General features: G+C 35.2%; 56 protein-coding genes (1 of these 56 only partly in view). 54 read left to right on the forward strand and 2 right to left on the reverse strand.

The window, feature by feature from the left end; translation table 11 throughout:
• The first annotated feature begins 111 nt into the window (after positions 1–111).
• The 13 genes from O3617_RS02080 to O3617_RS02140 all read left to right on the forward strand — a co-directional run bounded on the left by O3617_RS02080 (position 112) and on the right by O3617_RS02140 (position 10,795).
• Positions 112–1,146: a hypothetical protein gene (locus tag O3617_RS02080; RefSeq protein ID WP_371448420.1), complete on the forward strand. Its 1,035-nt coding sequence runs from the start codon at positions 112–114 to the stop codon at positions 1,144–1,146.
• Positions 1,130–1,318, forward strand: a complete 189-nt coding sequence (locus O3617_RS02085) for a hypothetical protein (protein ID WP_371448421.1) — start codon at positions 1,130–1,132, stop codon at positions 1,316–1,318. The genes O3617_RS02080 and O3617_RS02085 overlap by 17 nt, the downstream gene beginning before the upstream one ends.
• 285 nt (positions 1,319–1,603) lie before the next feature.
• Positions 1,604–2,398, forward strand: coding sequence for an ADP-ribosylglycohydrolase family protein (locus O3617_RS02090; RefSeq protein ID WP_371448422.1), 795 nt, complete (start codon positions 1,604–1,606; stop codon positions 2,396–2,398).
• Between the two features lie 39 nt (positions 2,399–2,437).
• The gene (locus tag O3617_RS02095; RefSeq protein ID WP_371448424.1) at positions 2,438–3,499 is read left to right on the forward strand and encodes an ankyrin repeat domain-containing protein; all 1,062 of its coding nucleotides are present in this window, start codon (positions 2,438–2,440) and stop codon (positions 3,497–3,499) included.
• A 28-nt stretch (positions 3,500–3,527) separates the two neighbouring features.
• Positions 3,528–3,947, forward strand: coding sequence for a bacteriocin (locus O3617_RS02100; RefSeq protein ID WP_371448425.1), 420 nt, complete (start codon positions 3,528–3,530; stop codon positions 3,945–3,947).
• Positions 3,940–4,299, forward strand: a complete 360-nt coding sequence (locus O3617_RS02105; protein WP_371448427.1) for a hypothetical protein — start codon at positions 3,940–3,942, stop codon at positions 4,297–4,299. Before O3617_RS02100 ends, O3617_RS02105 begins: the two co-directional genes overlap by 8 nt.
• Positions 4,300–4,349: 50 nt before the next feature.
• Positions 4,350–4,820 (forward strand): glycosyl transferase family 4, encoded by a 471-nt coding sequence (locus O3617_RS02110; protein ID WP_371448428.1) that lies wholly within the window; start codon positions 4,350–4,352, stop codon positions 4,818–4,820.
• Positions 4,821–4,850: 30 nt separating this feature from the next.
• Complete coding sequence (locus O3617_RS02115; RefSeq protein WP_371448429.1) at positions 4,851–6,365, forward strand: SMI1/KNR4 family protein; 1,515 nt, start codon at positions 4,851–4,853, stop codon at positions 6,363–6,365.
• A gap of 56 nt (positions 6,366–6,421) precedes the next feature.
• The gene (locus tag O3617_RS02120; protein ID WP_371448430.1) at positions 6,422–7,444 is read left to right on the forward strand and encodes a DMP19 family protein; all 1,023 of its coding nucleotides are present in this window, start codon (positions 6,422–6,424) and stop codon (positions 7,442–7,444) included.
• Between the two features lie 59 nt (positions 7,445–7,503).
• On the forward strand, positions 7,504–7,989 hold the full coding sequence (locus tag O3617_RS02125) for a prolyl-tRNA synthetase associated domain-containing protein (protein WP_371448432.1): 486 nt from the start codon (positions 7,504–7,506) through the stop codon (positions 7,987–7,989).
• Positions 7,990–8,010: 21 nt separating this feature from the next.
• Positions 8,011–9,351 carry a radical SAM protein gene (locus O3617_RS02130; protein WP_371448434.1) on the forward strand — a complete coding sequence of 447 codons (1,341 nt, stop codon included), beginning with the start codon at positions 8,011–8,013 and terminating at the stop codon, positions 9,349–9,351.
• A gap of 11 nt (positions 9,352–9,362) precedes the next feature.
• Positions 9,363–10,130, forward strand: a complete 768-nt coding sequence (locus O3617_RS02135) for an antibiotic biosynthesis monooxygenase (protein ID WP_371448435.1) — start codon at positions 9,363–9,365, stop codon at positions 10,128–10,130.
• Positions 10,131–10,297: 167 nt separating this feature from the next.
• Positions 10,298–10,795: a methylated-DNA--[protein]-cysteine S-methyltransferase gene (locus tag O3617_RS02140; protein ID WP_371448436.1), complete on the forward strand. Its 498-nt coding sequence runs from the start codon at positions 10,298–10,300 to the stop codon at positions 10,793–10,795.
• A gap of 129 nt (positions 10,796–10,924) precedes the next feature.
• On the opposite strand, the gene O3617_RS02145 is transcribed toward O3617_RS02140, so the two are convergent.
• On the reverse strand, positions 10,925–11,590 hold the full coding sequence (locus O3617_RS02145) for a fumarylacetoacetate hydrolase family protein (RefSeq protein WP_371448437.1): 666 nt from the start codon (positions 11,588–11,590) through the stop codon (positions 10,925–10,927).
• 159 nt (positions 11,591–11,749) lie between these two features.
• On the opposite strand from O3617_RS02145, the gene O3617_RS02150 reads away from it, so the two are divergent.
• Both O3617_RS02150 and O3617_RS02155 read left to right on the forward strand, forming a co-directional pair.
• On the forward strand, positions 11,750–12,955 hold the full coding sequence (locus O3617_RS02150) for a hypothetical protein (RefSeq protein WP_371448438.1): 1,206 nt from the start codon (positions 11,750–11,752) through the stop codon (positions 12,953–12,955).
• Positions 12,956–12,998: 43 nt separating this feature from the next.
• On the forward strand, positions 12,999–14,021 hold the full coding sequence (locus O3617_RS02155) for a branched-chain amino acid aminotransferase (RefSeq protein ID WP_371448439.1): 1,023 nt from the start codon (positions 12,999–13,001) through the stop codon (positions 14,019–14,021).
• A gap of 103 nt (positions 14,022–14,124) precedes the next feature.
• On the opposite strand, the gene O3617_RS02160 is transcribed toward O3617_RS02155, so the two are convergent.
• Positions 14,125–14,517, reverse strand: a complete 393-nt coding sequence (locus O3617_RS02160) for a thioesterase family protein (protein ID WP_371448440.1) — start codon at positions 14,515–14,517, stop codon at positions 14,125–14,127.
• A 171-nt stretch (positions 14,518–14,688) separates the two neighbouring features.
• Between O3617_RS02160 and O3617_RS02165 the strand changes: the two genes are divergently transcribed.
• The 39 genes from O3617_RS02165 to O3617_RS02355 form a co-directional block, all read left to right on the forward strand.
• Positions 14,689–15,426 (forward strand): TVP38/TMEM64 family protein, encoded by a 738-nt coding sequence (locus tag O3617_RS02165; protein ID WP_005380858.1) that lies wholly within the window; start codon positions 14,689–14,691, stop codon positions 15,424–15,426.
• A gap of 43 nt (positions 15,427–15,469) precedes the next feature.
• Entirely contained in the window at positions 15,470–16,663 is a 1,194-nt protein-coding gene (locus O3617_RS02170; protein WP_371448441.1) for a PLP-dependent aminotransferase family protein, read from the forward strand.
• Between the two features lie 190 nt (positions 16,664–16,853).
• Positions 16,854–17,687 (forward strand): Mrp/NBP35 family ATP-binding protein, encoded by an 834-nt coding sequence (locus tag O3617_RS02175; protein ID WP_009660951.1) that lies wholly within the window; start codon positions 16,854–16,856, stop codon positions 17,685–17,687.
• Between the two features lie 91 nt (positions 17,688–17,778).
• Positions 17,779–19,179: an anion permease gene (locus O3617_RS02180; protein ID WP_371448442.1), complete on the forward strand. Its 1,401-nt coding sequence runs from the start codon at positions 17,779–17,781 to the stop codon at positions 19,177–19,179.
• Positions 19,180–19,314: 135 nt separating this feature from the next.
• Positions 19,315–20,613: a M18 family aminopeptidase gene (locus O3617_RS02185; protein ID WP_371448443.1), complete on the forward strand. Its 1,299-nt coding sequence runs from the start codon at positions 19,315–19,317 to the stop codon at positions 20,611–20,613.
• 293 nt (positions 20,614–20,906) lie between these two features.
• A complete protein-coding gene (locus O3617_RS02190; protein WP_371448444.1) occupies positions 20,907–24,353 on the forward strand; it encodes a pyruvate carboxylase in 3,447 nt (1,148 codons plus the stop codon).
• Positions 24,354–24,693: 340 nt separating this feature from the next.
• Entirely contained in the window at positions 24,694–25,167 is a 474-nt protein-coding gene (nrdR, locus tag O3617_RS02195) for a transcriptional regulator NrdR (RefSeq protein ID WP_005379058.1), read from the forward strand.
• A gap of 9 nt (positions 25,168–25,176) precedes the next feature.
• On the forward strand, positions 25,177–26,103 hold the full coding sequence (locus tag O3617_RS02200) for a dipeptidase (RefSeq protein ID WP_371448445.1): 927 nt from the start codon (positions 25,177–25,179) through the stop codon (positions 26,101–26,103).
• The gene (gene gmhA / locus O3617_RS02205; protein ID WP_038123224.1) at positions 26,103–26,672 is read left to right on the forward strand and encodes a D-sedoheptulose 7-phosphate isomerase; all 570 of its coding nucleotides are present in this window, start codon (positions 26,103–26,105) and stop codon (positions 26,670–26,672) included. The genes O3617_RS02200 and gmhA overlap by 1 nt, the downstream gene beginning before the upstream one ends.
• A gap of 42 nt (positions 26,673–26,714) precedes the next feature.
• On the forward strand, positions 26,715–28,193 hold the full coding sequence (gene rfaE2, locus O3617_RS02210) for a D-glycero-beta-D-manno-heptose 1-phosphate adenylyltransferase (RefSeq protein WP_371448446.1): 1,479 nt from the start codon (positions 26,715–26,717) through the stop codon (positions 28,191–28,193).
• Positions 28,190–29,155, forward strand: coding sequence for an ADP-glyceromanno-heptose 6-epimerase (gene rfaD, locus O3617_RS02215; protein WP_371448447.1), 966 nt, complete (start codon positions 28,190–28,192; stop codon positions 29,153–29,155). Before rfaE2 ends, rfaD begins: the two co-directional genes overlap by 4 nt.
• Positions 29,156–29,206: 51 nt before the next feature.
• Positions 29,207–29,707 carry a D-glycero-alpha-D-manno-heptose-1,7-bisphosphate 7-phosphatase gene (locus tag O3617_RS02220; protein ID WP_371448449.1) on the forward strand — a complete coding sequence of 167 codons (501 nt, stop codon included), beginning with the start codon at positions 29,207–29,209 and terminating at the stop codon, positions 29,705–29,707.
• 51 nt (positions 29,708–29,758) lie between these two features.
• Positions 29,759–30,778, forward strand: a complete 1,020-nt coding sequence (locus O3617_RS02225; protein WP_371448450.1) for a glycosyltransferase family 9 protein — start codon at positions 29,759–29,761, stop codon at positions 30,776–30,778.
• Complete coding sequence (locus O3617_RS02230) at positions 30,778–31,815, forward strand: glycosyltransferase family 9 protein (RefSeq protein WP_371448522.1); 1,038 nt, start codon at positions 30,778–30,780, stop codon at positions 31,813–31,815. The genes O3617_RS02225 and O3617_RS02230 overlap by 1 nt, the downstream gene beginning before the upstream one ends.
• A gap of 3 nt (positions 31,816–31,818) precedes the next feature.
• Entirely contained in the window at positions 31,819–32,802 is a 984-nt protein-coding gene (locus tag O3617_RS02235; RefSeq protein ID WP_371448452.1) for an exonuclease domain-containing protein, read from the forward strand.
• A gap of 46 nt (positions 32,803–32,848) precedes the next feature.
• Positions 32,849–34,240, forward strand: coding sequence for an aminopeptidase (locus O3617_RS02240; protein WP_371448453.1), 1,392 nt, complete (start codon positions 32,849–32,851; stop codon positions 34,238–34,240).
• A gap of 51 nt (positions 34,241–34,291) precedes the next feature.
• Positions 34,292–34,669, forward strand: a complete 378-nt coding sequence (locus O3617_RS02245; RefSeq protein WP_371448454.1) for a hypothetical protein — start codon at positions 34,292–34,294, stop codon at positions 34,667–34,669.
• 133 nt (positions 34,670–34,802) lie between these two features.
• The gene (locus O3617_RS02250) at positions 34,803–35,780 is read left to right on the forward strand and encodes an ABC transporter substrate-binding protein (RefSeq protein ID WP_371448455.1); all 978 of its coding nucleotides are present in this window, start codon (positions 34,803–34,805) and stop codon (positions 35,778–35,780) included.
• A 24-nt stretch (positions 35,781–35,804) separates the two neighbouring features.
• Complete coding sequence (locus O3617_RS02255) at positions 35,805–36,782, forward strand: ABC transporter substrate binding protein (RefSeq protein ID WP_371448457.1); 978 nt, start codon at positions 35,805–35,807, stop codon at positions 36,780–36,782.
• Positions 36,783–36,796: 14 nt separating this feature from the next.
• The gene (locus O3617_RS02260; RefSeq protein WP_371448458.1) at positions 36,797–37,669 is read left to right on the forward strand and encodes an ABC transporter permease; all 873 of its coding nucleotides are present in this window, start codon (positions 36,797–36,799) and stop codon (positions 37,667–37,669) included.
• A gap of 10 nt (positions 37,670–37,679) precedes the next feature.
• Positions 37,680–38,477, forward strand: a complete 798-nt coding sequence (locus O3617_RS02265; protein ID WP_275249017.1) for an ABC transporter ATP-binding protein — start codon at positions 37,680–37,682, stop codon at positions 38,475–38,477.
• A 187-nt stretch (positions 38,478–38,664) separates the two neighbouring features.
• Positions 38,665–38,931 (forward strand): 30S ribosomal protein S15, encoded by a 267-nt coding sequence (rpsO, locus tag O3617_RS02270; protein ID WP_005379030.1) that lies wholly within the window; start codon positions 38,665–38,667, stop codon positions 38,929–38,931.
• Between the two features lie 112 nt (positions 38,932–39,043).
• Positions 39,044–41,113 (forward strand): polyribonucleotide nucleotidyltransferase, encoded by a 2,070-nt coding sequence (locus O3617_RS02275; protein ID WP_371448459.1) that lies wholly within the window; start codon positions 39,044–39,046, stop codon positions 41,111–41,113.
• A gap of 10 nt (positions 41,114–41,123) precedes the next feature.
• On the forward strand, positions 41,124–41,573 hold the full coding sequence (gene dut, locus O3617_RS02280) for a dUTP diphosphatase (protein ID WP_009660864.1): 450 nt from the start codon (positions 41,124–41,126) through the stop codon (positions 41,571–41,573).
• 288 nt (positions 41,574–41,861) lie between these two features.
• Positions 41,862–43,349 carry an AAA family ATPase gene (locus O3617_RS02285; protein WP_156931157.1) on the forward strand — a complete coding sequence of 496 codons (1,488 nt, stop codon included), beginning with the start codon at positions 41,862–41,864 and terminating at the stop codon, positions 43,347–43,349.
• A gap of 10 nt (positions 43,350–43,359) precedes the next feature.
• Positions 43,360–44,829, forward strand: a complete 1,470-nt coding sequence (locus O3617_RS02290) for a hypothetical protein (protein WP_371448461.1) — start codon at positions 43,360–43,362, stop codon at positions 44,827–44,829.
• Between the two features lie 15 nt (positions 44,830–44,844).
• Positions 44,845–45,660, forward strand: a complete 816-nt coding sequence (locus tag O3617_RS02295) for a hypothetical protein (RefSeq protein WP_371448462.1) — start codon at positions 44,845–44,847, stop codon at positions 45,658–45,660.
• Between the two features lies 1 nt (position 45,661).
• A complete protein-coding gene (locus O3617_RS02300; protein WP_371448463.1) occupies positions 45,662–46,273 on the forward strand; it encodes a hypothetical protein in 612 nt (203 codons plus the stop codon).
• A gap of 57 nt (positions 46,274–46,330) precedes the next feature.
• A complete protein-coding gene (locus tag O3617_RS02305) occupies positions 46,331–46,945 on the forward strand; it encodes a hypothetical protein (RefSeq protein ID WP_371448464.1) in 615 nt (204 codons plus the stop codon).
• Positions 46,946–47,230: 285 nt separating this feature from the next.
• Positions 47,231–48,493 carry a PfkB family carbohydrate kinase gene (locus O3617_RS02310; RefSeq protein WP_371448465.1) on the forward strand — a complete coding sequence of 421 codons (1,263 nt, stop codon included), beginning with the start codon at positions 47,231–47,233 and terminating at the stop codon, positions 48,491–48,493.
• Between the two features lie 5 nt (positions 48,494–48,498).
• Entirely contained in the window at positions 48,499–49,512 is a 1,014-nt protein-coding gene (locus O3617_RS02315) for a mevalonate kinase (RefSeq protein ID WP_371448466.1), read from the forward strand.
• 12 nt (positions 49,513–49,524) lie between these two features.
• Entirely contained in the window at positions 49,525–50,247 is a 723-nt protein-coding gene (locus O3617_RS02320) for a dTMP kinase (protein ID WP_371448467.1), read from the forward strand.
• On the forward strand, positions 50,219–50,914 hold the full coding sequence (locus O3617_RS02325) for a hypothetical protein (protein ID WP_371448468.1): 696 nt from the start codon (positions 50,219–50,221) through the stop codon (positions 50,912–50,914). Before O3617_RS02320 ends, O3617_RS02325 begins: the two co-directional genes overlap by 29 nt.
• A complete protein-coding gene (locus O3617_RS02330; RefSeq protein ID WP_371448470.1) occupies positions 50,889–51,866 on the forward strand; it encodes a glycosyltransferase family 9 protein in 978 nt (325 codons plus the stop codon). The genes O3617_RS02325 and O3617_RS02330 overlap by 26 nt, the downstream gene beginning before the upstream one ends.
• Positions 51,863–53,047, forward strand: a complete 1,185-nt coding sequence (locus O3617_RS02335) for an aminotransferase class V-fold PLP-dependent enzyme (RefSeq protein ID WP_371448471.1) — start codon at positions 51,863–51,865, stop codon at positions 53,045–53,047. Before O3617_RS02330 ends, O3617_RS02335 begins: the two co-directional genes overlap by 4 nt.
• Positions 53,047–54,852: a hypothetical protein gene (locus O3617_RS02340; protein WP_371448473.1), complete on the forward strand. Its 1,806-nt coding sequence runs from the start codon at positions 53,047–53,049 to the stop codon at positions 54,850–54,852. The genes O3617_RS02335 and O3617_RS02340 overlap by 1 nt, the downstream gene beginning before the upstream one ends.
• A gap of 8 nt (positions 54,853–54,860) precedes the next feature.
• The gene (locus O3617_RS02345) at positions 54,861–55,814 is read left to right on the forward strand and encodes a glycosyltransferase family 2 protein (RefSeq protein WP_371448474.1); all 954 of its coding nucleotides are present in this window, start codon (positions 54,861–54,863) and stop codon (positions 55,812–55,814) included.
• Complete coding sequence (locus O3617_RS02350) at positions 55,801–57,027, forward strand: radical SAM protein (protein WP_371448476.1); 1,227 nt, start codon at positions 55,801–55,803, stop codon at positions 57,025–57,027. The genes O3617_RS02345 and O3617_RS02350 overlap by 14 nt, the downstream gene beginning before the upstream one ends.
• Before the next feature lie 7 nt (positions 57,028–57,034).
• Positions 57,035–57,671 carry the 5' portion of an MBL fold metallo-hydrolase gene (locus tag O3617_RS02355; RefSeq protein ID WP_371448477.1) on the forward strand. Its footprint extends 197 nt past the window's final position, so the window shows 637 of its 834 coding nt (coding positions 1–637); its start codon is at positions 57,035–57,037; its stop codon lies beyond the right edge, outside the window.

The following is a 57,671-nucleotide window of genomic DNA, read 5'->3' on the forward strand; positions in this document are numbered from 1 at the left end:
TAGTAATAAACAAATAACTATTATATAATAATAAATAATTTATCGATTATATATTTTGTTTGGGGATTATATTTTACTTTGTGATGTAAAAATAATTTAAGCGGGTGTTATATGGAATCAGAAACTATAGTTATTCCACCAGAAGCAATTGAGGTTGAAACTTTAGATGAATATGAATCAGACTTATCGGAACATTTTAATGAACTTCCTAAAGTTGCCAATCCACTATTAAATGAGGCTAAGAATTTATTTTCTAAAATTGAGAGTTTATTATATACTACTCCATCTTTAATTAATGCTGTTAAGTCCGCTTTTCCGGATACAATGATACAGGCTGTTCTTACTAATGAACAGAAAGAAAAAATAGCCCAAGGTGTGCTTGAACTAATGACTAAGAAAGATGGTACTCTTTTGGCGACTCTTATTGATCCTAAAACGAAGAAAGTTGTTAGTAAGATTCCCTTAGAGTCTGTAAAAGTTGGGCCTGAAATAGCTCAAGCTATGACAAATTTTTCAATGCAAATGCAAATGGCTCAAATAGCACAGCAAATTCAAGTAGTACAGCGTGCTATTGAAGAAGTGCGTCGTGGTCAGGAGTTTGATCGTTTAGCTATAGCTTATAGTTGTCAACAAAAATTGATTCAAGCAATGGAAATAAATAATCCAAGTTTAAAAGAACATGCTTTAATGCAATTGATATCTTCTGCTGAGGATAGTAGAAATCTTTTAATGCTTAGTCAAAAATCAAATATAGAGTTTATAAAAAAACAACCTGAAAGCTTCTTTGAAAAATTATTTTCATCTATATCAACAGAAGAAAATAATGAGAGGATAAATGCTATTAGAGAAAGCCTTAAAGCAGTAAATATGGTTTCATTTGTACAAGCTATGGCTTATCAAAACCTTGGTGAATATGAGGCCGCTAGGATGAGTCTGACTTATTATGCTGAATTTATTAAAGATACTTATACCTCAAATCCAGACTTGTTAGATAGATTAGATATGGTTGATCCAAGCACTGAAAATTATTGGACCAAATCATTACCAGTTATCGAAGAAAAAATCCAAAAACTTCCATATGGGGTTAGTATGTTAGAAATTAAAAAGATTAAAGGGAGACAAAAGAAAAATGATAAACGAAAATGAAAAGCGAATTTGTAAAGGAAAAGGTTGTAAAAAAGAATTACCTGTTGGGTATAAATACGAGAAATGTGAATCATGTCGAAATGAATTTCTTGAAAGCGGAATTAATATAGCTAAGACTTGTGGAGCAGCAGTTGTAGGAGTTGTAGGTTTATTCTTTATAATTAAAAAATAATTGGTTTAAATCGCAATATGTAATTAAATAATTCTATATTTATTGTTTAATTAACTTAGATAGGAAAGACTTAATGTAGTAATCTGTAATTCAAATTCTCATATAATTCATATAATTAATAGTAAAACCCTTCGCTACAATGCGAGGGGTTTTACTATACACTCATACTTATAAATGTAATATAATTAAACTAAATAGATAGTATTGGCGGAACATTTATGTATGTAGTTAATATGATAAAAATTAGCTAAATAATAAATTTAAGAAATCCAGGGAGGGATTACAATGTTAGGAGCAATTATTGGTGATATCGTTGGTTCACGATTCGAATTTAATAATATTAGACGGAAGGACTTTGATTTCTTTACAGATCAATGTGTGTTAACTGATGATAGTATCATGACACTTGCTGTAGCAAAGGCCATTCTTATGAGCCAACCAGATTACAGAAATCTTTCAAAAAATGCAGTGGAATGTATGCAGACGATTGGGAGATGCTATCCAGGTTATGGATATGGCGATCGGTTCTATAGATGGATTTTTGCAGAGAATCCAAAGCCATATAATAGTTATGGTAATGGCTCAGCTATGAGAATTAGTGCTGCGGGATTTGCTGCACATAGTTTGGACGAAGCAAAGCTTCTTTCTAAATTAGTTACAGAAGTGACTCATAACCATCCTGAAGGTATGAAGGGGGCGGAGGCGACAGCAGTTGCCGTGTACTTAGCTAAAACTGGTAAAGATATACAAGAAATCAGAGATTATATTAATCAGCATTATTACACCATGGATTTCACATTGGATGAAATCAGAGACACGTATAGGTTTAATGAAAGCTGCCAAGGAACAGTCCCACAAGCATTGCAAGCCTTCTTTGAATCCACTGATTTTGAAGATGCTATTCGCAATGCCATCTCAATAGGTGGTGACAGCGATACTGTTGCTGCAATTTGTGGGGGTGTGGCACAGGCATATTATGGTATTCCAACGGATATTAGAAAACAGGCTGTATCATTTTTAGATACTAAACTGCTAGGCATATTGACGTCCTTTGAAGAACAATTTATGTCCAATCTATAACTTATTGGTTAATAAGGTCGTATTATAAGGGAGAGATACATGATACATCTTAAAGATTTAGGCAGTTTTGAATCTGTGCCAGAGTTAGTGACACATATTATAAATGGAAATATTACCGCTCTTGAAAGCGCGTTAAAAAGTGGTTGGAATATTCATAAATCGATACAAATTGGTAAATATAGTGAGTATTCACCTCTACAATTAGCGTTAGTGATGGAATGTTTGCCAAGTGTACAATGGTTGGTCGAACATGGAGCAAATCTAAATGATGAAGAAAATCCAAGTTTCTTGTTGGCTGTACGTTATGGAAATAATGAGTTAATTGACTATGTTGTGGCGCAAGGGGCTAATATTCACGCTTTGAACTCTGTGGAGGTAGATGCTTTTCAAGCTGCTATTTATGGGAAAAAATATGAGAACTTACAACTGATTCATGACTTAGGACATACAGTACAGAAATATGGCAGTAAAGCTTTCAGAAATGCCATTACAGACAAAAATTATGAGGTCCTAGATTTCTTTATACATAATGGTGTAGATATTAATTATAATAAGCCCGATTCTGTATATCCTTTTAAGCCAACGCCATTGTGCGTAGCAGCCCGGTATGTGGATTTACAGATGTGTAAATACTTAGTAGAACATGGTGCCGATGTGACCATCACGGAAAAGGATGGAATGCGTCCCTATAGCATTGCTATTGAAAAGGGCGATATGGAAATGGCCGAGTATTTTAAGAATTTAGAGCCTGCTGAGTACCATGATAAACAAAATAAAATGGATCAATTAAAACCATTTAAACTACCAAAAGCATTGGTATCCTTTTTAGAGGGAGATAATCTTTACTTTGAATTGCCAGACTCAGATTTTATCTCTATAGAGTTCTTACCATTATTTGATATAATTCCATTTAAATGGGGCCGTCGTAAGCTATTACGTTTATCTAAAGAACTAGGCGAGTATAACGATTGGCAAATTGTGTGGGACCCTAAGTCTAAAAAGATTGGCTGTTATGATACCGAGCATCAAGAATTAAGAGAACTTTGTAAATTCGATGAGTTTATAGCAGATATGGCATGTCAATTAGAAACCTTATTTTAATGTATATCGTAAAAGAGAGGCGATACATATGACAGATACCTTTGAGAAAACATATACGGATTGGTCAATCGATGTGGGTGAGTACAAATATGAAGGTATAACCCTCAAAGAAGTAGAGCAAAACTTATATTCTATTCAAGATAATGATATAGATTTTCTAATTATTTCACCATCGAAGGCTATTTCAGTAGGTAATAAGCTATATAACTTCGTACAAGTTTGTAGTGATCAGCACACAGAATTACTCCATATAGAAATTAGTGTTACTGCTATAGGCGAAGAAGGTGCCATCATATACGGTAAAAATGAGCTAGGACATCAAGAAGCATTCCAGATTATAGAAGACTTTATTGCACATCATAAGGTGCCAGCAATAGATGAATGGGACATCGTGCTAGATTTAAGACCAAAAATGGAAAGCTATATAAAGGATTGTGACAATGACTAATGGTGTAATATATGATGAACAGTTAAGGCAATATACATTGACCTATGAAGGAATACAATTTTGTTGGGATGAGATTCCAACAGAAGCAAATGTAGATACTGCTAAATTATTAGCTACTAATTATCATAAGAATATAGATTCCATTGTTACTTTCATTTATAACGAAATACGAGATTATTATGGAGATGTCACTATTGATGAGGTGAAAACACGGATAGGTATGCCTATTATTGAACCAGAGCGAGATGCTGTAACCTATTGTGAGCAATCCTTTGATGATACACACATCTTTTCCTTTACGTTTTGGGATGATGAATTTACAGATTTGCATTATTTTGCTATAGATGGATGATATATTCTTATATATTTTAGTTATTGAGTCTCTTACATGCGGAGTCTATTATGCTATACACACCGAATAACATTTTGTATAAGTATATTCGCTATCGATTTAGACGAATACAGATTCAATGTAATATGGTATATGATGTAACACCAGAGGAAGAAGATGAGATTTGTCGTAATCTATTAAAAAGGCGAGCGAAGATATTAATTCCCGTTGGTATATTATATTTTTTGCTTTTTGGGGTCATCTTCGCTTGGTTAGTAGGAACAAGTGAGGACCTAAACCCGTTAATGCAATGGGAATTAAGCGTTATAGACTATGTTATACCGATTTTAAATACCATAGATATTAAGTGGTATGCATATCCTTTAGATCTATTATGGGTAGCAATTATATTAGCGCCTATAGCGATTATAAATGCATCTCCTTATATCATTTTTTCCTATATTATAGATACCATTTTGATACGGCGTGAGGTGAAAGCTTTAATTAAAAAATATTCCATTGATGACAAAAAATATAATTAGATTATATCTATTTGGCTAGGAGAGAGTATTATGAGTGAACTAAAAGACTTTAATTGGACCGGATTTTGGAACGATGTTGACTATGCATTCGAGTCCTATATCGGCAGAGATGTTACCGATGAGGATATTAAGGCTGCTGAAGCTGCATTAGGATATACATTGCCTACAGCATATATAGAGCTACTTAAAAACCATAATGGTGGTGTAGTAAATAAGAATTGTTTTATTAACGATGATGATGATTGTGTATATATAACAGGAATATATGGCATCGATAGAGATAAAAAATACTCTCTTTTAGGTGAGATGGGGAATGAATTTTGGATTTCAAAAGTAAAATATCCCCCTATCGGTATCGTTGTAGCCGATACAATTTCCGGTGGTCACGACATGATTTTCCTCGATTATCGTGAGTGCGGTCCTACCGGTGAGCCTAAGGTGGTACGTGTAGATCAAGAATGTGATTATTCAATTACTCCTTTAGCAGATAACTTTGGTGAATTTATTAAGAACTTATATTTCAATATAGAAGAAATTACAGATGAAGAGTTTCAAGAATTAAGTGATACGGAAAAGGTTAAGCTCCTTAATGAACAAGAGGGCATCGATATTAAGCGTGCGATGGAGCTATTGACGAATATAGGCATCGATAATTTGTCCCCTATACTATTAAGCGCCTTAGGACGTATGTATAACAATAATGGCCGTGCGTCAGAGGCTATCGAGTTGTTTGAACGAATCGATGAGGCACATCGTGATTGGTCTTGGTACTATCGTTGTGGTTATGCTCATGGGATGTTAGCTATTGGTGAAAGCTACGAATCTGAACATGTGCAGAAAGCATTACAGTTAATAGAGACGGGCATAAAAGTGACGAAAGAAGCTCACTTAGATAAACAGCTTGTTTGGTGCTGTGAAGTGGTAAAATATCACCTATCTAAAATTAAGCCAAAAGAGTACAAGGTGGATTATCCTTTGGTATATGAAACTATTAAGACTGTGTTTGATAAGAAAAATAGCAAAGATGCTACAGAAGGTAAAGATATTGAAGATGTTAATGAATGCGAAGAAGATAACTATCCTACATATGATGTAGTTCATTGGGTATTTAATAAGCAAACATATAGCAAAGAAGAGTTTTCCAAAGAATACAATGAAAATGTAAAGAACTATGTAGATGATGATCAAGAAGATGACGACGATAGATTAGAAGAACCAGAAATTCTAGTAACCTATGAAGCTTGGATTGAAAGTAAAGACCAACTCTTTGATAATGAACGTGTAACCGATGAGGAGTTACACGAAGAAGATAAAGAAGATGGTATGTGGCAAGTAGAAATCATGGCTCATCTTGTGGCGGATAATGGTACATATTTTACAAGAGAAGAATTGCTCTTTAAATTGCACAATTTGATGGCCAATAAAGAATTAGGCGATCACGTATTTTTTGAAGGTATTGAATACGAAGGCCATGAATGTGAAGGGTATGGTCTCATAGATAACGAAGACGGTATACCAGTATTCTATATTATTTGTGGTAGCTAGCTTCTAGACAATGTTAATTATAATAATATATTTATAATGTGACAGGATGTGACATAATGGCATTAACGGTTGAACAATTTAAAGTACTTTCTAATGAGGAGCAATTACAAACCATTAAAGAGCTTAATGATACGGGAAAAGTAGAAATTATTATTGATGTATTAACTGGTGTGGGCATGGAAAATTTATCTGTACCTCTATTAGGTGAGCTTGGTCGAGCTTATAACAATAATAGCAATGAAAAAGAGGCAGTTAAGGTATTAGAATCTATTGATGAAGCGTATCGTGATGCGGTGTGGTATTATCGCTGTGCCTATGCGTATGGAGCTATTGTCTTAGATAATAATGAATCATACACATCGGATACTATGCAACAGATGCTAAGATTAGTAGATCAAGGTGTACGTTTAGCTACGGAAGCGAAACTAGATGATATAAAATCGTACTGTTTTGAAGTCATTGATATGTGCTATTCGCAAATGGATTTTGAAAGATGTGAAGCCGATTATCCTGAATTGTGTTCTGCTTATAATGAATATGTAGCAAAGAAAAAGAAGAAACGTAAAGGTGTACCTCGTCATCGCACCATTACGGTTGAGGAAATCATGGCTACAGACGATGTGTGGACCATTAATGAACCCATGTATTGGACTATTAATATATATGGCTCATATGATGATTATATAGAATCCGCAAAACCTTTCACCTTAGAGCAACGCTATCTTAATGCTATATCTTGGTATTTCGTAGAAGTTAATAATGGTGGTCATCATCAGTTTTTCTATAACTCTACCGGTATTGTATGGGAAGATGCTCTAGCCGGTTTACGTCTCTTTAAGATGGATGAACTAGCAGACAATTTACAATCCGTCATCGATTACTTTGGTGGCTCAGTTCCATTTGATAGGGAAGAACGATGGACCATTTTGAAAGATTGGGACAATGAGGAAGAGTTGTTCGATTTCCTCGATAAAAAAGATGATGTAGTGTATGAATATGATGGAATCTATGAAGACACATTCGTACATGAACATCCTGAATTATTTGTATTTGATGGGACCTATAAAGTTCCAGAATAAATGTAGTGATATAGCATATATGTGCTACTTTCACTCACATTATATGTTAGAGGTATTACATGTTAGATAAACAAGGCGTATATGATTGTTTGCGTGACCATCATATCGATTTTGAAATTACGGATCACGCACCGTTATTTAGTATGGATGATAAACCAGATGTAGAACTGCCATATCCAGAATGGGATGCGAAGAATTTATTTATCCGAGACCATAAGCGGGAGCACTACTATTTAATTACCGTACGCGGTTCTAAGCGTGTGGATTTAAAACAATTCCGTAAGGACCATAAGCTTAAAAAGATTTCCTTTGGTTCCGAAGAAGAGTTATGGGATATTTTAAAGATAAAACCAGGGCACGTATCTCCATTTTGCTTACTTCATGATGAAGAGCACAAGGTTTATTATTATATTGATGCGGATTATAAGGATAATTTAATTGGCATACATCCTAACCAAAATGATGCGACCGTGTGGTTACAAGGGAAAGATCTTGTTAAACTTATAGAGGAGCATGGTACAACAATAGAATATATAACAATATAGATGTAACATAAGAGGTTTTACATGAAAGTTAAATTGATTCAACCGCGTATGTTAAAACGTCCTATGGATACAGATTTAAAAATACGCATGTCCCCTCATTTAGGATTATTGACTGTGGCTAATATTATTCGGCATGATTGTGACGTTACAATTGAAAATGAAAATATTAGACCCATTGATTTTGATGATGTGCCTGACTTGGTAGGCATAGCAGTTACTGTAGATGTTTTACCTAGAGCTATTGAAATTGCATCTATATATAGACAAAAAGGTGTTAAGGTTATTGCTGGTGGCATACATATCACAACTGCATCTAGTTCTGTACCTAAGGATTCGTTTGATAGCTTATGTATTGGTTTTGCAGAAAATACATGGCCTCAAATTATAGAGGACATGAAACATAATAGATTACAATCTGAATATGTATCTAAGCCTTTAACTTCTGGGGATGATATTGTAGCGCCTGCATATGACATGATAGATAAGACCGATTATTTATGGTATAACGTTGTTTCTACAAGTCGCAGTTGCCCTCATAAATGCGATTTTTGCTATAATAGTTCTGGAACTCATCAATATATAAATCGTAATATAGATGATGTGTTAGCAGATATTAAACGTTTAGGCACAAAGCATATTATGTTTATTGATGATAATTTTATTGGTAATATTTCTTGGACTAAACAGTTTTTAGAGCGTATTAAACCTTTAAAATTAAACTGGAATGCAGCGGTTACTATGAAAATAGGACAATACCCTGAATTAATGGATTTGATGAAAGAAACTGGTTGTCAGAGTTTATTTATTGGTTTTGAAAGTATCAGTCCTCAGTCTTTATCTAGTGTTCATAAAATGCAAAACAATCGTGAAGAGTTTGAAAGACTTATTAGCGAATTACATAAGCGTGGCATTATGGTCAATGCTAGCTTTGTATTTGGTCTAGATGGAGACACGCCAGAGACATTTAAAAATACATTAGATTGGATTATTAGCCAGAAAATTGATACCATTACATCACATATTGTTACACCGTATCCTGGGACTGAATTCTACAAAAGAATGGAAGAACAAAATAGAATTTTTGATCATGACTTATCTAGATATAATACGTCTCATGTGGTTGTGACGCCGCTTGGTATGTCTAAAGAGGAATTAGAAGAAGGATATTTGTGGATATATCAAGAGTTATATTCCATAAGAAATATATTTCGTCGTATGCCTAAGACAATTGGAACGATACCAGCCTATTTAACCTTTAATTTCTTTTATCGTAGATTTGGCCATTTTACATCAAAAGTATGTGAACTTTTAACTTATAAACGTATTGGATTATGGGCTGAAAAATTATCAAGATATATGTAAAGGAATCAGTAATGAATAAGAGAATTATAAAACGAATTTTGCTAACTTCTGCTATTGCCATATTAGGCGTTAGCACATCGTTTGCAGCATTCACATTTGATAAACAAGAACAAGTGGATACAGCCCCTATTGTAGGTTTGTATCGTTTCCAAGTACCAGCTGAATTACAAGGTGTGTATAATACTGCAGGTGTTCAGAATTTAACAGCCTCTATGGCTAATGAGCCTAATACATTATCTATGAATGTGGCTCATGTAAAAGGTAATCCATCTGAATCATATGGAGTGGAGATCTATAAAGATACGGCTGCCTTAGAAACACACCGCAAATCTGAACATTTCCAAAACTATATTAATGAAGTAGGTTCTAAACTGACAAATCGTAAGTTATATGATGTACAGCCTTTGTTATTGATTGAAAAACCGGATGCTTTATCTTTGATTAATGATGGTCAATCTGTTGTGACCTTAACGGAATTTACTGTAGACGGTAATGAAGTTGATACAGTACAAAAACAATATCAATTAGATATTGACCGTGCCGTTCGTGATGATGCGGGTTATATGGCGGGTTACGTATTGCGTGAAAGAAACAATAAAACTCACTGGTATGTAATTCAAATCTATAGTGATGAATCAGCTTTTAATAATCATGTAAATAGTCCAGGCTATCGTTTTATGATGAGCCAAATTCAAGGTAGTTTACAAGGTGTAAGTACAAAAGTATTGCAAGGAGACATTCTAGTAAATCATGGTGGTCAAGATTTTGTAAGACCATAGTCCTTGATATACTATAACCAGTAAAGTTACTGCTAGCATATAATTATGTGCTAGCAGTTTTTGGGTGTAATAGCCTCTTTTGAAATTCATAAAAATACTGTATCATTTAATGATGATATTAAAAAAGTTTTGAATGATTTGTTAGCTTAAGAAGGAGTTAATGTACTATGAATTATAAATACACCTATGAAAGTCCGTTAGGAACGATGATAATGCTTGGTACATTAACGTATTTAACAGATTTATTTTTCGTTGATGAAGCGCATGCACCTAGTTATGATGATGCGGAGTATATTGAACAAAAAACAGGCCCTTTTGAAGTGACCATTATGTGGCTAGATCAATATTTTAAAGGACAAAAACCGTTTATTACACCACCAATACAACTTGAAGGAACAGAATTTCGTAAATCTGTATGGTCTATATTACAAACCATCCCTTATGGTAAAACCATAACTTATGGTGAAATAGGTAAGCAGGTTGCTGAAAAACAAGGCAAAGAAACATTTTCTGCTCAAGCCGTAGGAGGTGCTGTAGGTCATAATCCTATATCTATTATTGTTCCGTGTCATCGCGTTATTGGTAGTAATGGTAAATTAACAGGATATGCGGGCGGTATTGAACGCAAGAAATACATGCTTAATCTAGAGGCGGATCATAAATAGTACATATTAGATTGTAAAATCATATTTAAATAGATTTATAAAAAAAGAAGAAAGAGATTACTCATGATGGATAGACATATCATAGGTAATCTCTTTTGGTATATATAGGTTATTTATTTGTTCAGGGTATTATTTAAATTGATTTACTAAGGTGCCGATACCACTAATTGTAATAGACACCGTATCACCTGATTTTAGCCAATCATATTTAGATTCATTTTTACCGAGTACAACGCCACTAGGTGTACCAGTAAAGATGATGTCACCTTCTTGTAGTGTAATATACTGGGATACAAATTCGATAATCGCGTCTGGCTTAAACAGCATTTGTTGTAATTGGGCTTGTTGACGAACCTCTCCATTGACTGTCGTTGTAATGGTAGCATTGTCGAAATCAAATTCGTCAGGTGATACGATAATAGGGCCAATAGGAGCAAAGTTATCTAGCGATTTGCCAAGAATCCATTGAGAGCCTCTAAATTGTAAAGCGCGAGCTGATACGTCATTACCTATGGTATAGCCTAAGATATGTTCTTTGGCTTGGTCGCGAGATATATTTTTACCCGCTTTACCAATAACGATGACGAGCTCTCCTTCGTAATCATAATGAAGGTTTTCGTCTTGAATAAGAACTGTATCTTGATTTGAGGCTAATGCATTAGATGTTTTCATAAAGATTTCTGGAAAATCATGTGTAGCAAGACTGGTTTCAGCAATATGGTCCGCATAATTAAGGCCTATACAGATGATATTTTTAGGATTAGAGATTAGTTCATATTTAGTAGTTGCTTTCATAAGAAATACCTCCTTAAGAGCTGGAATCTATTTATCTTTAAACTAATTATAATATAAATTGGTATGTAAAGAATAATTTTGACGAAATAATTATATAGAGGTATTTTTGTCACATCCTATTTGATATACTTTTAAAAAGTAATAAAAGGAGGAGTTCCTATGTATATGCATAGAAATGTGACAGATAAATTTATAGGCTCAGTAGCGTATTGTGACATTATAAGTACTGGTAGTTGGTATGGTGATTTACCAGATAGCGTTCCAAAGGAAGTGAAATTAAATCATAAAGATTACTTTATTGAAGAGATACAACATATTTCTATTAAGGAAACCATTAGTGTTACCTATGGCATTAAATGGGAGCATATCTCTAAACCTATAGAGGGTAAAATAGAATCCTTCACTACTACGGAGTACTCAATTGAAGAATCTCAAAAACAACATCTATTAGAGCTTATGAGGTATAGATTTTCTGATGATATTGTCCTATATGATGAGGATGAGTGTGCTGTTCAAGTGCAGCTCGTCAATACTAAGGGGCAAGAGTTCACATATGAATTCCCTTTTGATAATGACATGCGGGCCATGTCTATACTGTTTAGACAAATTTTAGGTACACCTACATTACTTTTGTTTGATGGAAATCGGGAAAAAGATCGAATACAGGAGATTCATATTGAAGTGCAAAAAAATATATACCAAGAATATGGTGATGTAAATACATTGAGTTTTAATTGGACTCATCCGTCTATTTCCATTGATTGTAATAGTAAGCAACATGGACACACTAGTCATAGTCATAACGAGTATATAGATGCACAGATGATTCATCAGTTGAAACAAGATATTGATTTTCACCTTAGTGATACATTGTATAATCTAAATACCTTTAGTTTCACTGAAAGTCATGACCTTGATCGAGACCCTGCTCGAGGTGGTATCGTGACAGTACGAATTAAATGGTCCCATAAAGAGGATACATTGTTTATAGGAAATATAATTAATCAGTATGTGCCCGCTTGGTATAAAAATCTAATTAGTTTTATACGTGCTCATACAAGAGACAAATCTTTACAAGAGTTTTTACAATCCAATCATACATCTGATAGGAATGTATATACGTATTGTTCTGTATATATTTTTAAGGTTGGCCAAGAGTTTTATTATCGTACAGATAGAAACGATATATATGAAGGGGATATTGTAAAAGTTCCTTTTGGACTAGATAATATGGTTCGTACTGGACGCGTAGAATCTATTTCATATCATACGCGTTATGATGTACCGTATGATTTAAATAGTACTAAGTTTATTATAGATAAACTTCCGACCTCTATAGAATGTGTTGAAATAACTTGCTCATAGTGTTAAGATTATTAGTATATTAATATGCATGGAGGTCATTGTTATGAGTAAGAATATTGATTGGGATAATCTCGGTTTTGGTTATGTAGAAACCGATTATCGTTATTTGACTACATATAAAGATGGTAAATGGGATGAAGGCGGTTTAATTACAGATGCTAACGTTGTCCTTAATGAATGTGCAGGTGTATTCCAATATGCACAAACTGTATTCGAAGGTTTGAAAGCATACTATACTAAAGATGGTCACATCGTATGTTTCCGTCCTGATCTAAACGCTGAACGTTTAAATCAATCTTGTGAACGCCTCGTAATGCCTACATTACCTGAAGGTCGTTTCCTTGAAGCTGTTAAAGAAGTAGTAAAATCTAATAAAGATTTTGTACCTCCTTATGGTCATGGTGCAAGCCTTTATATTCGTCCTTACATGATGGGTACTAACTCCGTTATCGGTGTAAAACCAGCTGATGAATATCAATTCCGCGTATTTACTACACCAGTAGGTCCTTACTTTAAAGGTGGCGCAAAACCAATCAAAATCCGCATTACTGATTTTGACCGTGCAGCTCCTCATGGTACTGGTCATATCAAAGCTGGTCTTAACTATGCTATGAGCTTATATGCTATTACTGATGCACATGCAAAAGGCTATGCTGAAAATATGTACCTTGATGCGGCTACACGTACTCATGTAGAAGAAACTGGTGGCGCAAACTTTATCTTCATTTCTAAAGATGGCGCATTAGTAACACCTAAATCTGATAGCATCTTGCCATCCATTACACGTCGTTCCTTGATGTATGTGGCAGAACATTATCTTGGTATGAAAGTAGAACATCGCCCTGTTCATAAAGATGAATTAAAAGATTTTGCAGAAATCGGTCTTTGTGGTACAGCAGCGGTTATTTCTCCAGTAGGTCAAATCGATACTCCAGAAGGCACTATTAATGTACCAGCTGGCATGGATGATATGGGCCCTGTAACTAAAAAATTATATGATACATTACTTGGTATCCAACATGGCGAAATCGAAGCTCCAGAAGGCTGGGTAGTTAAGATTTGCTAATCTTTTAGTCATATAAAAGAATATAATATGAGAACATCCTCCATAATCAGACGATTGTGGAGGATGTTTGCGTTTCAAAATGTATTTAATTAGTTTAGTCGACTTAGTTTGATGCTTTTCGTGCCCCGACCTTAGACATAAATTTTTCGTTGTTAATGACGAAGCGTTCATGTGTACCTTTACCAATGACACCAACACCATCGGATGCTTCGATGGCAAAGGAGATTTTACGACCTTCCACAGCTGTTACTGTAGCCGTAGCCGTAATGGTAGCACCCATTGGGGAAGGCGCATCATGGCTAATCGATAGGGAGATGCCTACCGTGCCTTCACCGTCATTTAATTCTGGTTGCACCGCTGCTTGTGCAGCTTCTTCCATAAGTGCACACATAGCAGGAGTAGCAAATACTTCAAGAGAGCCAGACTTCATTGTTTTAGCAATATTAGATTCTGTAACTGTAACAGTTGCTGTCGCAGATTGACCAACTTGTATCATAGTAAACCTTCTTTCATTATGAATTACAATATATTTGTATTATACAACTCTTATGAGTATATATGCTAATTTTGTAATGATAAAATTTATTATTTCCTAAAATAGACTTAATTATACAGACTCTATAGAATCCGTGCTATAATAGTACTAGTTTTATTAAACGAGGTAACTATGAAAGAACGAAAATTTTCGCCTTCTGGTGAAGGCTTGGTGCAGGTAATAGCGGGCGTATTATTTGTCGTGTTACTTATCATCATTAATATTGTAGATCCTACATTTTACCCAACTATGTGGCATCTAGCTACGAGTGGTTCTATGGAGGAAATTGCTGAGTATATTCAAGGCTATGGCCCTATGGCCATGGTGGTGAGTATGCTCCTTGATATTTTTGTCAATGCCGTAGGCTTTTTGCCATCTATCTTTATTTCCACAGCGAATGGTCTCGTGTTTGGCATGTGGCCAGGCATCATTATTTCATGGCTCGCTGAAACCATTGGGGTAGTTATCAGCTTTTACATTATGCGTTATTTCTTACGAGATGCGGCGGATAAGCTAATTTCTAAGAGTACCACATTGATGAAGGTTGACGATTTCTCCGGTAACAATGGTTTTGTAGTTATGTTGTTTGCTAGATCATTACCTTATTTTCCATCTGGTGTCATCACTGCACTAGGGGCTATCAGTAAGATTAAACCGCGTGACTATATCTTGGCTAATTTAATTGGTAAATTCCCGTCTACAGCTCTTGAAGTTGCTATTGGCACAGATATTGTAAATTTTCAAGAAAATATGGGGCGTCTAGGTATTATTGTCGTCGTAGCAGCCATTGTATATTTCATTTTATGGAAGGTATACAAACGCTATATTAATAAGCGTAATGCAGAACGAGAACATGATCCTAATGCTTAATAAACATGTAATTCTATGTAGTTAAAATAAAAGAGGCGATACTATGAGTTTTTCACTTCCTGAACGTGTCATATTAAAAGGTCCTAATTTCATCCGCGAAGTATTTGAACGTGGTGTTGGTGTACCTGGATTTATCAGTTTTGGTATTGGTAATCCAGCACCAGAGGCAATTCCTGTGAAAGTCATCGAAGATGCCTTTGATTTCATCGTTCATGATAATCCTATGGGTTTATTACAATACGGTCCGATGCAAGGAGATGCGCGATTAGCAGAATTGACCTTACAACGTTTATCGAGAGTTCATCATATGAATTTAGACGGCCAAGGTCTAATCATTTCCAATGGGGCTGGTCAACTATTGGGCTTAGTACCAATTACCGTGTGTGAACCTGGCGATGAAGTGTACATGGATGATTATACTTTCACCAGTGCTATCAATTCTGTACGCAATATGGGGGCTAAGGCAGTCGGTATCAAAACTGATGAGTTTGGTATGATTCCAAGTGAATTGGAAAAAGCAGCTCAATCTGGTAAGGGAAAATATATCTATTTAATTCCAAATTTCCAAAATCCAACTGGTATTACCATGCCTTTAGAGCGTCGTAAAGAAATTTACGCTATTGCATCTAAATATGATTTATTCATTTATGAAGATGATCCATATGGTGAAATCCGTTTTGCTGGTGAACATGTACCGCCTTTTAAATCCTTTGATACGGAAAACCGTGTTCTCTATGCTGGCTCCTATTCTAAAACATTATCGGCAGGCTTGCGCGTAGGGTTCTTGTTGGGCCCAGAAGATGTTATCGGCACTATCCAAGCATTAAAAAATAATACGGCTGGACAAATGCCACTAGTTACACAAAAGGTGGTAGCACACGTACTAGACCACATCGATTATGATGCACATTTAGAAAATGTACGGAAGGTATATAAATCTAAATGTGATGCTATGATGCGTGTATTTAAAGAAAAAGGAAGCTCCAAGGTTCATTTGACACAACCTACAGGTGGTATGTTTGCATGGATGACAATGCCTGATACTGTTGATTGTGATGAATTCTTTGAAGCGTGCATGGATAAAAATGTAGGCATCATTAAATGTGGTGCCTTTGCAGCTGATGGCGTACAAAATGGTCACGCATTCCGTTTGAGCTATACGGTGCCAACCATTCCGGAAATTGAAAAGGGGATGGAAATCCTCTGTGCTCTTACAAAGGAATATTGTGGTGAATAATTCCTTTTAGATATTTTAATGAATATATCTATATTGAAAATTATTGAAATGACATGATACAATAACACTGTAAATATATGATGTGTTAGCTATAGAAAGAGCTTTCACAATGAACGATATTTACAATGAGATAATAATTTTCTAACTATATATTGTTGAGGAAAGTCCTCGAAGAAAGTAGGTGTTTACTATGGGTTGCGGTAGCAGCAGTAGTGATTGCAATAGTTGTCCATCCAAATCCGCAGGTTGCGGTGGTGCACAACAGCCTCAAGATATGACGGCTCCATTGCATGAATTGAGTTCCGTTAAACATGTTATCGGTGTTGTATCCGGTAAAGGTGGCGTAGGTAAATCCTCCGTTACAAGCTTGATGGCCTTAACGATGGCACGTAAAGGTTATAAAGTAGGTATTCTAGATGCTGATATAACTGGTCCATCCATTCCTAAGATGTTTGGTATCAAAGAAAAAGCTTACGCTGACGAAGTAGGTATGTATCCTGTTAAAACTAAGCAATATGGCATTGATGTAATGTCCGTTAATTTGTTGCTTGAAAATGATACAGATCCTGTATTGTGGCGTGGTCCTATTCTAGGCAATGTTGTAAAACAATTCTACAGTGATGTTATTTGGAAAGACATCGATTATTTATTCGTTGATATGCCACCAGGAACAGGTGACGTAGCAATTACTGTATATCAATCCTTGAAATTGGATGGTATTATCATTGTTACATCTCCTCAAGACTTGGTATCTATGATTGTTGAAAAAGCAGTTAAAATGGCTGATTTAATGCAAGTGCCTATCATCGGTGTAGTAGAAAACTATTCGTACTTCCATTGTCCAGATAATGGTAAGGATTACCAAATCTTTGGTGAAAGCCATATTGAAGAAATCCTTCAAAAATATGGTCTATTATTGTTGAGCCGTTTACCAATCGATCCAAATATTGCAAATTTATGCGATAAAGGTGATATTGAGTCTATCGACAAAACAAATTTAGAGGATGTATCTTTGCCTGAATAGGATGTATATGACGATGAAAGCTGTGCATAGTTTTAGATGTACAGCTTTTTTCATATAAAGTTTAATTTTTTCCTATGTAGGAGGTCTGTGTATGAAAAAACTATTGAACTGGATTATTCCAGCGGCCTTTGGTATAGGCCTGTGGTTTATTCCAACACCAGAGGGTTTGACACCTCAATCTTGGCACTTATTCGCCATCTTTGTTGCTACCATCGTAGGCTTTATTACGCAGCCTTTACCGATTGGTGGTGTATCTATCGTTGTTATCACTGTGGCTGCACTCACAGGTACATTGAAAATTGGTGAAGCTATCTCTGGTTTTGCTAACTCTGCCATTTGGCTTATCGTTGGTGCGTTCTTATTCTCTCGTGGCTTTATTAAAACTGGTTTGGGGAAACGTATTGCGTATAATTTGATCGCTGCTTTTGGTAGTAGTTCTTTACGCTTAGCCTATGCATTAGCTTTATCTGATTTGATTTTAGCTCCAGCAACACCATCCAACACAGCTCGTGTAGGCGGCGTTATTATGCCAATTACTACAAGCTTGGCCAAAGCATTTGGTTCTGAACCACAAAATGGTCCACGTAAAATTGGTTCCTTCTTGATGCAATCAATTTATCAAGTCAATACGATTACATCGGCTATGTTCCAAACATCCATGGCGGGTAATACATTAGTTGCTGCATTGGCACTTCAATCCTTTGGTATTGGTATTACTTGGGGTGATTGGGCTATGGCAGCCATCGTTCCTGGTATCATTGCATTGATTATTATGCCGTACTTCATTTACAAAGCATACCCACCTGAAATTAAAGATGCTCGTGAAGCACAACACATGATTCGCGAAGAGCTAAAAGGCCTTGGTAAAATGTCTTTCCAAGAATGGGTTATGCTTGGCGTATTCATTTTAGCATTAGTATTGTGGGCTACTTCTCAATTTACACACCTTGATGCTACTACTGTTGCATTCTTAGGTATTTCTATTTTGCTTGCTACAGGAGTTCTTATTTGGGACGATGTTAAAAGTGAAAAAGGTGCTTGGGATACATTAGTTTGGATGGGTACATTAATGGGCTTTGCTGGATTCTTATCCAAATTAGGATTCATTAAATGGGCAACAGAACTTGTAGGTGGCTATATCCCAGAAGGATCTTGGATTATTGCCTTTGTTATTGCTGTACTTGTTAATACATATTCCCACTATGTATTTGCATCCTTGACTGCACATATTTCTGCTATGTTCGTAGCATTCTCTGCTATTGCTATCTCTGCAGGCGCTCCACCAATGTTGACATTGTTGATGATTGCATTCACATCTAACTTGTGTATGTCCTTGACTCACTATGCGGCAGGTCCTTCCCCGGTAATCTTCAATACTGGTTATGTGCCTCAAAATACATGGTGGAAACTTGGTTTCTTCTCATCTGTAATCAACTTAATCATCTTTATGGGACTTGGTTCCATTTGGATGAAAGCTATCGGTATGTGGTAAAACACAATTACATAAACTTATACTATTATGTATACATGACGCCGTCCCTTGTGGGGCGGCGTTTTTGTGATACAATGGCTATAGATTATGTATATTGCATAACAATTTGCATGTAATAATTAAGTAGGAGGTCATATGAAATTTGATAATCCTCAATTAATAAAATATATCAAGGGATGTACATCTCCGTATCATACGGTAGATACTAGTTTGCAACTATTATTAGATGCAGGATTTACAGAGTTATCCTTAGAAGAACCATGGAATCTAACAGCTGGAAATTATGTAGTTAATGTGTACGGTACAACGTTATTTGCCTTTCACATAGGCGAAGATTATCGTCATTCCTTACGTATTGCATCGGCTCACACAGATTTTCCTGCTATACGGGTCAAGCCAAATCCTATTACTGATGTAAAAGGATACACAAAACTCAATGTTGAGATGTATGGTGGATTAATTCAAAACACCTGGTTAGATCGGCCTTTAGGGGCTGCTGGAACTGTTGTTTTAAAAGGTGAAAATCCATATGATGTTGATTCTGTTCTATTTGACACAAAGCGACCAATCGCTATTATCCCTAATTTAGCGATTCATATGAACCGTAGTGTAAATGATGGAGTAGCCTTAAATCGCCAAAAAGAAATGTTACCTATTATTATGATGAAATCCGATGGTGATGCGAAAGAATCAGATATAGATGCATGGAATAGATTCTTAGCGGAAGAAATAAATTGTGATCCCTCTGAAATTCTATCCTATGAAATTACACTCTATCCCGTAACAGAAGGTACTTTGGTAGGTACCGACTTTGATTTCATTAGCTCACCACGACTTGATAATTTAACGTCTTGCTTCGGTGTTCTTGCAGGAATCGTGGAGGCAAAGAAAAACAAAGCTGATGGTATTCGTTGTGCCATTCTATTTGACAATGAAGAAGTGGGTAGCCGTACAAAACAGGGCGGGGCAGGGATGCTTTTACCAAACTTATTAGAACGTGTGTATCGCAGCTTGGGATTGAATCGTGATGATATGGATCTCGATGTGGCTCGGGGTTTTATGATTTCTTCTGATGTAGCTCATGGATTGCATCCAAATTATCCAGAGAAGAATGATATTACCAATTTCCCTGTACTCAATGGAGGTGTTACATTGAAACAGGCCTGCAGCCAATCTTATGCAGGCGATGCAAAGGCTATTGCCATTGTGAAAGCTCTTTGTGAAGAAGCAGGGGTAGCATACCAAATTTATGTCAATCGTTCTGATATTCCTGGTGGCTCGACAGTAGGTTCTATCTCATCAGCTATGCTACCAATGCGGACGATGGACATTGGCTTACCATTATTGGCTATGCATTCCGCTGTTGAAACAATGGGGGCTAGAGACCAAGAAGAATTGAATCATTTAATGCAACATTTCTTGGGTGATGAATAAATTACATAAATATAATCTTATTTCAAATCCGATGTATGTGAAAATACATATGAAAAATTAATGAATAGAAGAATTTCTATATTAATTTAAATAATTTATAAATATAACCATATTGATGATTAATGCTTTTAATATCTGAAAATTATTGTATAATAGAAGTATATTTGATTCATAATCGGATATCAAAAAAAGTGATAAATGTTTAAGTAAAACATGTATTCCGATATGCACGTAAATAATGTATATCAATGCACACAAATCTATCATTCGATAGGACTCGGTAGGAGGCAATTATGAAGAAAATTAAATCAGTTTTGGTAGCCAATCGTGGCGAAATCGCAATCCGCGTATTTCGTGCATGTAACGAAATGGGTATTAAAACAGTAGCTATCTATTCTAAAGAAGACACATTGTCCTTGCACCGTAACCAAGCTGATGAAGCATATTTGGTTGGGGAAGGTAAAAAACCAGTTGATGCATATTTGGATATCGAAGATATCATCCGCATTGCTAAGGAACATGATATTGATGCAATCCATCCTGGCTATGGTTTCTTATCCGAAAACGAAGAGTTCGCTCGCCGTTGCGGTGAAGAAGGCATCATTTTCATTGGACCTCACGTAGAACATTTAAATATGTTCGGCGATAAGGTTAATGCTCGTACACAAGCTAAATTAGCTCAAATTCCAATGATTCCAGGTTCTGATGGGGCTTTGCGTGATTTTGAACAATTGGAAGAATTCGCTGAAACTCACGGCTATCCTTTGATGATTAAGGCCGTAAATGGTGGTGGCGGTCGCGGTATGCGCGAAGTTCACCGTAAAGAAGATTTACGCGATGCTTATGACCGCGCTAAATCCGAAGCTAAAGCAGCATTTGGTGATGATGATGTATATGTAGAAAAACTCATCGTTGAACCTAAACATATTGAAGTTCAAATCTTAGGTGATGAACATGGCAATGTAGTTCATTTACATGAACGTGACTGCTCCGTACAACGTCGCCATCAAAAGGTTGTTGAAATGGCACCAGCTTTTGCATTGCCATTAGAAACTCGTAAACGTATCTGTGACGCAGCTGTTAAAATCATGAAAAATGTTGGCTACGTCAATGCTGGTACAGTTGAATTCTTGGTAACTGCAGACGGTTCCTTCTATTTCATCGAAGTTAACCCTCGTATCCAAGTAGAACATACCGTAACAGAAATGATTACGGACATCGATATTGTTCATTCTCAAATTCGCATCGCTGAAGGCTATGATTTACACAGCCCAGAAGTAGGCATTCCTGAACAAGACAAAATCCCTTGTAAAGGTACTGCTATTCAATGTCGTATCACTACAGAAGATCCTAAAAATAACTTCATGCCAGACACTGGTAAAATCTTGGCCTATCGTAGTTCCGGCGGTTTTGGTATCCGCCTTGACTCCGGTAATGCTTTCACAGGCGCTGTAGTAACACCTTACTATGATTCCTTGCTCGTAAAAGCAACTGCATTCGGCCCTAACAACGAAGAAACGATTCGTAAAATGCTTCGTTGCTTGAAAGAATTCCGTATTCGTGGCGTTAAAACAAACATCCATTTCTTGATTAACGTTCTTGAAAACCCTGAATTCCAAAGCGGTAACTATACAGTTAACTTCATTGAAGACCATCCTGAATTATTCGAATTAAAACCAGATCGTGACCGTGGTACTAAATTGCTTCGCTACATTGCGGATACTACAATCAATGGTTACTCCGGTGCAGGCCCTCAAGAGGTACCTGATTTTGAACCAATGCAATTGCCATCTAAATTAGATGTATCTCCTGCACCTGGTACAAAACAAAAATTCGACGAATTAGGTCCAGAAGGCTTCAGTAAATGGTTGGCTGACCAAAAACAAGTATTCTTTACAGATACAACATGGCGTGATGCTCACCAATCCTTATTTGCTACACGTTTGCGTACCATCGATATGGCACGCGTAGCTGGCGATGCCGCTAAAGGTGTACCAAATCTATTCTCCTTAGAATGTTGGGGCGGTGCAACATTTGACGTATCTTATCGTTTCTTGCACGAAGATCCATGGGAACGTTTGCGCATGTTCCGTAAAGAAGTACCTAATACATTACTTCAAATGTTGATTCGCGGTGCTAATGCTGTTGGTTATACATCCTATCCAGATAATGTAGTTCGAAATTTCATTCAATTATCTGCTAAAAACGGTATCGATGTATTCCGTGTATTCGATAGCTTGAATAGCCTTGACAATATGAAGGTTGCCATCGATGAAGTTCGCAATCAAAATAAGATTGCTGAAGTTGCATTGTGCTACACAGGCGATATCCTCGATAGCAATCGTCCTAAATACAATCTTGATTACTATGTAAAAATGGCTAAAGAATTGCAAAATGCTGGTGCCAACATCATCGCTATTAAAGATATGGCTGGTTTGTTGAAACCTCAAGCTGCATACAACTTAGTATCCGCTTTGAAAGATGCTGTGACAGTACCAATTCATTTGCATTCTCATGAAGGTTCTGGCAATACGATTTACTCCTATGGCCGCGCTGTAGATGCTGGTGTAGACGTAATCGACTTGGCTTACTCTGCATTTGCAAATGGTACAAGCCAACCTAGCATGAACTCCATGTACTATGCATTGGCTGGTACAGAACGTCAACCACAAATGAACATCGACTACATGGAAGAAATGTCTCACTACTTCGGCAGCATCCGTCCTTACTACAAAGGTGTGGATAAAGCTGAAAAATATCCAAACACAGAAGTATATCAACATGAAATGCCAGGCGGTCAATACTCCAACTTGCAACAACAAGCTAAAATGGTTGGACTTGGCGATCGTTGGACAGAAATCAAAAAGGTATACCATCAAGTTAACATGATGTTTGGCGATATCATTAAAGTAACACCTTCCTCTAAGGTTGTTGGCGATATGACATTGTACATGGTACAAAACAACTTGACTGAAAAAGATATCTACGAAAAAGGCGATGTATTAGACTTCCCTCAATCTGTAGTAGAATTCTTCGAAGGTCGTTTGGGCACACCATACCAAGGATTCCCTGAAGAACTTCAAAAAATCATCTTGAAAGGTGCACGTCCTATTACAGTTCGTCCTGGTGCTGTATTACCACCAACTGATTTCGAACACGTTCGCAATGAATTGAACGAAATGGGTGCTAATACAACTGATGAAGATGTAAGTGCATACTGCTTGTATCCTAAAGTATTTCAAGACTACACTAAATTTACAAAAGACTTTGGTGATGTATCCGTATTAGATACACCAACATTCTTCTTTGGTATGAAACGCGGTGAAGAAATCCAAGTTACTATCGAAAAAGGTAAAACATTGATCATTAAGATGAATGGAGTATCCGATCCTGATGAAGATGGTAATCGCATTATTCTCTTCGAATTCAATGGTCAACCTCGTTCAATCAAAGTTCATGATAAACATGCTAAAACAACTGGCGTTGTTCGTCGTAAAGTTGATGAATCTAACCCTGGTGAAATCGGTGCTACATTGTCTGGTTCCGTTGTTAAGATTCTCGTTAAGAATGGTCAATCCGTAACTAAAGGTGAACCATTAATCGTAACAGAAGCTATGAAGATGGAAACAACAATTACAGCTCCTATCGATGGTATCGTTGAAGAAATTCTTGTTCGTGAAGGCAGCCGTATCGAATCTGGCGATTGCTTGTTACGCATTCAAGATGCTATTAAACGTTAATTTCATATGATTTAGCACGTAAGTGCATAAAAAAAGTCCCCCATATAATACTCCTTTGTATTATATGGGGGACTTTCTAAATTTTGTGATATAACTAAAAAAATAAACCAGCTAACAGTCAATAACGTCCAATCAAGCGGACAAATGAGTGTTAGTCGGTTTATGATTAATAATAGTATACAAAATAAAAAAGATTTAGACAAGTGAGTACTATTAAGTAGCATTATATGGTTCTTTTTGTACTTTTCCTACTAAATATGGTACTATATAAGGTATAAGAAAATAGGCGTATTGTGCCTTTTTTGTGATTGCTGACTGATTAGAAAAGGAGTATTAGCTAATGAGATGTCCTTATTGCCAACATACAGACACGAAGGTAACAGACTCAAGAACGACAGATGAAGGAAATAGTATTCGTCGTCGTCGGGAGTGTATTAATTGTGGACGCCGCTTTACTACTTATGAAATCATCGAAGAAGTACCACTCATGGTAGCAAAGAAGAATGGTCGCCGCGAATTATTTGACCGTGGTAAATTGTTAAATGGTTTGTTGCGTTCCTGTGACAAACGAACGGTTCCTATGTCCGTTATGGAAGAAGTGGTCAATAATGTAGAGCGAGACATTCGCAATGAAGTAAATCAAGAGATTTCTACAGATCGTATTGGTGAACTTGTATTACAACAATTAAAAGATATTGACCAAGTTGCCTATGTACGTTTTGCTTCTGTTTATCGTAAGTTTGATAATATTGACAGCTTTATGGCTGAACTTAAAGCATTAAAAAAATTAGATGCTAAAAAAGCAAAGAAATAGCGTGAATATATGATTGATTTACATTGTGATACGATAATGCAATTAATCGATCACCCTCGTGATGGTGATTTATTTTCCAATCATTGGAAAATTGATATTGAGCGTCTTATAAAAGGGCATAGTCGACTACAGGATTTTGCATTATTTGTAGACTTAGAAGAACAAGACGATTCCTATGGTAGATATGAATCTATGCGTCAATTGTTTAATAGTCAGATAGAAAAATATGGTGATTATATCAGTCATGTGCGCTCTTATGATGACATTGCAGCATGTTATGAAAACCATAAAGTGGCTGCTTTATTATCCATAGAAGAGGGCGGCGTCCTAGGTGGTGACCTTGCTAAGTTAGATAAGGCTTATGCCGATGGTGTTCGACTTATTACATTGACTTGGAATTATCCTAACGAATTGGGGGAACCTAATACAGGAGATCCTCATAAGAAATTGACTAAAACAGGCGTTGAATTTGTGGAACGGATGCAAGAATTAGGCATGATTGTTGATTGTTCCCATCTGAATGATGGGGGAACAGAACAACTAGGAGATATTCTTGATGTGCCTTTTATTGCATCTCATTCTAATGCGCGGGAAGTGACAGCTCATCGCCGTAATTTGCCGGACCACTTGATTTGTCTAATTGGCGAAAAGGGTGGCGTTATCGGTTTGAACTTTGCTCAATCCTTCTTAGGGACTTCACCCATCAGTCGCATCGATGATATTGTGAAGCACGGATTGTATATCATCAATAAGGGCGGTGAAGATGTAATAGCTCTAGGCACTGATTTTGATGGCATCAAGCCAAATACAGAAATTGAGGATATTTCAGATATGCATCGTTTGTATGATGCATTTAGAGGCGCCGGGCTTTCAGAAGAACAAACGGAAAAACTATTTTGGAAAAACGCGGATCGCCTACTAAAGGAGATTTTATAATGACAGATATAAATCCAATCATTGCGGATCGATTTACAGACCATCTTGATGTGTTTAGTAAAACAATGGATCAGATGGATGTTATTCAAGAAATTGCTAACCGCTGTATTGTGGCTTTGAATAGTGGCAATAAAATTTTATTTTGTGGCAATGGTGGTTCCGCTGCGGATTCTCAACATCTTGCAGCTGAACTTATTGGACGTTTTAAAAAGGAACGCCGTTCTCTTGCATCCATTGCACTCACTACGGATACATCTATTTTGACGGCTGTTGCCAACGATTACGACTATGATGCAGTGTTTGCGCGTCAAGTTGAAGGCTTAGGTCGTTCTGGTGATGTACTTATCGGCATTTCTACATCGGGGAACTCTAAAAACGTTGTAAAAGCCGTGGAAATGGCTCGAAATACAGGAATGCACACGATTGCTTTCACCGGTGAAGGCGGCGGTAAATTGGCTGAATTATGCGATCTTACACTAGCTATTCCAAGCACAGTGACAGCGCGTATTCAAGAAATGCACATTTTAGTTGGCCATATCATTTGCGAACTTATTGAAGAAGATTATTAATCGAGATAGGGAAGAAATCACAGATTTCTTGAAAGGGGACCTATGATTACAAAAACAGTGAATGAATTTTTGACAAATTCATTACCGAACCTAAACATTGCAGTTATCGGTGATGTTATGGTGGATCGTTATGTATTTGGCGATGTGAGCCGCATTTCTCCAGAGGCTCCCGTGCCGGTCAATCGCGTATCCTCTGTGAAAGAAGTGCTTGGCGGGGCAGGTAACGTAGCGTCTAACTTAGCCAATCTCGATTGCCATGTCTATTTAGGGGCCGTAGCTGGTGTCGATGACCATGGTAGAGTGCTCGATAACTTATTAGCCGCTGATCATATTGATACATCTGGTCTTATCCATGATGAAAGCCGGTCAACGATTACTAAAATGCGTATTTTAGGTGACCGTCAACAAATGATGCGCCTCGATTTTGAAACGATTACACCAATCACAGCTGCTGAAGAAGAACAATTAATCAGTTGGCTAGAAGGCCTTTGTCAACGTGGATTACAAGGCATAGTAATCTCCGATTATGGAAAAGGCGTATGCACACCGACATTGTTGCAACATGTATTTAAGTTGGCGAACACTTATCAAGTACAGACCATTGTAGATCCTAAGGGTGCTGATTGGTCCAAATATGATGGGGCTACATGTATTACACCGAATGTAAAGGAATTGGGTGAATCTTTAGGTCGTGTGATTCCAAATGATGATACATCTGTTATCGAGGCAGCTAAGGAAGTACTTAATAAGGTTAACATTAAATATATTATCGGTACTCGTTCCGCCAAGGGCATTACCGTTGTGGCTAAGGACGGCAGAACCTGGCATAATCCAGCAACCCAACAGGATGTATTTGATGTGAGTGGCGCTGGTGATACGGTCGTAGCCATGATGATTTCATGCTTAGCTAGTGGTTTATCCATGCGTTTAGCCCTACATATCGCCAATGGCGCTGCTGGTATCGTCGTATCCAAGGTGGGCACATATCCAATCCATCGTCAAGAGTTGATTGATTTATGGCGCTCTGTACGACAATTGACAACATCTAGCCCTTTATATACAAAAGAAGAAATGAAGGCATTAATCGATAAATGGCAAAGCATGGACGAAACCGTTGTATTTACAAATGGTTGTTTTGATATTCTACATCGAGGACATATTACGTATTTGCAAGAGGCGGCACAACTTGGGGCTCACCTCATTATTGGACTGAACTCTGACGCGTCCGTTAGACGTTTAAAGGGCGAAACAAGACCTATCGTATCCGAAGAGGATAGAGCGGCATTATTAAGTGCCTTACAATGTGTAGATGGTGTTGTCCTTTTTGAGGAGGATACACCTGCCGAATTATTAGCATACTTACGCCCTAATATTCTTGTTAAGGGCGGCGATTATAAAAAAGAGGATATCGTTGGTAGAGAATCTGTAGATGAAGTAGAGGTACTTTCATTTAAAGAAGGGTACTCCACATCGGATATCGTAAAGAAAATAGCCACGATGGCTAAGGAGGGGAAATTATGATTATTGTAACTGGTGGTGCCGGTTTTATTGGTAGTAATATTGTGAAAGCCTTAAACGAACGCGGTCGCAATGATATTTTAATCGTTGATGATTTAACAGACGGTCGTAAAATCCGCAATCTCCAAAATTTGGATTATTTAGATTACATTGATTGTGATGATTTTGATGCTGCCATTGCAGACGGCACATTCAATGTAGGTCCTATTGAAGTCATTTTCCATGAAGGCGCATGTGCAGATACGATGGAATACAATGGCAAATATATGATGAAGAACAACTACGAAGGTTCCAAAAATCTATTCCACTATTGCCAAGATCGTGCTATTCCATTTATCTATGCATCCTCTGCATCTACATATGGCAATGGTACAAATGGATTCGTCGAAACGCCAGAAGCAGAAGAAGCGTTAAATCCGTATGCATATTCTAAGCTATTATTTGACCGCTATGTACGTAAATTTGAAGGCGAATATACAGCACAAGTCGTAGGTTTGCGTTATTTCAATGTTTTTGGCCCTAATGAAGCACATAAGGATAAAATGGCATCTCTTGTACGCCAAATGTTTTATAAAAACCAAGAAACAGGCGTTATCAATTTGTTTGAAGGCACAGATGGCTATGAAAATGGTGGCCAAACACGTGATTTCATCTATGTAAAAGACGTGGTGAATGTAAACTTCTATTTCTGGGAACATCCTGAAATTTCCGGTACATTCAACTGCGGTACAGGTCATGCACATAGCTTCAATGAATTCATGCAAGCTGTTATCGACTACAATGGTAAAGGTCGCATTGAATACATTCCATTCCCAGAAGTGTTGATTGGTAAATACCAAAGCTTCACCGAAGCGGATACGACTAAATTGATGGCGGCTGGTTACGATAAAGGCTTCACGCCATTAGCAGATGCAGTAAAAGAGTATTGTGAATTATTAGATAATAACGAAGGTTATTTGCGTTAATCTGTTGTGATAGATTAATGTCAATTCTTTGATAAATGTAAAGGATGTAGTATGAGAAAGGTGTTATTCCTCGATAGAGATGGGGTTATCAACAAGGATGTTTCCTATCTCTATAAGACAGTGGATCTACAGTGGGTTGATGGTGCAAAAGAAGCATTGAAATTAGCCCATGATTCTGGTTATGAACTTATAGTCGTAACAAACCAAAGTGGTGTAGCACGAGGTTATTATAAAGAAACCGATGTACAAATCCTACATGATTATATGGGAAATGAACTATTTAAAGCGGGAGCACCTATCTTACATTTCTATTATTGCCCACATCACAAGGATGGCGTTGTAGAACGCTATGCTGTCGATTGTAATTGTCGTAAGCCAAAGCCTGGTATGATTTTGCAAGCTATCAAGGATTTTGATGTTGATGTAGAACATAGCTTTCTCATCGGTGATAGTCAACGTGATGTAGATGCTGCTGAGGCTGCAGGGGTAAAGGGATATCTATTTACAGAATCCAATTTATTAGATTTCATGAAAAAGATTTTACAGCATTAATTTTTGGATGAACCACATTTGTGTGTATTCTTCGTTCATAGAGGGGTTATTATGAAGGACTATTCCAATATACTCATCATAAAAATGAGTTCCTTAGGTGATGTCATTCACGCATTGCCAACATTATATGCATTGCGCCAAAATTTGCCGCACGCAAAAATTACCTGGGCCATACATGAACAATTTGCGAGTCTCTTGCCAGGTACCCCTTGGGTGGACGAAGTAATTATCATCGACAAGAAACAATTAAAATCGCCCTCTTATTTATGGAATCTTCGTAAAGAACTACATAGTCGTCATTTCGATATGACCTTAGATTTGCAATGTATCGCCAAAAGTGCCATTGTATCTCTATTATCTGGTTCTCCTGAGAAATATGGATATTGGGAACTTCGCGAGGGCAGTCAATTAGTTAATAAAGCTCTCGTTGAATCTCATAAATACGATCACGTTATTGAGCGCTATCTTGATACGGTACGTGCCTTAGGTGGTGAAGTGGATGGCGTGGAATTTCCCATGCCTCATGACCATGAAGCAGAAGGGACGATTCGCAACCGGTTATCCGAACTCGGTGTAACCGATGATTATGTTGTCGTTGTACCTGGTGCGCGATGGATTGTTAAGGAATGGCCATTGTTAAACTTTGGTGAATTATGTATTCGCCTTTGTGAAAGTGGAAAAAAGGTGGTCATTGCAGGTTCCCCTGATGATGCTGAAAAGGGTCAATTTATAGAAAACTATGTGAAGAGCGATAACCTTATTAATTTAGTTGGTCAAACGACCATGGCTGAGTTAATCGAGTTGATTCGTCACTGCCATATTTTCATCAGCGCTGATACGGGGCCTTTACATATTGCGAATGCATTAAAGAAACCATTAATCGCGTTGTTTGGTACGACATCACCACATAGAACGGGCCCATATGGGGGCAGTCATGTGCATCTAATTATTTCCCCTACATCGAAGGCTACTCCAGAACAGCCACTGGTAGATGATCCAGATTGCATGGCTCAAATTCCAGTAGATGCGGTATGGGATGTATATTCTGAAATGTTGAGAAAGGATTTATGATGGAACTTGATTATAAACGCATTGTCGTAACCTTTCTCATGCATTTAGGTGATGTAGTGTTAACGACTCCATTTTTAGAGGTGTTGCGTAAAGCAGCACCTCATAGTCATATCACCTATGTGATTGATGAAAAGTTACAAGATGTGATGAAATACAATCCTTATATCGATGATTTGATTACAGTCGATAAAAAAGGACGTCATAATAGCATTAAAGGGTTGAATGAAATCGCTCGTCGCATTAACGACCAAGGTAGACCCGATATTGTTATTAACTTGCACCCTAATGAACGTACATCATACTTAGCGTGGAAAATTCACGGTAAGGTGACGACGGGAATGAGCCATTTTTTATTTAGACCATTTATGACGAAATATACCCGTCTTGATCGCAAGACACGTCACGCCGCTGATATGTACATAAACGTATTAGAACAATTAGGTGTCACTGACGTAGCCAATCACGGATTACATATCGAGACCTGCAAGGAATGGAATGATGAGGTATTCCATTTTTATGAAAGCCAAGGCGTTATGCCTCGTGATAAGATTATTGGTTTTAATATCGGCAGTGCAGTGCCTGAAAAACGATGGCCTGCAGAACGCTTTGCGGATGTAGCCGATTATTTTGGCAATAAAGGGTATAAAACGGTATTCTTTGGGGGTCCCATGGATTTAGACATGGTGAAACCTGTTGTAGAACAGATGAAAACAAAACCAATCGTGGCCACGGGTGCTTTCAAATTAGGACCTCTAGCAGCGGCTATGAAATGGTGTGACTTGCTCATTACAAATGATTCTGGACCTATGCATGTAGCTATTAGTCAGGGGGTTCCTATCGTAGCCCTTTATGGACCGTCAAATCCATTTTTCTATGGTCCGTATCAAGCAAAATCTATCGTACTTGAATCGATGGACCATTATGAAATTGGTAAAAGTATGAAACAGGTTATTACAGAAGGCAAGTACAAAGGTATTTCTGTTATTACCGAAGAACAAGTGATTAAGGCAGCTGAAACATTACTGCAGGAATCGTAAGTTATGGATTATATTATTTTTGATTTAGAGTGGAATCAACCATATAGCAACGACATTAGCTTTATGAAGCGAGCACGGATGCCGTTGACCGGTGAAATCATTCAAATCGGAGCTATTAAGCTCAACGAGAATTTAGAGATTGTGGATTCGTTCACAATGTATGTAAAACCTAAATATTTACCACATATGCATAAGCATGTGAAGGCCCTTACAGGGATCACCAATCAAGATTTGAATCGCGGTGTCCCATTTAGGGCGGCCTACAGTCATTTCGAACAATGGTGTGGCAAGGATTATATGCTTCTGTCTTGGGGCGCTGACGATATTCTCATATTGCGAGAAAATTTATTGCTCCATAAATTAAAGAGTATCGACTATGATTCTTGGGCTGATGCACAGATGATATACAGCTATCAACGATATGGTACGACACAACAGTACTCCGTAGCTCATGCGATGGAGGATTTACATATATCATCCGAAGAACTATCCGCTCATAATGCGCTGCACGATGCTATATTTACGGCACATATCTGCCAAAAGCTAGATTTGCCAAAAGCATTGTTGCATTATGATTCCATACGAAAAGAGGCGCCAAATCCTTTTTTATATCCACCGGGTTTGACCTTCTTTATGTACGATAACTTTCAAGAAAAGAAACGCATCGTTTATGATAGACGGGTGCGACTATCCTTTTGTCCTTATTGCCAAAGTCGGTTGGAAACGACACGTCCTGAACGGATACAAGGGGATAAGCACTTATCCATTGGCGTTTGTCCAAAACATGGAGAATTTGCCATTCAGTTAAAGGTAGGAAAATATACGATTAAGTCAGGAATTACCAAGTTTTATGTAATAAAGGTATTAAGTCATAGTACTGATGAAATCGGTAAACTATATATAGAAAAATCGGAAATTAACCGAGAGAAAGAGCGGCTCTATTATGAGCGCCGTCAAAAAGAATTATTAGAGAAATCAAAAGCATAACACACGATATATTGTGCTGTATGCTTATATAGAAAGGAATGAAATTATGGAACGTAAATATGCTTGGCATAATTATGATGATCAAACATTACAAGACGTGATGTCATTAGGGGATGCATATCGTCAATTTTTGGACAATGGTAAAACAGAACGCGAATGTGTCATTCAATCTGTAGAAGCTGCAAAAGAAGCTGGCTATGTTGATTTAAAAGACTTGATTAAATCTAACACGCCAATTAAAGCGGGCGATAAGATTTACTATACTCATATGGATAAATCTATTGCGTTATTTAATATCGGTACCGATGATTTGGACCACGGTATGAATATCCTTGGTGCTCATATCGATTCCCCACGCATTGACGTAAAACAAAACCCTCAATATGAAGATAGTAACCTAGTATTTTGGGACACACACTACTATGGTGGTATAAAAAAATACCACTGGGTAGCTATGCCACTTGCCATACATGGGGTTGTAGTAAAAACGGATGGTACACGCATCAACATTAATATTGGTGATAAAGAATCTGACCCTGTATTCTGTATTACTGACTTATTGCCTCACTTAGGGCAAGAACAAATGCAAAAGAATGCAGCAAAGGTGATCGAAGGTGAGGCTCTAGATCTTCTCATCGGTAGCCGTCCTGTTAAAGATGAAGAAAAGGAAGGGGTTACTAAATTTATTAATAACCTTCTTGAAAAAGAAGATGGATTCGTAGAACGCGATTTATTATCTGCTGAACTTGAAATTGTACCAGCTGGTAAGGCGCGTGACATGGGCTTTGATCGCTCCATGGTGTTAGCATATGGTCAAGATGACCGTGTCTGTGCTTACACATCCTTGGTGGCTATGCTCGAAGTAGATAAGGTAAAACGTACAACTTGCTGTTTATTGGTAGATAAAGAAGAAATTGGTTCCGTTGGTGCTACAGGTATGCAATCTCGCTTCTTTGAAAATGCGGTAGCAGAAATCTTAACATTGATGGGCAAACCTAATTCGGTAAATGTGCGCCGTACATTGGAAAATTCTCGTATGCTGTCCTCTGATGTTAGCGCTGGATATGATCCATTGTATGCTTCTGCCTTTGAAAAGAAAAATGCTTCTTACCTAGGTATGGGCGTCGTATTTAATAAATTTACCGGTTCTCGTGGTAAATCTGGTTCCAACGATGCCAATGCGGAATACATGGGCTTTATCCGCCGTGTAATGGAATCTAATAATGTAACATACCAAACAGCTGAACTTGGCAAGGTTGACCTTGGTGGTGGTGGCACCATTGCGTATATCATGGCACTATATGGTATGAATGTAATCGACTGCGGTGTTGCTGTTCTTAGCATGCATGCACCATGGGAGGTTACATCTAAGGCCGATATTTATGAAGCAAAACGTTGTTACGTGGCATTTTTGAATGCAGATGATGAAACAATCTAGTGTTATAGGGCTTTCACCATTGCTGAAAGTCCATGTTATGTGAGGTATAGGATGAAACAAACGGAATTAGGCGCTGCTATTGAGGCGGCAAAGGGAGAGGCAACAGAGGTTAAGACCGTAAAGGTCGATATCTTTGATATTCCTGAAACAAAGGCAAAAGAATATATCGCTACCCGCGAAGAGGTAGCAAAGGCTGCCATGGAGGTTATGAAACCATATTGTGTGACCGTTAAACGAGAAACCTTAGAGGAAGATGAAGGGGAAGCTGTGGTTGGCTATTATGTAACGGGAGAAATTTTAATGTGTGTCATCCTTGACCCATTTGAAGTGCCTGTTATGAAGGTGGCCTTAGATAAGGGGACACTCAAAGAATATATTTTAGCGGCTAATGAATTGACAGAGGATATGCTAGCTTCTCTAGATAAATAGTAAATCTGTTAGCATACAATATGTGCTCTACATAAGGACAAATGTAAAATACTTTAGTCTGATACATTGATGTAGTGCTCAAAGTTGTTTATAATAGAAGTATTATTATTTCGAATATAGGAAGGAAATCCCCATGAACTTTAAAAAAGGCATTGCCCTCGCGCTCACGGCGGCAGCATTGATGGCTTTCACAGGCTGTGGCACAAATGGAACTACATCTAATGGAGAATATAAGGTGGGTGTTGTACAACTCGTAGAACATCCTGCACTTGATGCGGCCAATAAAGGTTTTGTTGATGCTCTTAAGGAAAAGGGCTTATCTGACAAAATCACCTTTGACCAACAAAATGCACAAGCTGACCAATCTAATTTAAACAGTATTGCACAGCGTTTTGTATCTGATCGTAAAAATTTGATTTTAGCAATTGCTACGCCAGCAGCTCAATCCATGGCGAACGCAACTCACGATATTCCAATCTTGGGTACGGCCATTACCGATTACGAAGCTGCTAAACTTGTTAAATCCAACGAACATCCAGGTGGTAATGTATCCGGTACATCCGATATGAACCCTGTAGAGCAACAAGTTGATTTGATTTTGAAAGTATTGCCAAATGCTAAAACAATCGGTACGATTTATAGCTCTAGTGAAGTAAATTCTCAAATTCAAGTTGAAAAGATGAAAGCTTACGCAGCTACAAAGGGCATTAAGGTTGAGGAAGTTACTGTTTCCAATGTAAACGATATTCAACAAGCGGCACAAAACCTTGTATCTCAACGCGTTGATGCCATTTATGTACCAACAGATAATGTGGTAGCATCTGCTATGAGCAACCTTGTAGCGATTACCGACCCTGCAAAAATTCCTGTATTCGGCGGTGAAGATAACCACGTAAAAGGCGGTGCGGTTATGTCCTTGTCTGTAGACTACTACAAACTTGGTTACCAAACTGGCTTGATGGCAGCTAAGGTTTTAACTGGTGAAGCTAAAGTCGAAGACATGCCTATCGAAATGCAAAAAGAATTTAAATTAGTTGTGAATAAAGATAAATTACAAAAATTGGGCATCACCTTACCAGAGGATTTGATGAACAAAGCAACTATGATTTAGTACTTTACTGGTAAGGAGTTACACATGAACTGGAAAAAAGGTATTGCAGTGGCACTTAGTGCCATCACTGTTATGGCAATGGTAGCTGGTTGTGGTTCTAATACTACTACTGGTGACCAAAAGAAAATCGGCGTTATTCAATTAGTAGAACATCCATCCCTTGATGCTGCTAATAAAGGCTTTGTAGATGGTCTAGCATCCAAAGGCTTTAAAGATGGCGAAAATATTAAAATCGACCAACAAAATGCACAAGCTGACCAATCTAATTTGAATAGTATTGCTCAACGTTTTGTATCTGATAAAAAAGATTTAGTACTAGCGATTGCAACGCCAGCAGCTCAAACGATGGCAAATGCATCTCATGATATGCCAATCATGGGCACAGCTATTACAGATTATGTATCAGCTAAACTCGTTCAATCTAATGAACATCCTGGTGGCAATGTAACAGGTACATCCGATATGACACCTGTTGAAAAAGAGGTAGATCTTATTATCGCATTGGTGCCAAATGTAAAACGCATTGGTGCGATTTACACATCCTCTGAAATCAACTCCCAATTACAAGTTGAAAAAATGAAAGCTTATGCTGCTACAAAAGGTATTACTGTTGTAGAAGCTACCGTTTCCAACGTAAACGATATTCAACAAGCAGCAACCAATCTTGTAAATCAAGATGTACAAGCTATTTATACACCAACAGATAATGTATTAGCATCCGCTATGGCTAACCTAGCACAAATTACAGATGCTGCTAAAATTCCAGTATTTGCGGCTGATGAAGGCATGACAATGACTGGTGGCGTAGCTACATATTCTGTAGATTACTATAAATTGGGTTACCAAACAGGTTTGATGGCAGCTAAAGTTCTTTCCGGCGAAGCAAAGGTAAGCGATATGGCCATCGAAACTCAAAAGGATATTAAATTGACTGTCAACGAAGAACGTGCTAAAAAATTGGGTATCACAATTCCTGAAGCACTTCGCAAAGATATGAAATAAAAGAGGAGATTTTGATGTTAGATTTAGTGGTAGGCACCATAACAACAGGCCTTTTGTGGTCCTTGTTAGCGGTCGGTGTATTCATTACCTTCCGCGTTCTTGATGTGGCCGACTTGACTGTTGAAGGGACATTCCCAATGGGGGCGGCCATTTCCGCCATCTTGATTACAACTGGTATGAATCCAATTCTTTCTATCTTGATTGCTGGTGTAGGTGGCATGGCTGCCGGTGCCGTAACAGGTTGGATTCATACAAAATTAAAGATTCCTGCATTGTTAGCTGGTATTTTAACGATGATTGCTTTGTACTCCATTAACCTTCATATTATGGGGAAAGCAAACGTATCCTTACTTCGCATGGATACAATTTATTCAATTATTGGTAGCGTGCTTCATACACCAAATATGTGGTCTGCAGCCATTGTTGGTGTTATCGTAGCTGTTGTTGTATGTTTATTACTATTCTGGTTCTTCGGTACTGAAATTGGTACCGCATTACGTGCAACAGGCGTTAACCCTCAAATGATTCGCGCCCAAGGCGTGAACACAGATAATATGATCGTTCTTGGCCTATTGATTTCCAACGGTTTCGTTGGTATGTCCGGTGCGCTTATCGGTCAATTCCAAGGCTTTGCCGACGTAGGCATGGGTATTGGTACCATCGTAATCGGCTTGGCATCCGTTATCATCGGTGAGGTTGTATTCGGTACAAAATCCTTCGTACGTAGCCTCGTTGCCGTAGTACTCGGTTCCATCGTATATCGTATCGTTATCGCTGCCGTACTCTACATGGGTATGCCACCAAACGATTTGAAATTATTCACTGCAATTCTTGTTGCCATCGCGCTTTCATTGCCTACTTTGAAAGCCAAATGGCTAGCTCGCTAAGGAGGACACTATGTTAGAAGTAAAAAATATGGTAAAGACCTTCTTTAAGGGCACAATTAATGAAAAAACTGCACTACAAGGCATCGACCTTCGCTTAGAAGAAGGCGATTTCTGTACCGTAATCGGTGGTAATGGTGCTGGTAAAAGTACATTGCTAAACTCTATCGCTGGTGTGTTCCCTGTCGATGAAGGTAGTATTACCATCAATAATATTGATGTAACAAAAATGCCAGAATACAAACGTGCTAAATACATTGGCCGTGTATTCCAAGACCCTATGGTTGGTACAGCAGGCAATATGCAAATCGAAGAAAACTTGATTCTTGCTATGCGCCGTGGCAAAAACTTAGGCCTTAAATGGGCTTTCAAAGATAGCGAACAAGCATTCTTTAAAGAACGCCTTGCACTATTAGGTTTAGGCCTTGAAGATCGCTTATCTGCACGTATGGGCCTATTATCTGGGGGCCAACGCCAATCCATTACGTTGCTTATGGCTACTATGCTTCGTCCTGATTTATTACTCTTGGATGAACATACAGCTGCTCTTGACCCTAAGACAGCTGAAAATGTATTGCAACTAACTGATAAACTCGTTGCAGAACATAACTTAACAACCCTTATGATTACTCATAATATGCGCGACGCATTGCGCTTTGGTAATCGCCTTATCATGATGGACGCTGGTCGTATCATCTATGATGTAAAAGGGGAAGAAAAGAAAAAATTAACAGTTGCTGATTTGTTACAAAAATTTGAAGTAGCTGGCGAAGGTGCGTTAAGCGACCGTATGATGCTCGGTTCAAAATAAGTACCTAAATAATATATGGTCAAAAAAAGAGGGGAGATTATCCTCTCTTTTTTCATGAAAACCTTTACACTACGGGGATTATACTGTATACTTAACTAAGTCATAAGACATATCGTAAGCGAAGTATTCGAATCTCCAACGGTTACTTAAGCTTATCGGGATTATTATTTTTTAGGAGGTAACATTAATGTTAACTACAGAAGCTAAATTAGCAGTAATTAAAGAATACGCTACTCATGAAGGTGACACTGGTTCTCCAGAAGTACAAGTTGCGATTTTGACAAGCCGCATCACATACTTAACTGAACACTTGAAAGAACACAAAAAAGACCATCATTCCCGTCGTGGTTTGTTGAAATTGGTTGGTCAACGTCGTAACATGCTTGACTACCTTCGTCGTAAAGATATCGAACGTTACCGTTCCCTTATCGAACGCCTTGGTCTTCGTAAATAATAAAATTAGCCGTCCGTTTGGACGGCTTTTTTATATAAAAAATAGCTTAATTTAATTAGATGATATATAATAATAAGGTATACGTATAAGAAGATTTTTAGGAGGAATAGGAATGGAACAATTCCAAATGGACCTAGCTGGTCGTACGCTTACGATCGAGACTGGGGAACTTGCAAAACAAGCTGGCGGTGCCGTAATGGTTGGTTATGGCGATACACGCGTACTCGTTACCGCTACAGGTTCTAAAGAGGCGAAGGATATTGATTTCTTCCCACTTACAGTTGATTATGAAGAAAAAATGTATGCTATTGGTCGCTTGCCAGGTGGCTTTATTAAACGGGAAGCACGTCCACCTGAATCTGCCATTTTGAATAGCCGTTTGATTGACCGTCCTATTCGTCCATTATTTGATAAAGGTGTACGTAACGAAGTACACGTAGTGGCAACAGTTATGTCCGTAGATCAAGACTGTGATCCTGCCATCTGCGGTATGATTGGTGCATCTGCAGCATTGTCTATTTCCGATATCCCATGGGCTGGTCCTATCGCAGGCGTTCGCATGGGTCGTGTAAATGGTGAATTTGTTGTTAACCCAACAAAAGCTCAATTAGAAGAAACTGATTTAAACATCGTAGTAGCTGGTACAAAAGATGCTATCCTCATGGTTGAAGGTGGTGCTCAAGAGGTTCCAGAAGAAACCATTCTTGAAGTTATCATGGCTGCTCACGAAGAAATTAAGAAAATCGTTGCATTCCAAGAAGAAGTAAAAGCTAAAGTAGGCAAGGAAAAACGCGTATTTGAAAGTAAAGATGTACCTGCTGAAATCGCTGAAGCTGTTCGTGCGTATGGTCATGATAAACTTGATGCAGCAGTTCGTTGTGCAGATAAACAACAACGTGATGCACAAGAAACAGAAGTACGTGAAGACGTATTAGCACATTTCGCAGACATCTATCCAGATAACTTAGCTGATGTAAATAAAGCATTCGATGCGATGACGAAGGAAATCGTTCGTCATATGATCACTGTTGAAAAAATCCGTCCAGATGGCCGTAAACTTGATGAAGTTCGCCCAATCTCTTGCCGTACAGGTGTGTTACCTCGTACACATGGTTCTGGCCTATTCACACGTGGTCAAACGCAAGTATTGAACGTAGCTACTGTAGCTCCATTGTCTGAAAAACAAACTATCGATGGCATCGGTTTAGAAACAGAAAAACGCTATATTCATCACTACAACTTCCCATCCTTCTCCGTAGGGGAAACTCGTTCCTCCCGCGGTCCTGGACGTCGTGAAATCGGTCATGGTGCTTTGGCTGAACGCGCATTGGTACCTGTAATTCCTAGCGAAGAAGAATTCCCATATGCATTGCGTCTAGTATCTGAAGTATTAGAATCCAATGGTTCTAGTTCCATGGCTTCCGTATGTGGCTCCACATTATCCTTGATGGATGCTGGTGTGCCTATCAAAGCTCCTGTAGCTGGTATCGCTATGGGTCTTGTAACACAAGGCGAACACTACACAATCTTGACAGATATCCAAGGTATGGAAGATGCTCTTGGCGATATGGACTTTAAGGTTGCTGGTACAGCTAAGGGTGTAACTGCCATCCAAATGGATATTAAAATTTCCGGTTTGTCCCGTGAAATCCTTCACGAAGCATTGGAACAAGCTCATAAAGGCCGCATGCACATCATGGGTATCATGTTAGATACAATTGCTGAACCTCGTAAACAAATGTCTCAATATGCGCCACGCATCATTACAATGAAAATTGATCCAGATAAGATCCGTGACGTAATCGGTTCTGGCGGTAAAGTAATCCGTAGTATCATTGATGAAACAGGTGCAAAAATTGACATCGAAGATGATGGTACAGTATTCATTGCGTCTGTAGACCAAGAAGGTGCTGCAAAAGCGCAACAAATCATTGAAAACCTTACTAAAGAAGTTGAGGTAGGTGAAGTTTACCTTGGTAAAGTAACTCGCTTGATGGCATTCGGTACTTTCGTAGAAGTATTACCAGGTAAAGAAGGTCTTGTACACATTTCCAAACTTGCAAAAGAACGCGTTGAAAATGTAGAAGACGTTGTAAATGTGGGTGATGAAATTATGGTTAAGGTTATCGAAATCGATAAACAAGGCCGTATTAACTTGTCCCGTAAAGATTGTTTGAAATAAGAGGTGTTACATGGATATTCGTGGCTTTGAAGTAGTTTCTGCTTTTGAAGAACAAAATATCAATTTACCAACACGTAAAACCACAGAAAGCGCAGGCTATGATATTGAATGCGCTGAAGCTGTTACATTAGAACCAAATCAAGTAGTTCTTGTGCCAACCGGCCTTAAGGCTTTCATGGCATACGACGAATACCTTGCCATCCACATCCGTTCTAGCATGGCTATTAAACGCAAACTAGCACTTGTGAACAGCACAGGTATCATCGATAGCGATTACTACAACAATGAGGACAACGAAGGTCATATCATGATCGCCCTCCTAAACTTTGGTAACGAACCTGTTACCCTTGAAAAAGGCGAACGCGTTGCGCAAGGCATTTTCTCTAAATACCTTATCACCAATGATGACGATGCAACAGGCGTACGAACTGGTGGTATTGGTAGCACTGGGACTATGTAAACTACATACAATTCTGAACAGAATGGTGAAAGCCGCTCAACTTAGGTTGGGCGGCTTTTTTGTGTGTAAAAAATTACGTATAGGGTTAGATATACTAAAATTAATCCATAAGAAGATATTGTTTTACACAGTGTGTAAAACAATAATTGAATCGATATATTTGATGTTATATTTTCGATTTATATATTGGTATTCAATTTTTTTTATTTGTGATATGATATTTCATGAAGTAAAAATGAAGAATTAAATATACATGGGGATGTTAACATATTTTGGGGGAATTAGAAAATGAATACATCTGTAAGTAAATTAGCACGTTATATGGATGCTGGATTTCCTATTTTAATGTATAACACATATGATGAGCCTAATGCTGTTAATACATTAGCAAATTTGGATGATAGTAGGACTGTTATTCAATGGTCAGAAATAGGTATGGTAGTAAATGAATCAGATGCTAATGATATAACGTTAGATTCAATGTTGCAATTCTTGGTATCTACCGGTGGTGAGGATTTAAATTCTTCTATTGTTATTTTGAAAGATATTAGACATCATATTAGTAATCCAAAAGTTATTGGTCTTTTAAAATATATTGCTCAATTAATTACTACAGGTGGGGTTGAAGAGTGTACATTAGTTTTACTGGGGGAAAATATTGAATTACCAGTTGAATTAGAGCCATTCGTAACTATTATAGACGAGGATACTGTTAGGCCAAATGAGATAGCTTCATGTATTGAGAAATTTTGTAATGAACAGGATATTCCAGTTGATAATATATTAAAAGGAAAACTTGTTAATGCGTTTAGAGGTCTATCAAAGTATGAGATTGAAAATATTTTAGCCTTATCTTATGCAGATGATGGTGAAATTACATCTAATGATCTTGAGTTAGTGTTAGAACAAAAAAAACAAATTGTTAAGAAGTCTGGCGTTCTTGAGATGATTGCATTAGATGAAACGATGAATGATATTGGTGGTTTAGAAGTTTTAAAAGAATGGATTCAAAATAAGGCAAAGATATATAAAGATATAGATGCAGCTAAAGCTTTTGGTGTAGATATGCCAAAAGGGGTTCTAATTGCAGGTATTCCTGGTTGTGGTAAGTCATTAAGTGCTAAAGCGACTGCTAAACTTTTTAATACTCCATTGTTACGGTTAGATATGGGGCGCATTATGGGGAAGTATGTCGGTGAATCTGAACAAAATATGCGTAAGGCAATAAAGATAGCTGAGGATATCTCTCCGTGTGTTTTGTGGATTGATGAGATTGAAAAAGCTTTCTCTGGTGTTAGTGGTGGTTCATCTACAGGCGATATTACGAATCGATTACTTGGATCTTTTTTAACATGGCTACAGGAGAAGAAAAGCCAAGTTTTTGTTATTATGACTGCAAATGATGTGAATAAATTACCTGCGGAATTGATACGCAAAGGTCGACTTGATGAAGTATTTTTTGTTGAGTTTCCAAATAATAAAGAACGAGAGCAAATCTTTAAAATTCATCTAGAAAAAAGACGTCCAATAGATTTACCTAATATAGATTTAAATAAAATTGTTAGTAAAACAGATGGATATAGCGGTGCAGATATTGAAGGTGTTGTAAAAGATGCCATAGAATTAGCTTTCACATCCGAACGTAACGCAGTTACTACTGACGATATTATTAAATCTATTGATAATACACATTCATTAAAGGTTATCATGAGTAAATCCATAGATGACATGATTAAGATGTATAAAGAAAAGAAATTTAAGAATGCTTCAAAATAATGGAGGAATCATGGCAAATACTATTAATGTGAAAGCATTTGAAGGTTTACTAAAAAAAGCCACTAGCTCTTATGATAATTCTGTAAATAAATCAGGTGTATCTAACCAAGTATGGTTAAAGGGTTATTTTAAATCAGAAATGCCTGAAATAAGTGAAGAAGAGGCTGATGAACTTGCAAAGTCCAGTATAGAATCGTTAGAGCGTTATGAAAAAGCCCAAGATGATTATAAAAAGGCGAAATCCAATAATGTAAGTAGAAGTACATGGCTTAATAATACAATTTTAAAAGGTGGAGAAGCTTTTAGTGCTGAAAGATTCACGCAATATTTATCTGAGATTGACAGTACACTTGCAAGATGTAATGAGGATATGATTAATGTAGTAACTACACAAGCAGGGACTATTAATCAAAATCCTAATTTAGATGGGTTTATAGCTGAACAAGAGTTAGTAAATACATTTAATGCTAATGCATCATTAGAGAATTCTAATTTTAGAGCACGTGTTTTGCAACCAGAAGCAGGGCAAACATATGGTAAAAACTCTGTAGATATAGCTGTTGATGATAAGTTTTGGGGGCAAAAGAATATACAGCGTCACCAAGTGAAATTTGGTAAAGATGCAAATGCAACGGCTAGTATGGTAAATGATAAAAATTATAATAATCAACGTATATTAGTCCCTAAAAATCAAACTGATGTTGTTAAGTCTAAACTTAGTAAACAGAAAACAGTATCAGATCAAATTAAAACAGATGATGGTGTTTCTTCTGATGCGTTAAGCAAAAGACAAGCCAAAACATTGCAAAATAGGGCTCAAGATGGAAAATCTTTAAGCAAGAAGGATTGGAGTTATTACAAAAATAAACAATTGATTACTAATATTGGAAAACAAACTATGCTTGCTGGTGTTACCGGCGCAGCATTGGGAGCTTCCATTCAAGTTGTAGGAGATTTGTTGAATGGTAATGATGTTAAATCTGATAAAGTTATAAAAACTGCATTTGTTACAGGTGCAGATTCGGGTGCTAAAGCTGCGACAACAGGAGCACTTGTAGTTGCAACACGAAAAGGCATGTTACCAATAGCTAAGAATACTTCTGCTGCATCATTAGGATTAGCTGGAGCGATAATTATTGAAAATGCAAAAGTATTATATAAATTAGGGAATGGAGATATTACACCTATAGAAGCGGTTGATGGCATGGGCGAAGCTACTACAATTGGTGTGGCAAGTCATTTTGGTTTTTTGTCTGGTGCTGAATTAGGTGCAACATTAGGATCTATTGCCCCTGGTATTGGTAATGTTATTGGTGGTATTGTTGGTGCTATCGCAGGGTCAGTCGTTGGAAAGGCAGTATATAATGGAGCAAAACGAATTGCAAAATGTGCGTTAAGTACTGCTAAATCAGTTGGCAGTGCAATTTGTAGTGGTGTTAAATTTGTAGCGAAGGCTTTAAATCCATTAAACTGGTTTTAAAAGGTAATAAGATATATGGCTAAAAAAATAAAATTTCCATTAGAGTTTTCTAATGGTGTAAAAGTTAGAACTTTGGAAGAATTGCAGGAATATGCTGATGTTGAAACTATATTGAGATATTATCATAATGAAAAATTAAAAATATGGTTAGAAGCACGTGATTATAATGATATAGTATCCCAGATTATCTCAATAGATACTACTGATACATCCTATGTTAATACATTATGCAATATTCTTGGTATAGAGTATGAAAATCTAGATGTAGAAGTACATGAGATTCAGAAAAATGAAGAAAAGTTAAATCGATTGCGTCGTTTAACATCTGATGAAAATATATTAGCTAATGTAGAACATATAGTATTTAATCAACAAGAATTAGATGAAGTAGTTATTCAGAAGCCCGAACTAATTTATTTATGTGCTGATGAAAAGCAAACTTATACTATCAATAAAGAAATCAAAAACATTAGATATGTTGGGCTGTTTGGTAAACCAAGTATTCAGGTTGAAGCCGAGAATATAAGAGAATTATTTGATATTGGAATTAAATTTAAAGACGTTGTATTGCCAGCACATTTACAAAAAGGGGTAAGAGCTGAGGTTGAATATAAAGGTGCTAATCTTGATGTTGATGTAAATAAAATTAATGCTGAAAAGTTACATAAAGTGGTTCAAGCGAGTTTTATTGATTTTATTTATGACTCTGATTGTAGAACACATAAATTAAAGGATAGTATAAATAGTATTATTCCTGTTAGTACAATAGATTTATTTATTAGATCAAATAAACTGAAAGCAATAGTTAAAAATAAACTTGGAGAAAAATAAGATGGGAGATATTCAAGAAAATAGTAGTTTAGAATCATTTCGATATCGTGTAGGTTTGATGCAAGAATGGTTTAAATTTTATGACAATAAGAATAGACATAAAGATAGTGTTTATTTTGATATAAATATATTTACTCCAAGTTGGTGCTATGAAAGTAATAATGAATTTATATTAGTAATATTAGAGGAATTATCTCCAAAGAAAACTGTAAGGAGATATGGTCTTGGGACAATTAGAGACGATATAAAAACTGATATTTTATCTATTAAAGATTTAATTATTGGGAAGCAATGTAGTTTATATAGTAAAAGATTAGGGGAGTTGCCAACTGATGTAAAAGACAAACCCTATCAATTTAGTAACCGTAACATTGGAAAGTATGAATATGTTTTAATATTTTGGTGGCTAGTTATTTTAGCATTAGATGATTCCTTATATGAAAACTATTTGGATTATGTGGCTGATGTAGCTGATATATTCGGTTTCACTGAAACTATGATGGATGATTGGTGTGAAGCATCGATATATTGGTTAAATGGGAATGAAATTAATAATGGAGCTAATCTAAATTTGAAAAGTACAGAAGGTATCAAATTCTTTTTAAATAAGTAAGGTATTTAATGGAAGAGTTATTTTTGAAATGTTATAGCTGAAAAAGAGGATAAATGGATGGATATAGTAAAGGAAAATACTAAATTAGATAATTTTAGAGTTAGGATTGGTGAATTACAACATGTATTTGATAAATATCATGAATGTAGATTACATGAATCATATTTTTATCATAATATCTTTACTCCTTCTTGGATTTATGAAAGTGAAAATGAATATGTAAAAATAATTTTAAGTGAGCTTGATCCATTAACTTATAGTGATTATGGGATTAGAGTTGAAAATATAGATAAATATGATAATTTTCTTGACTTAGTTTCGTGTGTGTATGGTAAAAATGTTTATATGAAAAGTATAAATAAATTGCCACGAAAGGACGTTCAATCTTATTCATATTGTTCTTATAGCAAGAATAATAGTGGTGCTAAGTATCATACATATAAATTGATTTTTTGGTGGTTAGTAGTACTAGCACTTGATAATAATTTATATAATAAATATTTAGATTATGTTGTAGATGCTGCCGATGTATTTGGTTTTACAGAAGATATGATTGATGATTGGTGCGAAGCTGTAATTTATTGGTTGAATGGAAATGATATAAATAAGGATTGTAATCTAGAACTGAAAACGAAAGACGGAGAAATTTTCTTTTTGGATAATTATATATAGAATATATTAAATTTGTTTATAAGGAGATAAAGGTACTATGATTTACCTTTATCTCCTATCTTAATATAAATGCTAATATATGAATTTAAATCAATACGATACACTATTGAAGATAATGATTGAGCCACATGATTATATATACGTTTATATTTGTATGTTAGTGAAGTGATATCAATTTCTTAAAATATAAATTAATGAAAACTTTATGAGGATGAAAGGTTTTCGTGATAATATGTGAATATATAGTTATATTTTTATCGTATCGGATTACATGGTTTAGGCCTTATGAATAATATATTAATCTCGAAATCTTTAAAATATATTAAGGATGTAAAAAAGAAGAAAGTTATTGTAATTGGTGATATTTTATTAGACAAATATACATATGGTAAAGTGTCATCTGTATCTACTGGTATTAAACTACCTATAATTGAAAAACATAAGACAATATATAATTTGGGTGGAGCTAGTAATGTCGCTGCAAATTTAGCTGATTTTTATAATGAAACCTATTTATTGGGAATTATCGGAAATGATTACTATGCATCAATAGTTGATAGTTTATGTCAGAAAAATAGCGTGATGTTACTATCACAGAAATTAGATAATACTAATTTAAAAGAGCGGATTTATATTGATACACAACAAGTTATGCGGTTAGATAATAATATAAAATCATGTTCGTATGATAGTGATTTACTTAATAAGTATTTATATCAAAAGAATCCAGATATAGTAGTTGTTGTGGATTATTTATATGGTTGTATTAATCAAAAAGTAATTGATACGATACAAAATTACTGTATTTCTAATAATAAAAGCGTTATTGTTCACTCTAGAGATTTAAGTAGATATAAGATAGCTAAAGAAACAGTATTATTCTTAAATAAAGAGGAGTATTCGACGTATAAATATAGTTTAAATATTTCAGATCAAGATATAACTAATAGACGAATAATAACTGAAGGGGCAAATGGAGTTACTTATATAGATTGTTATAAAAAAATACATCAGAAACAGTCTTTAGTGAACCCTATAAATGTATCGGGCGCCGGAGATTCAGTTTTAGCTACTGCATCAATAATTGAGTGTTGTGGTAAATTTGATTTTGATGAATTAACATTACTCAATGAAGTAGGAGCTTTAGCTGTACAATCTAAAGAAACGTATATATTAAATAAGAACGATTTGATTAGTAAAGTGCTTATGTCCGTGCATAAAGATGAGAGTTGTCGAAAATTATGTAGCTTAGATCAGCTTAAGGTGGTTTTAAGTTATTTAGATGCTACTAAAATCAATTTATTAGTAATTGAAAAAAACATACTAGCACAATTAAATCATTTAGAAAGATATTTGAAATCAAGGGCTTTTAATATTTTGCTTATTCAAAAAAATAATGAATATTCCAGAATAGAGAGAGAAATTATTAAGATATTAGCTTTAATAGATTCTATAAATATAATAGTTTATAGTGAACCTATTGAATGTAAGAAATGGCTAGAAAATATTAGTCTACATAATAATATTAAGGTTAGGTATATTGGTTAGGTTTTATGAATAATATTACTTTTTGTAAAGTGTTCACTCCAGGAAGATTGTGTTTATTAGGAGAACATACAGATTGGGTAGCTTTAATATCAAAAGATAACTATGGACAAGCTATCATTTGTAATCTGAATTTAGGTATTTATTTAAGAGGTTGTAAATCAAACCAATTTTTTTACAAGCTTGGTAGGAAGTCAATTCATTCAGATAAAGAAAACTTAAAAAATTATATTAATGATGATTTTTTTTCTTATGTTATAGCAACTTTCTATGTGTTGTCTAATCGTTATTGCATTCCAGGAGTATATATAGACTGTTATAAGATGACATTACCAATGAAAAAAGGTTTATCTTCTAGTGCAGCAATATGCGTAGCTATAATAGATTTATGTAGTAAAATCTATAATTTGAAAATCCCTTTAAAACTTCAGATGGAGCTTGCTTTTGAAGCTGAAATATTAACAGGATCTAAGTGTGGGAAAATGGATCAATGCTGCGCTTTAGGAACTGGTATATATGATTTAAAATTTTATGATAATAATATTGTTATTAATCCAATTCATGTTCCATCTAAATTGATATTTGTATTAGTAGATTTGAATGGCAATAAAAATACCACAAAGATTTTAAGTGACTTAAATAGAGCTTATGTTGGAGATAAAGGTGTTTTAAATAATTCTATAAAGCAATTTCTCAATCAAATTAGTAATTGTTATGTTGATCAAGTTATAGAGAGTTTAAAAAGTAATGATATAAAAACGGTAGGCCAATTATTAAATGAGTATCAAATGTTATTTGATGAACATTTAACTCAATATTGTGATGAACTAAAAGCCCCTTTATTACATAACTTTATAGATTGCATGAGACATCATAGTGATGTTTTAGCATGTAAAGGAGTGGGATCACAGGGGGATGGTTTTGCCCAAATATTATTAACAGATAAAAATAAGGCAAGAGAGATAATTCAGTTTATTAAACAGAAATATGGATATCAATGTTATTTAATTACTAGTGAATAGTATGGAGGAACGATGGACGGTTTAGATGAATTAAAATTAATATTGGATTGTATTTATAATGAATCAACTGTAGGTGAGCCATTGATTCCTTTTTTTTCATTTGAGGGACTACCTGGTGCAGGTAAGACGACGCAGATTAAATTAGTTTCTTCTGAGTTAACCAAAATATATGGAGAATGTGCATATATTGATTTGCCTACAAAGTCTGGAATTGGGCAAATATTAAAATCTGTTTATACCAATAAGGAGATTCATTGGAATGATTTGAGAATGAAATGTCCTTGGTTTAATCCGATTATGATTACATTGGATTTACATTTAGCATTAAAAAAAGCAGCATTATCAGGTGCAAAGTTTGCATTAATGTCTCGAGGAATACTTTCAACATTTTACTATAATTTAGATGCTTATGGTGATTCGGAGATACAGAATTGGAAATTGCTAGAAAATCATTTAAGTGGGTTTTACAAACCAACTGCTATTATTTATATGGATTTGCCTATTGAAGAAGCTCATAATAGAGTAGTGAAAAGAAACAGAGGACCTCTTAGACAAATGGATTCAATAGATCAAATGCATGAGGATCAATATAAATTAAATGAGTTTCTACATAGACTTAATGCTATTCCTACTCATTTTATTGATGCTGCAGGATCACAAATTGAGGTAACTAATAGAATCGTAAATATTTTACAGGGGTATTTAAGTGGTAAAGGTTATAGAAAAACAATATAATTCTTCAAACTATCCTTTAATGCTATTTCAATGGAATGATTTACCTAATTATATAGTTAGAGTAATTGAAGAGTTAAATGCTTTAAATAAAGTAATTATTAGGGGTGGATTAGCATATATATTATTAACAAAAGATTTTGTGTATCCCTTAAAAGATATCGATTTTATAGCAGATTATTCTAGTAAACGTGACATTATAAAAGTATTACAAGTAGCAGATATAATTTATCTGAATAAAAATCGATTCGGTGAAGATGTGATTACAGCATTTTGGAACATTAAAGGTAAATATATAAAACTAGATGTTTTATTATGTAAAAATCTCCCTTGTATTGAAAAAATTTTTTACCATAAAGAATATTTGGTAATGGCACCAACACCATTATTACTTAATAAGCTAAATAAAATTATTCAAAAAACGTTTAGGAATCATAATGATTATAAAACATATAGACATTATTTAGTTGCTAAGAATTTGGTTAAATATATGCTTGAGAATAATATATTTATGATAGATTCTGATGTAAAGTTTATTGTTGACAATCAGAATAAAATTAAATCTATATTGGAAAACATAATATCAAGTGAAGATATAGAACTCTTTGAAAATAGTTTAAATATTTTGTGCTACAGGAGTAAGGATGAAAATTTTATTTTGTCAACTTAGAAATCATGGAGATATTATTCGAATTTTTCCATTAATAGATGCAATTAAAAAACAATACCCTAATTGGATCATTGGATTTACTTGTTTTAAAGAGATGGTAGAGTTATGTAAATTAAATACTAATATAGATATAATCATTCCACAGCCTAGATTAAAACCGGTAATCGATACTCAAGGAGAAACACGAGTTCTTGATTGCAGTATATTTACTTCAACTATAGAAGCTGTTAGGAAAGAGAACTTTGATTTATATGTAGATTTACATGGCGTATTTCAAAGTGCTTTATTTGGAAGTCTTTCCAATATCAAGAAACGTCTTGGAAGAAGTGGTGAAACGACAAAAGATGGTGCTAGTTTATTTTATACTGATATAGCATCGATAGTGGATTCTGAAATTAATAGAATGGAACGACATTTTAAAATTATTAATCATATATATCCAGAAATAAAACCAATCATCAAACAAAGACCGAAATCGAGAACAGTTTTGATATTTCCTGGAAGTAGTAAGATGGGCGTTCTAAAACGATGGCCAATAGAATATTACATAAAGTTATCTAGAATGATTACAAATCATAAAGTTATATTTGTACTAGGGCCGGAGGAGTTGGATCTTTACGATATATTAGTAGAGAATAATATTAAGAATATTATTATTAGTAATAATTGGCAGGAGCTAGATAAAATTTTAGCTGATACTACTTTAGTAATTGGAAATGATTCCGCATATATTCATTTTGCTGTTTGGCGAAATGTAGCTGCAATTATGATTTGTGGTCCACTATCTCCTGTTGTTAACGGAATATGGAAATATGGACAAGGTAGCACTGTTTTTAATGAAAAGCGTTGTAAATGTAAGTATTTATGGCAAGGAAAATGCGATAATAATCATATTTGTTTAGATTTAATTGATGTAGATAGTGTATTTGAACAGGTGAAGTTATATATATGATGAATTATAAAGAATTTTTTCCATTATTAATGCATAACCAAGAATTAATATATCTTGATTATGCAGCTACTACACCTACGCCACAGTGTGTCATTAATAAATGGGTAGATTATCAGGAGAATATAGGGGTAAGTGCTTTTAGAGGTGATGGTACATTATCTAAATTAGCACAAACAATATTTGATGATAGTATCTCTACAATATTGGATTTTTTTGATGGAGACAACCAATATGAATTAATGCTTACTAAAAATTCCACAGAAGCAATTAATTTAGTTGCATTAGGCTTATATGATTTTATTTCTAGAGGAGATATTGTGGTATTAGGGCCTTATGAACATCATAGTAATTATTTGCCTTGGATAAATCTTTGTCGTACTAAAGGTGCAATATTAGTAGAGTTACCTTTATCTAAAGATGGATCTATTGATTATCATTTTATAGATACTTTGGAGGCAAATCGAGTAAAGATTATATCTTTATCACTTACATCAAATGTTAACTCATATAATTTGGATAAACTAACTTTACAGTATTTTCGTCAAAAGACAAATGCAATGATTTTTTTAGATGTATGTCAGTCAATAGGGCATCAGAGTGTTTCTTTTTCAAACTTAGCTGCAGATGGTTATTTTTTATCTGCCCATAAAATGTATGGTCCAAAACAAATTGGTGCAGCAGCAATAAATAAGAAAATTAGTAAGTTAGTTAAGCCCATTTTTTGGGGTGGAGGCATGGTTTGGAGTGTTCTTGGTCAAAACCTTAAAGCTCATGAGCACGAAAGAAAGTATTTACCAGGGACTTTTGATATAGGTCTATTAGCTGGATGGGCTACCGCATGTAAATTTATGAGTAGTATTAATCTAAATCAAATAATGAAACATGAGGATAAATTATGGGAGTATGTAAATAAAAAAATTGATAATTCAAAGATTAGCATTATCAATAAAGGTAATAATGGGCATATAGCTTTGTGTTCGATGGACATAAAGAATATACATGTACATGATATGGGTGAAATTATGGCTAATAATAACATTATTATTAGAACAGGACATTTATGTGCGCAAAATGTGCTTAATAATTTGGGGTTAATTTCTGTTCTACGATTTTCCTGGGGAATTGCAACAACTGAATCTGATATAGATAAATTTTTTAATGTACTTTATGAGGCTATATAATGAATAAGAATATAATTTTAGCACCTGAGAGTGTTATTGATTCAAATGGTGTAGCTTGCGGTGATCATTTAGTTATAAACTCTTATGTTGAGGATTCTAATTTTTATTTTTCTTTTCATGGTCAATCATGTAATTTAGCAATGTCTGTTGCAAAGGACTTAGAATTAAAACTTTCAGGAAAGAATATTTTACATGTAAAAAAAGAAGTTCAAACTATTATCGATAATAATTATTTTAGTTATAAAAAGTTATTTCATATCCAGGATATAAATCGTCATGGCTGTCTTAGTTTACCTGTTGAGCTGTTATTAAAAGCTGTAGAGAAAAGTAGTATAACAATAAATAGTTGTGATAATAATCATGGTATTAGTTTGGCTTGTGACGCTTGTGTCTCTACTAAAAATTTTCAATGGAAAAATGAATCAAAAGTGGCTCCAACTATTAATAGGGCTAGAAAAATTGTTTCAGGAATAAATGGTTTAGATGATAGTAGAGAAATTCTTTTTCAGAAATTAGGACTATGTATATTATCTAAAGAAGAACAAAAAATATTTTTAGAAAATCTAACCACTATATCTGATGAAGATATGAAACTTATAAAAAAGCTAAGACTGGCTGTCCCTTTTTATAATAATGCAAATAAATATGACTTAAAATTAGATAGTAAGATAATTGAGTTAGCCGTAAAACAAATTGTAAGTTTAAATATTGCTAATACAGAGATTAATATTATAGATGATTATATTAATAATAAAAAGTTAAAAGTTTCAAAAGTAAAGGGCGGAGTAACTAATACATATTATCCTAAAGATACTTATAGAGTGCATATGGATTTTGATTATCTAGCATACAATTTTGATGATGCATATAACTTGATTAACTTTTTAGTACAAAATAGAGGGTTTAAATTTTCATTTAATGGCTCAGTTCCATTTTCATTTAAAGCAGTATATTTTAAAGCTGAAGAAGTTTTAAATGGTCATATCCATTTAGAAAAAATATTACAGAATAAATATCAAGTAATCGTGGATATTAATATGGGCGGCTTTCCATTAGGAAGAACCCAGTTAATTCCATTTACACCAAAAGATGGTTTATCGATAGAAGAAGTCTCTTGTATAACTATATCTCATGTATTTAAACATGAAACAGTATACATGAAAGATATTAATGACTTATATTATATGCTGCAAAATAAAAATTTTAATTGGAAGTATTTTAGAGATCTAATTTCTTATTATGAACTGACAGATTACTATAATTATATCTATCATTTTTTATCTAAAAATGCTGATTTTCCTATAAAAAATTCTAGTAATAGTTTTCATAGTTCTTTGAATAGAAAATTGAGTATGTGGCCGTATTCTTTTAAAAGTCATTTTTATTTGAAATTACTTCTTTTGTGCACAAATAATAAAAAAATATTTGGATATAAAAAAGGAATTGAAGAAACTGTTCAGCAATTATGTAATAATATGAATCTGCTTGATAGTCATAAATACAGAAAAATATGTAATTATATGAACACTAGAGTTTATTTATATCCAATATTATTATTTAACAATCTTTTGAGAAATATAAAACCTAATAATCTTATTGAGTATATTGATCTAAATATATATAAATATAAAAATTTATTGATCTTACCGATTGGTATTTTTATGCTTCAAGATGGAAATGAATCAATTACTCATCATAAATTAAATCAGGAAATATCTGAACTTATTGAGATCTTAGGAGTGGATTTAACTAATTGTGATTTTGATTTTTATATTGAATCAAGAAAAGATCTATGGTTGTACTAGAGGAATGTATGAATAAATTATGTTTGGTTACATATACAAGAAAAAATGAAGTATATACTACGCATTTAGATAGACTGGCTTTAGAGCTCTACCATATATATGGTAACGGTTTTAAAGTAATTATATATTGTGAGGAGTTTTTTGATTTACCTAAAAAGCCTTATCATATTCAATTGATTAAATATCATGGTACTAAATATAAGAAACTATTACATTTATTTAGTATTGATCAATCTGAATACTTTATTAGTATTGATAATGATATAACACCTAATACACATGACATTAAATCTTTTTTAGAGATAATGATTAAAGAAAATTATTCTATAGGTTGGGGAAAGATTAATATTTCCAAATATTCTAATGTATGGGAGTTAATGGTTTTAATAGATAAGGTATTATCTCATAATATTATTAGACCAACTTTATGGAAATTAAATACAGGTATAAGTATACCTGGTCAATTTTTTTGTTTAAAACGTAGTATTTTTGATAGTAAATTATTGAATACTGATACATATTTAGATGATTTAGCAATTGGTTTATACGTTAGTAAATATATTGATAAACGCTATATTTCAGATAAGATATTAGGAAGTGAAGCCCCTAATAATACTTTTATGGGGTTAGTTTTACAACGATGGAGATGGGGAATCGGTTATTCAACATTATTATTGTCGATTTGGGATAATAGTAGTTATAGAAGACGATTATTGATTCATGGATTTGCTTACCATTTTTTATGGATTATAATCTGGTTTTTATGCTATATCTTCTTTGAAATAAATATTATTTTAGGATTAATATATTTAGGAGTAATTTCATTCATTATTTCTAAGCCTAAAAATCTAGTTTTTTATTCTGTTATCTATGAAATAGTATTTCCAATCTTTCATATTGTATGGGGAATTAGTGTAATTAATACGATAATTAGGGGAAGAAAACATAATGAATGTTTATAGTTCAACTTATATATGTAAAAAAGAAACATTATTAAAGTCTTTAATATTGGTTAATGGTGTTGAATTCACTAGTAAAGCTTTAAACAATGCAGCTCAATCAAATGCGAAACAACAAAATTTAGTTTATAATATGCCAATTGCTTCTGATAGGTATAGACCTCAAGAACTAAATATTAAAAATAGTATTGATGGTTATGAGGTGGTTGTTTCTTGTGTTGCCTCTAATGGTATAACATCTCCAGTGCTCATTGATGTTAATGAAGATAATAAGTTATTTGCTAGATATAATAACGATTTAATTCCGAATATAGAATTATCGTTTGTTCAAACTCCAAGTTATTATAACAATAAACTTTCTAATAATATTAATGTTACTAATTATATTACTGCCTGTGGATATGATGAATTAAATATAATTCCTTGGAAAGGATGTAATATTTCTGATGGGTGTCTTTTCTGTGGGATAAATAATTTTATTCGATTAGAGGATATATCAGCTCAGAAGATTTCTAAGGGGCTAGTTACTTGGGATAAATATAAACAAGAATATATTCCTAATTTATTGGAAGCGCTAGATATAGCGATTGAATCTGAATGTTATGATGAACACCTTCATGCCATTATGATTAGTGGAAATCTATCAAATGATAAGCTAGATGAACAGGCTCAAATTTATTCAGAAATAGCCAAATCTATTTCTCCAATATTAAAAGAACGTGCAACAGAGGGGCTTGTTGCGGTAATATCACCGCCAAATAACTTAGACAATATTGATCTTATGAAAAAGTCAGGAATAGAGAAGGTTGTTTTTAATCTTGAAGCAATTACGCCTAAAGGATTTCAACATTATTGCCCAGGCAAAGCTGCTTTGGGGCGTGAATATTTTATTGATAGATTAATTTATGCAGTAAATATTTTTGGCAAAGGAAATGTTTGGACAAATTTGGTTGTTGGTTTAGAACCAATTGATGAGGTTTTATCTTATTGTAAAAATATCATCGATAAAGGCATCGTTGTAAGTGGTAATGTATTACACCTAGATAAAGGGAATAAATTAGATTGTAATGTACCGGACCTTGATTCTGTATTAGACTTTTATTATCAATTGAATATACTAAATAATACGGAATCTTTCAATCCTTTTTATTGTTCCAAAGCTTTAAGAACGAGTTTAACTAATGAAGCTTTTGATTCTCGTATTATATTGAGGTAGTATTATAATGAAAATCGCTTATTTAGGAACTAGTGCGGCTGAAGGTATTCCCGCTTTGTTTTGTCATTGTGATGTTTGTAAATATGCTAGAAAACATAAAGGTAAGAATATTCGTACTCGATCACAAGTTTTAATTGACGATACTATTCTTATAGATTTTGGTCCAGATACTTATATGCATTCACTACAATATGATATTTCACTAGCTGATATATACCATTGTTTAATAACACATACACATGATGATCATCTTTATGTAGAAGATTTAAGGGCTCGTAGAAGAAGTCGTGCAAACTTAGATTTAGGCACACCCACATTAACTGTTTATGGTGGTAGAGGTGTTAAAGAGGTTTTAAAGCCAGATGATAATGGTTTTGTAACAAAAGATAAAAGTATTTTCTATCAACCAGTTTACGATTATAGTCCTTTTTATATCGAGGATAAGTATGAGATTATACCAATTTCAAGTATTCATAATACAACGAATCCTTTAGTTTATGTTATTCGAAAGGATGATTCTGTTTTTTTATATGCCCATGATACAGATGTTTTGTCGGAAGAGTCTTTCTTATATTTAAAATCAAAAAATATACGATTTGATGCAATTTCTTTAGATTGTACTGAAGGTATTAAACATATTGATT

The organism is Veillonella sp. 27098_8_77 (genome assembly GCF_041431535.1).
Lineage (GTDB): Bacteria > Bacillota > Negativicutes > Veillonellales > Veillonellaceae > Veillonella.

Bases quoted from the DNA above. Each gene is read 5' to 3' on its own strand.
- O3617_RS02295 (WP_371448462.1), top strand. From the start codon at position 44,845: ATGGCTAAAAAAATAAAATTTCCATTAGAGTTTTCTAATGGTGTAAAA.
- O3617_RS02240 (WP_371448453.1), top strand. From the start codon at position 32,849: ATGGAACGTAAATATGCTTGGCATAATTATGATGATCAAACATTACAA.
- O3617_RS02110 (WP_371448428.1), top strand. From the start codon at position 4,350: ATGCTATACACACCGAATAACATTTTGTATAAGTATATTCGCTATCGA.
- O3617_RS02190 (WP_371448444.1), top strand. From the start codon at position 20,907: ATGAAGAAAATTAAATCAGTTTTGGTAGCCAATCGTGGCGAAATCGCA.
- O3617_RS02175 (WP_009660951.1), top strand. From the start codon at position 16,854: ATGGGTTGCGGTAGCAGCAGTAGTGATTGCAATAGTTGTCCATCCAAA.
- O3617_RS02245 (WP_371448454.1), top strand. From the start codon at position 34,292: ATGAAACAAACGGAATTAGGCGCTGCTATTGAGGCGGCAAAGGGAGAG.
- O3617_RS02135 (WP_371448435.1), top strand. From the start codon at position 9,363: ATGAATAAGAGAATTATAAAACGAATTTTGCTAACTTCTGCTATTGCC.
- O3617_RS02255 (WP_371448457.1), top strand. From the start codon at position 35,805: ATGAACTGGAAAAAAGGTATTGCAGTGGCACTTAGTGCCATCACTGTT.
- O3617_RS02250 (WP_371448455.1), top strand. From the start codon at position 34,803: ATGAACTTTAAAAAAGGCATTGCCCTCGCGCTCACGGCGGCAGCATTG.
- O3617_RS02290 (WP_371448461.1), top strand. From the start codon at position 43,360: ATGGCAAATACTATTAATGTGAAAGCATTTGAAGGTTTACTAAAAAAA.
- O3617_RS02160 (WP_371448440.1), bottom strand. From the start codon at position 14,517: ATGATACAAGTTGGTCAATCTGCGACAGCAACTGTTACAGTTACAGAA.
- dut (WP_009660864.1), top strand. From the start codon at position 41,124: ATGGATATTCGTGGCTTTGAAGTAGTTTCTGCTTTTGAAGAACAAAAT.
- O3617_RS02345 (WP_371448474.1), top strand. From the start codon at position 54,861: ATGAATAAATTATGTTTGGTTACATATACAAGAAAAAATGAAGTATAT.
- O3617_RS02300 (WP_371448463.1), top strand. From the start codon at position 45,662: ATGGGAGATATTCAAGAAAATAGTAGTTTAGAATCATTTCGATATCGT.
- O3617_RS02220 (WP_371448449.1), top strand. From the start codon at position 29,207: ATGAGAAAGGTGTTATTCCTCGATAGAGATGGGGTTATCAACAAGGAT.
- O3617_RS02200 (WP_371448445.1), top strand. From the start codon at position 25,177: ATGATTGATTTACATTGTGATACGATAATGCAATTAATCGATCACCCT.
- O3617_RS02265 (WP_275249017.1), top strand. From the start codon at position 37,680: ATGTTAGAAGTAAAAAATATGGTAAAGACCTTCTTTAAGGGCACAATT.
- O3617_RS02105 (WP_371448427.1), top strand. From the start codon at position 3,940: ATGACTAATGGTGTAATATATGATGAACAGTTAAGGCAATATACATTG.
- O3617_RS02130 (WP_371448434.1), top strand. From the start codon at position 8,011: ATGAAAGTTAAATTGATTCAACCGCGTATGTTAAAACGTCCTATGGAT.
- O3617_RS02275 (WP_371448459.1), top strand. From the start codon at position 39,044: ATGGAACAATTCCAAATGGACCTAGCTGGTCGTACGCTTACGATCGAG.
- O3617_RS02225 (WP_371448450.1), top strand. From the start codon at position 29,759: ATGAAGGACTATTCCAATATACTCATCATAAAAATGAGTTCCTTAGGT.
- nrdR (WP_005379058.1), top strand. From the start codon at position 24,694: ATGAGATGTCCTTATTGCCAACATACAGACACGAAGGTAACAGACTCA.
- O3617_RS02305 (WP_371448464.1), top strand. From the start codon at position 46,331: ATGGATATAGTAAAGGAAAATACTAAATTAGATAATTTTAGAGTTAGG.
- rpsO (WP_005379030.1), top strand. From the start codon at position 38,665: ATGTTAACTACAGAAGCTAAATTAGCAGTAATTAAAGAATACGCTACT.
- O3617_RS02235 (WP_371448452.1), top strand. From the start codon at position 31,819: ATGGATTATATTATTTTTGATTTAGAGTGGAATCAACCATATAGCAAC.
- O3617_RS02185 (WP_371448443.1), top strand. From the start codon at position 19,315: ATGAAATTTGATAATCCTCAATTAATAAAATATATCAAGGGATGTACA.
- O3617_RS02285 (WP_156931157.1), top strand. From the start codon at position 41,862: ATGAATACATCTGTAAGTAAATTAGCACGTTATATGGATGCTGGATTT.
- O3617_RS02155 (WP_371448439.1), top strand. From the start codon at position 12,999: ATGAGTAAGAATATTGATTGGGATAATCTCGGTTTTGGTTATGTAGAA.
- O3617_RS02310 (WP_371448465.1), top strand. From the start codon at position 47,231: ATGAATAATATATTAATCTCGAAATCTTTAAAATATATTAAGGATGTA.
- O3617_RS02150 (WP_371448438.1), top strand. From the start codon at position 11,750: ATGTATATGCATAGAAATGTGACAGATAAATTTATAGGCTCAGTAGCG.
- O3617_RS02145 (WP_371448437.1), bottom strand. From the start codon at position 11,590: ATGAAAGCAACTACTAAATATGAACTAATCTCTAATCCTAAAAATATC.
- O3617_RS02125 (WP_371448432.1), top strand. From the start codon at position 7,504: ATGTTAGATAAACAAGGCGTATATGATTGTTTGCGTGACCATCATATC.
- gmhA (WP_038123224.1), top strand. From the start codon at position 26,103: ATGACAGATATAAATCCAATCATTGCGGATCGATTTACAGACCATCTT.
- O3617_RS02335 (WP_371448471.1), top strand. From the start codon at position 51,863: ATGATGAATTATAAAGAATTTTTTCCATTATTAATGCATAACCAAGAA.
- O3617_RS02315 (WP_371448466.1), top strand. From the start codon at position 48,499: ATGAATAATATTACTTTTTGTAAAGTGTTCACTCCAGGAAGATTGTGT.
- O3617_RS02170 (WP_371448441.1), top strand. From the start codon at position 15,470: ATGAGTTTTTCACTTCCTGAACGTGTCATATTAAAAGGTCCTAATTTC.
- rfaD (WP_371448447.1), top strand. From the start codon at position 28,190: ATGATTATTGTAACTGGTGGTGCCGGTTTTATTGGTAGTAATATTGTG.
- O3617_RS02340 (WP_371448473.1), top strand. From the start codon at position 53,047: ATGAATAAGAATATAATTTTAGCACCTGAGAGTGTTATTGATTCAAAT.
- O3617_RS02350 (WP_371448476.1), top strand. From the start codon at position 55,801: ATGAATGTTTATAGTTCAACTTATATATGTAAAAAAGAAACATTATTA.
- O3617_RS02115 (WP_371448429.1), top strand. From the start codon at position 4,851: ATGAGTGAACTAAAAGACTTTAATTGGACCGGATTTTGGAACGATGTT.
- O3617_RS02080 (WP_371448420.1), top strand. From the start codon at position 112: ATGGAATCAGAAACTATAGTTATTCCACCAGAAGCAATTGAGGTTGAA.
- O3617_RS02120 (WP_371448430.1), top strand. From the start codon at position 6,422: ATGGCATTAACGGTTGAACAATTTAAAGTACTTTCTAATGAGGAGCAA.
- O3617_RS02085 (WP_371448421.1), top strand. From the start codon at position 1,130: ATGATAAACGAAAATGAAAAGCGAATTTGTAAAGGAAAAGGTTGTAAA.
- O3617_RS02320 (WP_371448467.1), top strand. From the start codon at position 49,525: ATGGACGGTTTAGATGAATTAAAATTAATATTGGATTGTATTTATAAT.
- O3617_RS02090 (WP_371448422.1), top strand. From the start codon at position 1,604: ATGTTAGGAGCAATTATTGGTGATATCGTTGGTTCACGATTCGAATTT.
- O3617_RS02330 (WP_371448470.1), top strand. From the start codon at position 50,889: ATGAAAATTTTATTTTGTCAACTTAGAAATCATGGAGATATTATTCGA.
- O3617_RS02180 (WP_371448442.1), top strand. From the start codon at position 17,779: ATGAAAAAACTATTGAACTGGATTATTCCAGCGGCCTTTGGTATAGGC.
- O3617_RS02230 (WP_371448522.1), top strand. From the start codon at position 30,778: ATGGAACTTGATTATAAACGCATTGTCGTAACCTTTCTCATGCATTTA.
- O3617_RS02260 (WP_371448458.1), top strand. From the start codon at position 36,797: ATGTTAGATTTAGTGGTAGGCACCATAACAACAGGCCTTTTGTGGTCC.
- O3617_RS02165 (WP_005380858.1), top strand. From the start codon at position 14,689: ATGAAAGAACGAAAATTTTCGCCTTCTGGTGAAGGCTTGGTGCAGGTA.
- O3617_RS02100 (WP_371448425.1), top strand. From the start codon at position 3,528: ATGACAGATACCTTTGAGAAAACATATACGGATTGGTCAATCGATGTG.
- O3617_RS02095 (WP_371448424.1), top strand. From the start codon at position 2,438: ATGATACATCTTAAAGATTTAGGCAGTTTTGAATCTGTGCCAGAGTTA.
- rfaE2 (WP_371448446.1), top strand. From the start codon at position 26,715: ATGATTACAAAAACAGTGAATGAATTTTTGACAAATTCATTACCGAAC.
- O3617_RS02140 (WP_371448436.1), top strand. From the start codon at position 10,298: ATGAATTATAAATACACCTATGAAAGTCCGTTAGGAACGATGATAATG.